The organism is Martinezella rhizogenes, assembly GCF_007002745.1.
Classification (GTDB): Bacteria; Pseudomonadota; Alphaproteobacteria; order Rhizobiales; family Rhizobiaceae; genus Agrobacterium; species Agrobacterium cucumeris.
The window spans coordinates 113,896-168,432 of record NZ_SGNY01000004.1 but is presented as its reverse complement, the minus strand read 5'-3'; the positions used below and the strand labels follow the sequence as shown (position 1 = coordinate 168,432).

Below are 54,537 nucleotides of genomic sequence, written 5' to 3'. Positions count from 1 at the left end.
AACGCCGACGACAAAGCCCGCAAGCACGACGCGGCGTGCGATGGAGGGCCCAAACTGGCGGTTTGTCAGATCGGTGACGAGGAAGGCGACCGGATAGGTAAAGGCACCCCAGGTCAACAGATCGCCGAGATTGACGCCGAACAGCGATCCGGAAAGCGGATACTGAACCAGAATATTGGAGGCGACGACCACCAGTGTCATCAGGAGAATGTAGATCAGCGTATAGCGCAGGGTCAGCATTTTTTTATCCTGGGTGATGCCACCAGTTGGAGCTGAACTGAAATAAAACAAAAGGCTTGAGCGGCAAAAGCCATTCAAGCCCTCTGAATATCGATGATGTCGAAACCGCTATTAAGCAGCTTCGGCCGTCTTCTTGGCGATCTGGCGGCGCAGGAGACGAGCGCGCATGCTCAGTTCGTTTTCGCCGGACTTCAGAAGGAAAGCATCGAGGCCGCCACGGTGTTCAACGGAGCGCAGAGCTGCTGCGGAAACACGCAGGCGGAAGCGCTGGCCGAGAGCATCGGAGATCAACGTGACCTGGCAGAGGTTCGGAAGGAACCGGCGCTTGGTCTTGTTGTTGGCGTGGCTGACGTTGTTGCCCGTCTGGACGCCCTTGCCGGTCAATTCGCATACACGGGACATGGGTACACCTATTTCGTTTCGTCTGTTTCACCACTGGCTCGCCACCGGCAAAACCGGGGTGGCAATCCAACTGGCCATGATTGGAAAGTTGCGGTTCTATAGTCAGACGAGACTTAACAGTCAAGCCGCTCGCGATCAAATGAAAGGAAATTCCGGCGTTTTCAACCGTCGTCCGCTTTTTTATTGCCACAAGTCAGCGTATATCATCGCCCGATAAGGCCGCTTCCGCGCCTCTTTTAAGGTGATATCGAAATGATTGCCAGAGGAAAAAGCATTTTCATGGCCGTGACGATGGCGTTTGCGGGCGTCTCCCCCTCGCTCGCCGCCGAAGCACGCCACACTAGCGAATACAGCATCAATCTGGGCATTTTACCGATTGCACGGGCAAGTTTTTCGACTCGCATGGATGGACCGAATTATTCGATCTCCGGTTCCTTCAGCGCCGCCGGCCTTGCCAGCATCCTCAAGGACATTTCCGGCAAGACAACGGTTTCCGGCGCCAAGCGCGGCCACCGGCTGCAGGCGAACGAATATTCGCTGGTCTACAAGGACGGCAAGCGGGTACGCACCTATGACGTCGTCTATCGCAACGGCAATGTCACCTCGACGACGGTGAAACCCGAACCCAAGGCCCGGCCGGACAACTGGGTTGACGTGAAGGACCGCGACCTGCGCTCGGTTCTCGATCCGATTTCCGGTCTGATCATTCCCTCAGGCGGCCGCATCTGCCCGACGCGCCTGCCGATCTATGACGGCGAATCGCGACTCGACCTCGTTTTGAGCTCCAGCGGCACCAAGCCGTTCAAGACCAACGGTTTTAACGGTGATGCCATCGTCTGCAAGGCGCGTTACGTACCGAAGTCGGGCTACCGGCAGGGGCGCAAGGATATCGAATATCTGAAATCCATCTCGATGGAGATCTGGTTCGCCAAGTCGAACAATATGGATGTCTATGCGCCTGTTTATGCGATCATTCCGACGCGGGTGGGTCAGGTCTATATTACGGCTACGAAATACGGCGGCTGACCAGGATTTATAGCAGGGCAGGTGATGCTCGGCGGTACCCATGTTTATTCTCCCCGCCGGGGAGAAGGTGGCCCGAAGGGTCGGATGAGGGGCAACGCCAGCGATATGCGGAGAGCCAGCCCCCTCATCCCGCTGCCGCGGACTTCTCCCCCACGGGGAGAAGCAACAAGTGGCATCCGCTCATTCCACCGGCATTGCCCTGAAAATTACGGCCCATCCCCAGGTGACCAGTCGGGTTCGGCCATGACGAAGCTCGTAAAAGCGAAACCCGGTGAGACGGTGCAGCCGACAAGGGTGAAATCGCCGAGACTTTCCGCCGATTGCCAGCAATTGGCCGGCACGATCACCTGCGGGCGCTCGCCTTCGAGAATGGCTGGGCCGAGCGTGAAGGTCTGCACCTCTCGGCCGTCCTGCGAAAGATGCAGGGTTATTGGCGCGCCGGCATAATAGTGCCAGACCTCCACCGCGTCGGTGACCCGATGCCAGTGCGAGCGCACGCCCTTTTCCAGCAGATAATAAATCGCCGTCGAATGGCCACGCTCGCCACCCGCCCTGTCGCGAAAAGTCTGGTGGTAAAAACCACCTTCCGGATGCGGTTGCAGCCCCAATTCGCGAATGATCACTTCCGCAGACAGATCGGCGGCCATCAGAAATTATCCTTGCGTGTGCGGATTTCCGCAAAGACGTCGGCATCGGCGGCCCCTTCAAGACCGAGATGTCTGCGAATGCTGGCATCCGCCACGCGCATATAGGGATTGGTCTGCTTTTCGAGCCCGATGGTGGTGGGAATGGTGAACTCATTGGCTTTCCGCGCCGTCTCGACACGTGCTGCGCGTTCGCTCAACACGGCATTGTCAGGGTCGACGGTCAGCGCAAAACGGGCATTCGAAAGCGTGTATTCGTGGCCGAAATAGACGCGCGTCTCATCCGGCAGGGCCATCAGCTTCTGGAAGGAGTGCCACATGTCCGCCGCAGGGCGTTCGAACAGTCGGCCGCAACCCATGGCAAACAGCGTATCGGCGGCAAACAGCAGGCCGTCATCCGGCAGATAATAACAGATATGACCCGCCGTGTGGCCGGGTGTGGCTATGATCTGAACGCGGCGTCCGGCAAATTCGAACTCATCACCATCGGCCTGCGAGCGATCGAGACCCGGTATCGCAATCGCCTCGTCATAGGGGCCGTATACCTCGCAGCGGAACTTGTCCTTCAGCGCCAGATTGGCTTCCACATGGTCCTGATGGTGGTGGGTGGTGAAGATATGGGTCAGTTTCCAGCCGTGGCCGTCGAGGGCGCGCAGGATCGGCCCTTCCTCCGGCGCGTCGATGGCCGCCGTCGCCCCGCTTTCGGGATCGTGCAGGAGCACTCCGAAATTATCGCTGCGGCAAAGAAAGACGTCTATTTCCAAAGGTTTCATCGTATCCTCTCCATTTGCCGGCCAAAACCGGCGCATTCGCCCGCCTGACTTTCCCAACTGACTTCCAATGTAGGGGCAGACGCCTTGAAGTCCAACCGCCTGATGCTACATTCTCGCCCATGAATACCGATATCGTCGATCTGCGCGAATTCTATCATTCTCCGCTTGGCCGCTCGGCCGAGCAGGCGATCACCATGGCGCTTTCGACGCTGTGGCCGCCCTTACCGGAGGAACGGCTGGTTGGCCTCGGTTATGCCGTGCCGTTTCTGGAGCGGTTCCGCCATGATACGGAGCGCACCTTCGCCTTCATGCCGGCGGGGCAGGGGGCGGTGAACTGGCCGGCGGGCGAGCTTTCCTCCACCGCGCTGGTGTTTGACGAGGAATTGCCGCTGCCCGATTCTTCGATAGACCGGGTCCTGATGGTGCATGCGCTGGAATTTGCGGAAAATCCGCGTGAGAGTTTAAAGGAACTGTGGCGGGTGCTGGCGCCGGGCGGCCGCTTGGTGATTGTGGTGCCGAACCGACGTGGCGTCTGGGCGCGTATGGAACATACGCCTTTTGGTTCCGGCCGGCCCTATTCGCGCGGGCAGCTGACGGCGCTTTTGCGCGAAACCAATTTCACCCCGGGCGCCACCGCCGAGGCGCTGTTCTTTCCGCCCACCACGAGCCGGCCGGTGCTGAAATTCCGTCGTTACCTCGAACATACCGGTCGCAGGCTTTGGCCGCTGTTTTCCGGTGTCATTGTGGTGGAAGCGCAAAAGCGTCTCTATCAGGGGCTGCCGGTCACCCAGCGCGCCTCGCGCCGGGTTTTCGTGCCGGTTCTCGCGCCACAGGGGGTGCCCACCACGCGCACCGCCGCAAGCCAAGGAAAGCCGCGCTGACCCTCGACAAAGCGGCCATTCCGGTCTAATGCCTCCGGCATTGCTTTTGCCGGGTTCTCCGGCGTTTTTCCAAAGGTCGATCAAATGAGTGCAGAGCTTAACCAACCTGTTCCGCGTCCGGGTATTCTGGATATCGCCGCTTATGTTCCCGGCAAGGAACATGTGGACGGTGTCGCGAAGGTTTATAAGCTCTCTTCCAATGAAACGCCGCTTGGGCCGAGCCCGAAGGCGATCGAAGCTTTCGGCACCGCCGCCAGCCATCTGGAAATCTATCCGGACGGTCAGGCGATCGCGCTGCGCCAGGCGATTGCCGATGTGCATGGTCTCAACATTGCAAACATCCTGTGCGGCAATGGTTCGGACGAGCTTCTCGGCCTGCTTTGCCACGTTTATCTCGGTGCAGGCGATGAGGCGATCATCACCGAACACGGTTTCCTCGTCTACAAGATCCAGATCATGGGCGCGGGTGCGACCCCGGTGACGGTGAAGGAAAAGGATTGTGCGGTCGATGTGGACGCGATCCTTGCCGCCGTGACACCGAAGACGAAGATGGTTTTCGTCGCAAATCCGGGCAATCCCACCGGCACCTATGTCCCGGTTGCGGAAATCCGCCGCCTGCAGGCCGGCCTGCCGAAGCATGTCGTTCTGGTGCTGGATGCGGCTTACGCCGAATATGTGCGCAAGAATGATTACGAAGCCGGGCTGGAGCTGGTCTCCGGCAACCGCAACGTCGTCATGACGCGCACCTTCTCCAAGGTTTACGGTCTGGCCGCCCTGCGCGTTGGCTGGATGTATGGTCCGGCCGCCGTCATCGATGCGCTGAACCGCGTTCGCGGCCCGTTCAACATGAGCGCGCCGGCGATTGCTGCCGGAGCAGCGGCCATACGCGATCAGGCCTTTGTTGAAAAAGCTGTGGCGCATAATGCGCTGTGGATGGAAAAGCTGGTCACGACCTTTACCGGCCTCGGCCTCACCGTCACGCCTTCAGTTACTAATTTCATCCTCATCCATTTCCCGGATCAGGACGGCAAGCGTGCAACCGATGCGGACGAATTCCTCAGCCGCCGTGGTTATATTCTGCGTGCAGTGCGTGGTTACGGCTTCCCGAATGCGCTGAGAATGACTGTCGGCTCGGAAGAGGCCAATCTCGGCGTTATCGCCACACTTACCGAGTTCATGGGGCAGGCGTGATGGGCGAGATCATGTTTGAACGCATCGCGCTGATCGGCATCGGCCTGATCGGCTCGTCGATTGCCCGTGATATCAAAGAGCTGGGGCTTGCCCGCCACGTGACGATTTCCACCCGCAGCGAAGACACGCTGAAACGGGCGGAAGAACTGACGCTCGGCACGGATTACACCGTTTCGGCGGCGGACGCGGTGAAGAATGCCGATCTCGTCATCGTTTCGGTACCGGTCGGTGCGTCGGAAAGTGTGGCGCAGCAGATTGCGCCGCATCTGAAGCTAGGCGCCATCGTAACCGATGTCGGCTCCACCAAGGCTTCTGTTATCGCGCAGATGGCACCGCATATGCCTGAAAATGTGCATTTCATTCCCGGCCATCCGCTGGCGGGCACGGAAAAATCCGGTCCGGATGCCGGTTTTGCCGGCCTCTTCCGCGAGCGCTGGTGCATTTTCACGCCGCTGCCGGGCACGAATGCCGGGGCGCTGGAAAGGCTGAAGGATTTCTGGCGGGCGCTCGGCTCGCGCGTCGATGAAATGGATGCCGAACATCACGACAAGGTTCTGGCGATCGTCTCGCATCTGCCGCATATCATCGCCTACAATATCGTCGGCACCGCGGACGATCTGGAGACAGTGACCGAATCGGAAGTCATCAAATATTCCGCTTCCGGTTTCCGCGACTTCACCCGTCTCGCCGCCTCCGATCCGACCATGTGGCGTGACGTCTGCCTGCACAACAAGGATGCCATCCTTGAAATGCTGGCGCGGTTCTCGGAAGACCTTGCGTCGCTGCAAAGGGCGATCCGCTGGGGGGAAGGCGACAAGCTGTTCGAGCTGTTTTCCCGCACACGCTCCATCCGCCGCTCCATCATCGAGGCCGGTCAGGACGTCGATACGCCTGACTTCGGGCGTCACGCGCTGGATCAGAAGAAGTAGGGCGCTGGCATGATATTGATATCGGCTGCGACGGATGACGATATCGAATGGCTGCTACGGGAAGACAAGTGGATCGATGAGGATTGGTTGCGGCGCTGCGTCGGACACTGCGAATATCTCGTCGCGAAAGAAGATACGATTCTGTTCGGTTTTCTGCGGTTCTCGATGTTCTGGGGTAAGATTCCCTACATGGACATGATCCGCGTCGTTCCCGAGTTTCGCGGGCTTGGCGTTGGCGCATCGCTTACAGCTTTTTGGGAAACCCTGATGCGTGAGCAGGGTGCCTCACTGGTGATGACGTCCAGCCAGCAGGACGAGCAGGAACCTCAGACGTGGCATCGTCGCAATGGATATAAAGAAGCCGGCATCCTGAATCTTTCAAAATTTCAGGATGCCGCTGAGGTATTTTTTACAAAATCTCTCTCTTAGATCGGCGGAATCTTCCCCAGCGGAATGAAGCCGCTGACAGTGGCGCGGCCGCGATCCACCACGAGATCGACGGATGCCCTGTCTCCGCCGCCGGCAAGCGCGCCGAGCAGCTTGCGGGCCGTATCGATGGTGGATTGCAGCTGCGGAAACGCCTGTTTGGCATTGTCCGACCAGGCGCCGAGCTTTTCGATTTCCAGCTTGAACTGACCGGAGAGATAGCCCTCATTGTCAAAGGAGAAGGGACCGCTGATGCGCATGGTGCGGCCGTCGCCAATATCGGCCGCCAGCCGCCGAAGCTCGCCGCTCGTGCCGTAGAGGCCTGACGTATCGCTGCCGTCCACCATGCCCGCCTTGCCGGTGAGCGTCACATCGACGATGGCATCGAGGCGGGGAAGAACCTGCGGCCAGTCCTTGATGACGGTGGCCGAGTCGGTGAGGGTGATCGCGCCGTCAAGATCGGCGCCGTTCTGGCGCAGGTGCACCTCCGTCTTGACGGCATCGAAGTCGATCGTCTGGCCGGTGACGGAGGAAACCGCCTGCGCCTTCAGCCCGTCGATGACGAGCGAGCTGCGGTCGATGCCCTTCAGTTTGGTGACGATGCTCGACTGCATGTTCTGCCAGGAGGCTGAAACGCTCAGGCCATGGGCGGAGCGGATTTCCGCTGGCGAATCGAGTTCCCAGACGATGTGGCCGGGATTATAGACCTGCGCCGCCGAGCGAAGTTCGCCGAAAGACGCTGAAACGCCGTTCCCGCTGTCGTCCACGGTCACCTTTGAGCAGAAGAGGCCGATGCGGAAAGGATAACCGCGGAAGGCGATATCGCCGCATTCGCCGCTGACATTCCTCGCCTGTGATGGAGCAATGACGTTCAGTACCGTCTGCTTCAGCCTGTCGGCGGCATAAAACCACCCGGCTGTATAAAGTCCGATGACCACCGCGACGGCGATGGCGAGCCAGAGGAATTTTTTGGCCGTGCCGGATTGGCTTGACGCTGCCATATTGATCTCCGATGAACAGACTTCAGGGAATTTTGATTTGGCTTGGGATATGGACGATTTTTGGGTCTTTGGCTACGGTTCGTTGATGTGGAACCCGGGCTTTGCCTTTGAGGAGAAGCAGCAGGCGCGGCTGCATGGTTATCGGCGCTCGCTCTGCATCAGTTCCAACTTTTACAGAGGCACCACGGAAAAGCCCGGTCTCGTGCTGGGTCTGGAACGCGGCGGCTCCTGCCTCGGAGTCGCATTTCGCGTGCGAGGAAGGGATCATGATCCCGTCATGGCTTATCTGCGCGAGCGAGAACTGGTGACGAATGTCTACAAGGAGCGGGTGGTTGCCATCGCATTTGCCGATGGCAGGCGCGGCAGTGCCGTGACCTATGTGGCCGACCCCGCGCATGAGCAGTACATCGGCGGTCTTGCTGTGGCCGAAGCGGCCACCATTGTCGCGACTGCCTCGGGTCGGTCCGGCCCGAACACGGATTACGTTTTTAATACCGTGCAGCATCTACAGGATATGGGCATTCGCGACTCTCTGCTGGAAAGCATCGCCGCCAATGTCGGCGCGCTTGCGGCTCAGCCGGCGGGGGTTGTTTCCGTGCCCTGAAGCTCGGCGATGCGCTTGATGGCGGTTGGCGGCAGCGGCAAATGCGGGTTGTTGCGCACGGTTTCCAGCAACAACTCGTCGCTCGCCTTTTCCGTGACGTCGATCAGTCGCTTGAAAAACACGTCGGGGTCCAACCCCGGCTCGATAGCCGGCAGGATGCGCACCTTGAAATGGCCGGGATAACGCATGGTCGAACGGCGTGGCCAGAAGAGGCCGGGATGCATGGCGACTGGAATGACCGGCACCTGCAGATCACGATAAAGCCGGGCGATACCGTAACGGTACTCGGGCTCGGCGCCCGGTGGGCGGCGCGTGCCTTCGGGGTAGATAATGAGTTCGCGGCCCGCCGCCATTTCCTCTCTCGCCCGCTCCATCACCTTCAGCATGACCTTGCCACGCGCGGCGCGGTTGACCGGGATCATGCGCTGTTTCATCACATACCAGCCGAACAGCGGAATCCACATCAATTCCCGTTTCAGAATGTAGACGGGGTCCGGCAGATTGGGCAGCAGTGCGTAGGTATCCCAGAAGGATTGATGCTTGGGCGCGAAGATGCAGCCGGTTTCGGGAATGTTCTCCAGCCCCTCGATCTCGAAGGTGGTGCCGACGATGGTTTTCATCAGCCAATGGTTGGACCGTGCCCAGTTCTTGGGAATTTCGAAGGCGATCTTGCGCGGCAGAATGAAATAGATCGGTGTCAGCACGATCATGCGGACGATCAGGTTGAGATAAAACAGCGTATTAAAAAGAAAAGAGCGCAGCTTGAGCATCAACAGCCTTCCCGGGGGCGCAGCCGTTCCGAAGCGTTGATACGCCTCGATGCCGGATGCCGATGCCAGACGCCTACACGAAAACAAGGCCTCGCAGCAAGCGCGTTTCTCGCCGCTCATGGTGAAGCAGCCGCCACCTTCGGGGTGGAATGGTCAGCGGCGGCCTTGCGCAGGCCATCGCCCTTGCCGAAGCCGGTGAGATCACGTCCTGCCGCCGCCACGAACTTTAGATACTCATAGAGCATGGTTCTGACCACATCCGGCTCCACAAACCAGTTCGTGCGGGCAAGATCAGCGCTGATGACGGGATAGGCAATGAATTGCGTCTGCGGGCTGGCGCTGCGCAATTCATGCAGGCTGCGGTGCATATGATAATTGTTGGTGACGACGACGATCGAGGAGTAGTTGTGATCGCGTATCCAGCTTGCCGCTTCATTGGCATTGCCGATCGTGTCTATGGCTTTGTAACCCATGTCCACGCAGCAGGAAAACATGTCGGACGAGCCTTGCGTCATCTTGCGGATCTGCGAGCGGGTGGTGGCCGGGTTGACGCCGGAAATCAGCAAACGTTTGCCCACGCCATCACGCAGCAGGCCGACCGCCTGTTCGATGCGTTGATAGCCGCCGGTCAGAACAATGATGGCATCACCCTTCGTGCCCTCCGGCGGGCGCATGGAGGCAACGGAATCGGCGAACCACAGGAAACCGCCTAAAAAAACGCCGAGGAGAACAACGCAAAGAAGGATAAAACCGCGAATAAAACGGCGCAACGGACCACGCCGCGACAACAGGCCCTTTTTGGCCGGTCGCGTGGTCGTCTGATCCTGGTCCATCCGACTCACAAACATTCCTCCTGAATACTCGCCGATTAAGGCAAGGAACAGGCATTTTTGTCCACCGTCCGCAGGTTACATCCGGCTGGTGACGGTTTCAGTTTGCCATGGGATTTCGGGGGCAAGGTCACGATGTGAGGCCATCACTTTTCGACGGATCGGAGCGGACGCGGTCAATATCGTCGATGGTGCGGATGACGGTCACGCGCGCCGTGATGGTGGTGAGAAGTGCTATGACGATCATCGTTGTGGCGATGCCGATATAGCCGCCGAGACCAACGGAAAACGAACCGAAAAGCGCGCTTGCCTGATCGCTCTGCGGCGTGGCGACCGTGCTCGATTGCCAGAAACCGGCAACAAGGAAAACCGCGGCCGCGAGCGCGCCGCCCGCCGCCGCCCCTTTGAGGCTGATCTTCAGGAAGTGTTTCTGGAATTCCCGTGCCACAAAGCTGCTTTCCGCCCCGACGAAATGCAGCACCTCAACGATATGCCGGTTACCGGAAAGCGCTCCGCGTGTCGCAAACACCACCGTCAATACCATGGCGGTGAAAACGAGGATCAGAACGCCGAGGCCGATCATGACCGTCGTTCTGGCCATGGAGACAAGCCTGTCCACCCATGTGCGGTGGTCGTCCAGAAATGCCTGCGGAAGCTCGGCCTTCAGCATGTCCCGCATCGCCTGAAAATCAGGCGGATTGTTTTCATCGATGGTGATGACGACGAGGCGCGGTATGGGCAGTTCGGAAAGGTCAAGACCGCTGCCGAGCCATGGCTCCAGCAGGCGTGATGTCGCCGCATCGTCAAGGATCGTGCCATCCCGCGTGCCGACGAAGGTGAGCGCCAGATTGCGCGCCTTGTTGAGCGCCGCATTCATGTCCAGCCCGTCCTCGGGCTTGATCTGGATGGTGATCTCACGGGAAATCTGGCTCTGCCATGTGGCGGCGGTGGCGCGCACCATGGAGACGGCGCCAAGCGTCAGGCAGGCGAGAAAGGCCATGATGGCGATCACCACCATCAGCGCATTGCCCTGAATGTTCGACGGCGGCAGGATGGGCGCCATCGGGCGGATGCGCATGGGCGGGCGCTTCGGCTGGGCCGCTTCCGGGGTCAGTTGTTTGCGGGTGATCTCATTCATAGATATCGAGCCGCCCTTCGGTCAGGATCATCCGGCGTGCGTCGATCTGGTCCATCAGCGCAAAATCATGGGTGGCGATGACAACAGCCGTGCCCAGCCGGTTGAGTTCCAGGAAGAGGTTGAGAAGGCGCTTGGCCATCGGCGGATCGACGTTACCGGTCGGTTCGTCGGCCAGCAATATTTCCGGCTGGTCCATCAGGGCGCGGGCAATGGCGGCGCGCTGCTTTTCGCCGCCGGACAGAATGGCCGGCAGCACATTGATGCGTTCGCCAAGCCCAACCCATTTCAGAAGCTCGATCACATCGTTGCGGTAAGCGCTTTCTTCCTTGCCGCGCACGCGCAGCGGCAGGGCGACATTCTCATAGGTCGTCAGATGATCCAGTAGCCGAAAATCCTGAAAGACGATGCCGACACGGCGGCGCAGCATCGGCAGCTCGCTGCGCGGAATGCGTGATACATCACGGTTGAACATGCGAATATTGCCGCGGGTGGGCTGCAGCGACATCAAAAGCATGCGCAGCAGCGAGGTCTTGCCCGCACCCGAGGGGCCGGTCAGAAACTGGAACGAACCCTTGGGGATATCGAAGGTCATGTCCCTCAGGATCTCGGGTCCCATGCCGTAACGCAACCCGACATTTTCGAAATGGATCAACGGACTTCCAGTCTCTTCGTTTCGTGGTGGTTCGCAAACCGCTGGCGCTTGGGGGCCGGATGTCGCGGTGTAACCCGGTTCCGGTGGCCTGCGCGAGCCGTTTTTGCGAAGCATTAACCAATTAAATTTAAAACTTGGCAGGATTCGTTGCAATGCCCAGTTTTGCGGGCCGGAAAACCTCATCCAAGGAATTCTATGGCTATGTTCCGTTCATCTCGCCGGCAAGCGGCATTCGATTTCGACCTCCTGATGCCGGAAACGCCGGTGCACCGCACGGCGCGGACGGCAAATCCGATCCACGACGTGGTAGACGCGGAATTTGTCACCATCAAGGAAAACCGTGCACGTCAGCCCGGAAACGACAATCGCGGCGCGGCACGCCGGCAGATGGCAAAACCACCCGTCACCATCGGTACGCTTGGCCTTGCCTTCATCGGCTGGCTGGATCGCAGATTGTCGCGCCTCTCGGCGGATGCCTATTCAGCGCTGGTTGCGGGGCTCGCCATTTTCGTTTTCGTCTGCTCCGGTGGCCTTTCGGTGGTCGTGCCGGAAAAGCAGGCCGTCGCCGCAGCAAATCCGCTCGCGATTTCTCACGTGACGGTTACGCCGCAGGAGGCGGGCGGCATGGATATCCTGCTCATCAGTGGCATCGTGGAGAATAATGGCGGCAATCTGGAAGAGGTGCCGGCCCTTCGCGCCGATCTTTTTGCCGCCAAGGGCCAATTGGTGGCCAGCATGGTCATTGAACCACCGGTGCAAGAGATGCAGCCCGGTTTCAGCCACGGTTTTTCGGCAAAGTTGCGCCATCCCGGTGGAAAAACGCCAGAGATCAAGCTTTCCTTCGTCGAGGCGGGTGCGTCCGAACGTTGACTGTGCTAACGCGTGATCTTCGTATTTTTACTGAAAGGTAAAATCGGCAAGGCGCAGCACAGGAGAAAGAATGCCCGTCGTCCGTGGAAAAAACATCGAGCCGCTTTACACCGCCGAGCAGATCGCCGAGCGCAATCGCGATATGGCCAAGCACATTGCCGGTGGCCCGACCAAGGATTTGCTGGTCATTGCCGTGCTCAAGGGATCGTTTATTTTCGCAGCCGATCTTATCCGCGCGCTGCATGACAGTGGTCTTGCTCCCGAAGTCGAATTCATCACGCTGTCGAGCTATGGCGCCGGCACGGTCTCGCAAGGTGTGAGGATCGTCAAGGATATCGACAGCGACGTGAAGGACCGCGATGTCCTTCTCATCGACGATATTCTCGAATCCGGCCGCACGCTGCGTTTCGCCAAGGAACTGCTTTATGAGCGCGGCGCGCGCAACGTCACCATTGCCGTGCTGCTCGACAAGAAGGTCAAGCGCAAGGAAGATCTGGAGGCCGACTATGTCGGTTTCGAATGTCCGGACTATTTCGTCGTGGGTTACGGCATGGATGTTGCCTATGCTTTCCGAGAACTGCCTTTCGTCGGCGTGGTCACAGGCGACGCCTGAGCATATTTGCCGTGCCGGAACGGCACAGGGCGGAGACGCCTCATTAACCATTCACCCAGCCAGGGCCTGGGTGTTTACCTCTTGAAAAGAGGAGCCTGCGATGTTGCTCATGGCTGGAAATGATGCCCAGGAGCAATGATTAATGGCGAAAATTCTGATTACCGAAGACGAGGATGCATTGCGGGCTTTCGTTGCCCGCGCGCTGCGTCTCGACGGTCACGAGACCCATGAGGCGGCTGACGGCGAGCAGGGGCTGGAGAAGCTTCAGGAGACCAGTTTCGATCTTCTTCTTTCGGATATCCGCATGCCGGTCATGGATGGCATCGAGCTGGCGCACCGCGCCGCCGAGCGCTTCCCGGCCATGCGCATTTTGCTGATGACGGGTTATGCCGAGCAGCGTGAACGGGCCGATGATCTGGCGACGAAGATCGTGGATGTGGTGTCCAAACCCTTTGCGCTTCCGGATATTCGCAAAGCCGTGGCGCGGGCGCTGGCGGCCTGAGCGACAGGATTGCAGGGATTGGAAGGGCGGCCTGTGGGCCGCCTTTTTTGTTGGTCAGCCCCTGGCTCAGCGTAGCTCCCTACCTCCGTCATTCCGGCCTTGAGCCGGAATCCAGCCAGCCCAAGCCCTTGGGCTGATAGAACTCTTTCCGCCGCGCAGACGCGCGCCAACTGGATGCCGGATCAAGTCCGGCATGACGGAAACTTTAGCTTCTGAAACAGGATGTAACGAGGCGCACCATTACCCGTGCGCAACCCTCACCGAATATCCAGCAACCGCTCCAGATAACGCCGCTCGATCTCACCCGGCGGGTTGTTGCCGAGTTTTTCGCGGATGGCCTCGAGGATTTCGCGGGCGCGCTGCACGTCGATTTCGTCAGGCACCTTCACCTGGTCGCCGAAATCCGGGCCGGTGGTGCTGCGCGGGCGACCGAGCGGGTCACGGCCGTTCTGGCCGCCCTGACCGGCCATGCCTTCCTGCCCTTGACCCGGTTGCTGGCCCTGCTGGCGCATGGCTTGCATGATCTGGCCCATCATGTCCTGTGCACCTTGACGCAGCGCGTTCAGCGCATTGCCCTGTCCTTCGACGGCCTGTTCGCCCTGGCCCTTGCCGAGCGCTTCACCGGCGCCCTGCATTTCCTGCTGCGCCTTGCCGAAGTTTTCGCCCGGTTCCATGCCGAGATCACGAAGGCCCTGCTGCAGCTCGCCGAGCTGCTTGCCGAGCGCATCCTGCTGCGCCCGCAGGTTTTTCAGCGCCTCGCGTAGCTGTTCAGCGGTCATCTGGTCGCTCGGCTGTTGTCCACCCTGCTGACCATTTTGACCCTGTTCGCCTTGCTGGCCTTGCTGACCCTGCTGCGGCGGCTGGCCGTTTTCGCCCATCTGCTGGTCATCTTCGCCTTCGCCGCCCTGCTGGGGGTCGCCGCGCTGCATGCGGTCTCGAAGTGCCTGATCGAGCTTGAAGGTCTCGTCCATCAGCTTCTGCTGCTGTTGGAGAATTTCGCCCAGCTTGTCGATCTGCTGGCGCATCTTGCTGCTCTGCTGCTGCCCCTGCTGGCCCTGACGTTGCGGGCGGCCAGCCTGCAGATTGTTCATCATGCGCTGCAGCTGCGAAAGCATTTCCTGCGCCGCATCGCGATTGCCGGAGCGGGCAAGGTTCTCGATCTGGTTCATCATGTTTTCCAGATCGCGCTGGCGCAATACGTTCTGCGCCTGTTGATTCATGTTGGTCTGCGGCGCGTTCTGCATGCGCTGCGCAAGCTCGCTCATGAACTGCTGCATGGCCTCGCGCAGCTCCTGCATCAGCTTGGCAACTTCCTCATCCGAGGCATTGCGCTGCAGCGCCTCGGAAAGCGCCGTCTGCGCATCGCGCAGGCGCTTTTCCGCCTGCGAAAGATCGCCATCCTCAATGCCGAGCGCGATTTCCCAGAGGTAATCCGCCGTGTTCTTCAGCATTTCGTCATTATAGGCAAGCCGCATGCGGGTCTGCGCCGATTGCAGCAGCAGATAGTGCGTGGTGTTGGGAATGGTCTCTTCCGGCCGCAGGCCCACCGCCTCGTTATAGGCGATTGCCTTCGGCATCTGGCGTGTATCGAGCGAAAAAATCTGCCGCTGTTCGGCAATGGAAGCTGCCAGCGGTTCGGAGAAATTGCGGCCCGGCAGCACCATTTCATGCGCAGGGCTGCGGCCCGTTTGGCCCGCACCGTCGGTTGCCACCAGCGTGATGCGCACGCGTTTGCCGGCCATGGGATGTTCGGTCAGGTTGCGGCTGGTCAGGCCCTTGATCTCGCGATTATTCTGCCGCGGCAGGTCCAGCTTGAATTCTGGCGGTGGGTAAAGCGCCGTCGCGCCTTCCGCTACACCGAGTGGCTCGATGATGGCATGGGCTTCCTTCAGCCCATAATCGTCCTTGGCGGTGAAGCCGATTTCCAGCGCACCGTTGACGGCGCGGCGCGGCATGTTGTCGAAGGCGATGCTGGGCGGCTGGTCAGGAATGACGTTGAACACCCATTGTTCGCCATTGGCACTGATCATGCCGCTTTCAGTGACATCCATGGCAAAAGTGCGCGGCGCAATGGGTTGATCCGTCGAGCGTGCCGGCGTCTGAACCGCAACATCGCCGCTGGCGCTGTCGGCGCGTACAGCTTCGGGTGCAAGCTTCTGCAATGCGCCGGCCATTTCCGGCTCGAAGGTCACTTCCTCACCGCCATCGCCGCCGGTCATGCGGATCGTCAGCCTGGAGGATTGCGGTACTGAAACCGCGTCGCGGCCGCTCGCATCACGTCCGGTCAGGAAAATCGGCGCGCGGCCGGTATAGGCGGGCGGTGTGACCCAGGCATCGAGACGGATATCGGGATTGAGCGGACCAACGGCCGGCCGGCTGCGGAATGCATCTGCAACCGTGCCCGCGCCGTTCGAATAGGAAAAACCGAAGGCGGTGACCAGAAGCAGTGCCGGAACGGCGCGCAGCGCCAGGCGGTCATAACGAGCGATATCGGGTTTCGGCAGGCCGGCATTCAGCGCGGCGATGCGCTCGGCCATGCGGATCTGGTGTTCTTTCCAGAGCGTGCGGGAAAAAGGCGTATCGAAGGCCGGTTCGTCTTCCTGCACGCCAACCGGCTGGTGCGCCATGCCGTTGCGGTCTTCCAGCAGACGGGAGGCGTCATTGTCGGTTGGCCATTTCAGCCGCAGGATTGGCAGGAGTGTGGCGATGAAGCCAAAAACAAGGACGAAAACAATGCCGAGGCGCAGAAAATCCGGCATGTGCCGATAGAGGCCGAACCACGCGAGCGCCAGAAACACGGCGGCGATGGACAGCGGCCACAACGTCTTCGGGGCCATTTTTTCGGAAAACAGCACAATTTTCGCGAAGAAGCGCTTGGCCGCAACCCGGCGTGCAAGGTCCGGCCGCTGCGCGAATGCACCGGTCGGGCGCTTTCTGCCTGTCCTGTCCTCTCCGGCTGTGGTCATCAATCCGTTCTCCCGGTTCTGGCCACGTCGAACGCCATTCCCGGAACGGCGAGCTGTTTATATCACTGGGGCAAGGATAACATTCTTTGTGGCGAAGACGAGGGCGCCTCAGCCCTCACCCCCATTTTTTAGGCAGCTTCGCTCAATTGTGATCAACCAGCCGCATGACAAACGGTCAGTCGAGCCAGTCAGGTACGGAATCGAGCGCGATCAGCTCCTCATAGGTGCCACGCGGACGGATGACGTGGAACTTGTCACCCTTGACAAGCACTTCCGGCACCAGCAGGCGCGAATTATAGGTGCCGGCCTGTACGGCACCATAGGCGCCGGCGGAACTGACGGCGATCAGATCGCCCGGCTGAGGTGTCGCCATCTCGCGATCCAGCGCCAGATAATCGCCGGTCTCACAGACCGGGCCGACAATATCCGCCTTGATGCGTGGCGTGTCCTCGGCCGGCTGCACCACCGGGCGGATGCCGTGATAGGCCTCGTAAAGCGTGGGGCGGATGAGATCGTTCATGGCGCCGTCGACGATGACGAAGGTCTTGTCACCGCCATCCTTCACATAGATGACTTCCGTCACCAGAATGCCGGCATTGCCGACGATCAGGCGTCCGGGCTCGGTGACGATCTTGCAGTTGAGGCTTTTCAACTCGTTTTTGACGATATGCGCATAGGCATCCGGCAGCGGTGGCGGATTGTTATCCTCGCGATAGGGAATGCCAAGGCCACCGCCAATATCGACGTGGCTGATAGCATGGCCATCCCCGCGCAGCACTTCCACGAGTTCGCGCAGCAAGCGGAAGGCATCCTCGAAGGGCTGTAATTCGGTGATCTGGCTGCCGATATGCATGTCGATGCCGGTGACTTCGATGCCGGGCAAAGTGGCGGCATGGGCATAGACCGCCCGTGCCCGCTCATAGGAAATGCCGAACTTGTTTTCCTTCTTGCCGGTGGAAATCTTGGCGTGGGTGCGCGCATCCACATCCGGGTTGATGCGGAAGGAGACATGCGCCCGCTTGCCCACTTTCACCGCGCGCAGGTTGAGGACTTCCAGTTCCGGCTCGGATTCGATGTTGAAACAGTAGATGCCCGCTTCCAGCGCGTAATCCATTTCCGCCACCGTCTTGCCGACGCCGGAGAACATGATGCGGCTTGCCGGCACGCCGGCTGCGAGCGCGCGGCGCAATTCGCCGCCGGAAACGACGTCGATACCGGCGCCGAGCTTTGCCAGCGTTTTCAGCACCGCCTGGTTGGAATTGGCCTTCATGGCATAACAGACCATGGCGTCCACATCAGCAAACGCGCCTGAGAACACCTTGTAGTGGCGCTCCAGCGTCGCGGTCGAATAGACATAGAACGGCGTACCGACCGCCTTGGCGATCTCGGGCACGGGCACGTTTTCGGCGTGCAGTACGCCGTCGATATAGCCAAAATGGTTCACGGCTTTTTACCCGTCAGAGAAGCTTGTCGAGGATGAACGGGCGTTCCGCCGTTGCCGGCTTCGTCTCCGTTCCGTCGGCATTGCGCTTGTTGCGCATTTCGACCGGCGTGCTCGGCGGATCGATGTCGCCCTTACGCCCGCAGGCGCTGAGAACAAGGCTGACAGCGAGTGTCATGCCGATGGGAACGATGAGTTTACGCGCGGTTTTTGAAAGCATGAGCCTGTCCAAAGGAAATATGTGCCTCTCTGATAACGAAAAACAGGGCGCTTGTGCACCCTCAGACTGGGGCAAAGCGCGAAAATCTCTCCTCCGTCATGCCGGACTTGATCCGGCATCCAGCCACGGCGCGTCTGCGACGTGAAAAGACTCTTCTGCGATCAAAGACTTGATCGCGCTGGACCCCGGATCAAGTCCGGGGTGACGACGTCAAATCGGCTTATCAGTTGCGTCCGCGCCACCAGGCAATCTGCTTCTTCACTTCGGAAGGCGCCGTGCCGCCGAAGCTGGTGCGGCTGGCGACCGATGCTTCCACCGAAAGAACGTCGAAAACACCCTTGGTGATATCAGGGTGGATGGCCTGCAACTCTTCCAGCGACAGATCGGCAAGATCGCAGCCCTTCTTTTCCGCCAGCGCCACGGCATTGCCGGTCACATGGTGGGCATCGCGGAAGGGCAGGCCCGCCTCGCGCACCAGCCAGTCGGCAAGATCGGTGGCGGTGGAGTAACCCGAACCGGCGGCGGCGCGCATGCGGTCCTTGCGCACTTCTAGGTCGCGGATCATGCCGGTCATGGCGGCAATCGCCAGTTCCAGGCTCTCGGCGGCATCGAAGACCTGTTCCTTGTCTTCCTGCATGTCCTTGGAATAGGCAAGCGGCAGGCCCTTCATAACCGTCAGAAGCGCTACCAGCGAACCGTTGATGCGGCCGGTCTTGGCGCGCACCAGTTCGGCGGCGTCGGGGTTCTTCTTCTGCGGCATGATCGACGAGCCGGTCGAGAAGGCATCCGACAGCCGGATGAAGCCGAATTGCGGCGTCGACCAGATAACGATTTCTTCGGCGAGACGCGACAGATGCGTGGCGCAGATGGAAGCGATCGACAGGAATTCCAGCGCGAAATCGCGGTCGGAGACGGTGTCGATGGAGTTGCGGGTCGGCTCGCGGAAACCGAGCGCCTTCGCCGTCATATGACGGTCGATGGGGTAACCGGTGCCGGCAAGCGCTGCGGCGCCGATCGGGCTTTCGTCCAGATGTTCGATGGCGTGGCGCACGCGGGCGCGGTCACGGCCAAACATTTCCACATAAGCCATGCAATGATGGCCGAAGGTCACCGGCTGCGCCGTCTGCAAATGGGTGAAGCCCGGCATGACCGTATCGGCGTTTTCTTCGGCGCGATCGAGGAAGGCGGCGATGAGCGCGGTCAACATGTCTTCCGTCTTCTGCAGTTCTTCCTTCACCCACAGGCGAAAATCGAGCGCCACCTGGTCGTTGCGCGAACGGGCGGTGTGCAAGCGGCCGGCTGCCGTGCCGATGAGGGTCGCAAGGCGGGCCTCGATGTTCATGTGAATATCTTCGAGCTTGCGCGAAAATTCGAAGGTGCCGGCTTCGATTTCTGACAGGATCGTGTTCAGACCCTCGATAATCTTGTCTTTATCATCAGGCGAAATAATGCCTTTAGATGCCAGCATGGTGGCATGCGCCATAGAGCCGCGGATGTCCTGGGCATAAAGCTTCTTGTCGAAGCCGATGGAGGCATTTATTTCTTCCATGATGGCTGATGGACCGGAGGCAAAACGCCCGCCCCACATCTGGTTGGAGGATTTCTGATCTGTGCCGTCAGCCATGTTCGCAGTGCCCTGGAGTATTCGATGACAGAAAAAAGGCCGTTCAGGCTTCCTTCCGCCAAATTGGTTGCAATTGCTGCCGTTGCCGGTGTCGTGTTTGGCGCGGGCGCGGTTTGGTTCAGGCATATTGGGTCTGAGAGCCCGGTTCAAGGGGCAGCGGTCGCTGACGCCGGTTTATGTGAGGGTGCAGCAAACCGCATCGCCTCGCTGAAACCCTTTCTGAAGGGCCAAGTGGCCGCCATGTCGGCCGCGGATAGACCGCGTGTCGTCCCGCTGTCCTTCAAGGGGCCGGAAGCGCAGGATATGACGCTCACCGATCTCAAGGGCAAGGCGGTCCTTCTCAACCTCTGGGCCACATGGTGTGTACCATGCCGGGAGGAAATGCCGGCGCTGAATGCGCTGGAGAAAGAAAAGGGCGGCAATGATTTCGAGGTGGTCACCGTCAATATCGACATCGGCGCGGACGAAAAGCCGAAAGCCTTCATGGACGAATACAAGATCGATGCGCTGAAGCTTTACCGCGACAGTTCCATGGGCGTTTTCAACACGCTGAAAAAGGAAGGCCTCGCCTTCGGCCTGCCAGCCACCATGCTGCTCGACGAAAACGGCTGTCTGCTCGCGGCGATGAATGGTCCGGCGGCGTGGGATAGCGAAGATGCCAAGGCGCTGGTATCGGCGGTGAAGGCCAGATAATTTTTCCGGTCGTGCGGGAGGGTGCTTCCTCCCGCAGCTGACCCTTACGCCTCAGCGCGTCGGAACCGGTGTCTCGCCGCGATAGTCGTAAAAACCACGGCCGGATTTGCGGCCGAGCCAGCCGGCCTCGACATATTTCACCAGCAGCGGGCAGGGGCGGTATTTGCTGTCGGCCAGACCGTCATGCAGCACCTGCATGATCGACAAACAGGTGTCGAGACCGATGAAGTCGGCAAGTTGCAGCGGTCCCATCGGGTGGTTGGCGCCAAGCCGCATGGCGGTGTCGATGGCTTCCACCGAACCGACGCCTTCGTAAAGCGTATAGATCGCCTCGTTGATCATCGGCAGCAGGATGCGGTTGACGATGAAGGCCGGGAAATCCTCGGCGACGGTGATCGCCTTTTCCAGCGTGCGCACATAATCCTTGGCCGCGTCGAAGGTCTTTTCGTTGGTGGCGATGCCGCGCACCAGTTCCACGAGCTTCATGACGGGCACCGGGTTCATGAAGTGAATGCCCATGAACTGTTCGGGCCGGTCGGTCGCAGATGCAAGACGGGTGATGGAAAGCGACGAGGTATTCGTGGCGAGCAGCGCTTCCGGCTTCAGGACCGGGCAGACCTGCGCATAAATCTTGCGCTTGATCTCCTCGTTCTCGGTCGCGGCCTCAATGACGATATCCATCGGTGCGAGATCGTTGATATCCGTCGATCCGCTGATCAGGGCCAGCGCCTGTTTGCGGGCGTCGTCGGAAAGCTTGCCGTTGGTGACCTGGCGGGCAAGGTTGCCATTGATCGTGGCAAGGCCGGCTTCGATGCCATCCTTGGACAGATCGTAAATATGAACCTTGTAGCCTGCCAAGGCGGAAACATGCGCGATGCCGCACCCCATCTGACCGGCTCCGATGACACCGATATTCTTAAAGGGGGCGGTCATATGCTGTTCTCCTGTGGCTGGTCTGCGTTATTGTCGGCGATGTTACGCATATCGCCGGAAAAGAGAAGGCGGCGCGTTCAAAAAACGCGCCGCCTTGCTTGGGTGGTTAAAATCAAAGCGCCTTTTGCAATTCTGGAAGCGCCTCGAACAGATCGGCGACGAGGCCGTAATCGGCAACCTGGAAAATCGGTGCCTCTTCGTCCTTGTTGATGGCCACGATGACTTTCGAGTCCTTCATGCCGGCCAGATGCTGGATGGCGCCCGAAATGCCGGCGGCGATGTAAAGCTGCGGCGCAACCACCTTGCCGGTCTGGCCGACCTGCCAGTCGTTGGGTGCATAACCGGCATCCACTGCGGCGCGGCTTGCGCCGACGGCGGCCCCCAGCTTGTCGGCAACGGGAAGAATGACTTCCTTGAACTTTTCCGAGGAGCCAAGTGCGCGGCCACCCGAGATGATGATCTTCGCAGATGTCAGTTCCGGACGGTCGGACGAGGCCAGTGCATCGGAAACGAAGCTGGAGAGGCCGGGATTTTCGGCAGCACCGATGGTTTCAACCGCTGCCGAACCGCCTTCCGCTGCTGCCGCAAAAGCGGTCGGGCGCACGGTGATGACTTTCTTGGCGTCGGTTGCCTGCACGGTCTGGATGGCGTTGCCGGCATAGATCGGACGCTTGAAGGTATCCGGGCTGACGACCTCGATGATTTCCGAAACCTGCGCGACGTCGAGAAGCGCTGCCACACGCGGCAACACGTTCTTGGCAGATGCGGTGGCTGGTGCGAGGATCACATCATAGGACGGTGCGAGCGAGATGATCAGCGCTGCCAGCGGCTCTGCCAGCGAGTTGGCATAGGAGGCGTCGTCGGCAAGGAGCACCTTGGAAACGCCGGATAGTTTTGCTGCCGCATCGGCAGCGCCCTTCGCGCCGGAGCCGGCGACCAGCACGTGGACATCGCCGCCGATCTGGGTTGCTGCCGTCAGCGTCTTTGCCGTCAGGTCGGAAAGGGTTGCGTTGTCGTGTTCTGCCAGAAGAAGAATGGCCATGAGAATATCTCCCTTTTCCTAAACCTTAGAGGACGCCGTCGGCTTTGAGCTTTTCGACCAGCTCGGCAACCGAACCGACCTTGATGCCGGCCTTGCGGCCTGCCGGCTCTTCAGTCTTCAGCACCTTGAGGCGCGGCGAAACATCGACGCCGAAATCGGCCGGAGCCTTTTTATCGAGCGGCTTCTTCTTGGCCTTCATGATGTTCGGCAGCGAGGCATAACGCGGCTCGTTCAGGCGAAGATCGGTGGTGACAACGGCGGGAAGCTTCAGCTCAACGGTCTGCAGGCCGCCATCGACTTCGCGGGTGACCGCAACCTTGCCGTCGGAAGGCTCGACCTTCGAGGCGAAGGTGCCCTGGCCCCAGCCGAGAAGCGCTGCCAGCATCTGGCCGGTCTGGTTCGAATCGTCATCGATCGCCTGCTTGCCGACGATGACGAGGCCGGGCTGTTCAGCCTCTGCCACGCCCTTCAGAAGCTTGGCAACGGCAAGCGGCTCTACCGTTTCGTCGGTCTCGATCAGGATGGCGCGGTCAGCACCCATGGCAAGCGCCGTGCGCAGCGTTTCTTCCGCTTTGGCCGGGCCGATGGACACAACCACAACCTCTTCGGCCTTGCCGGCTTCCTTCAGACGAAGCGCCTCTTCCACCGAGATTTCGTCGAACGGGTTCATCGACATCTTCACATTGGCAAGCTCAACGCCAGAACCATCCGATTTCACGCGGATCTTCACGTTGTAATCGACGACTCGTTTAACGGGGACAAGGATTTTCATCGGCGGCTTTCCTCAAACTCCTGTCCGCTTGGTGAATAGACCGCGCGGACCTCCAAAAACAGGTTGGCGACATGGATAAGCATTTTTCCCGCAAATACAACGGAGCAATGTTCATTATCACATGCACGTAAGGCATATCTTACGTTGACGTTAACGTAAATACTTTATCTCTTCCGAACGGGCTTATCCGCCCCCGTCATAGCCCCGTTCGATTTGCGACAACCCTGCCGTTTGCGACGGATTCTTGAACTGCGCCGCCCTCGGCGGAACAATGGTGCGGTCGAACAGCGGAACGCCCGGCCTGCGCATGAAAAGCACCATGACGGCACCTGCCACTATGCCGCCCACATGTGCGCCCCAGGAGACGTTTTCTTCCAGCCCGAGCGCCAGCATCAGGAACTGCTGGCCAATCCAAAGCGCCAGCGGAATGAAGGCGGGCAGGGGCAGCGGAATACGCATGAAGACCAGCACCCAGACGCGCACTTTGGGGTGCAGCAGGAAATAGGCCGCGACGACGCCGGAAACCGCGCCGGATGCACCGATCAGCGGTCCCTCCGACATGGGGCCGACAAAACCGTGTAGCAGCGCACCGGCGATGGCGCAGGCGAGATAGAAGATCAGGAACCGGAAATGGCCAAGCGCGTCCTCGACATTGTCGCCGAAGACCCAGAGAAACAGCATGTTGCCGGCCAGATGCCAGAAATCGAGGTGCAGGAACGCATAGGTGACGACAGTCAGGTCATCAGGCACCACCTGCAGGGCCGGCTCCAGATAGGCATAATCGAACACGACTGCCGGAATGAAGCCGAGGCCAAGTGCGGCGGCATTGGCCTCCGTGTCACTGGCAAGCACGCCGGTAAACAGCCAGACCAGCACATTGACGACGATCAGGCCGATCGTGACATATTGCAGCCGGATGTGTTTCAGGGAATTCGCGTCGTGCAGCGGTATGAACATCGAATGCCCTTTGGTTGCGCGATTGTCTCAGGTTTTCAGCGGTTCTTGCCGGGAACCCATAAAATGTCGGCCTTGCCCGTATCATTGGCGAAACGCGCTGCGACGAACAGGAAGTCGGACAGGCGGTTGGCGTATTTGATGGCCGCCGGGCTGACGATCTCGTTCTCCGTGACTGAAAGGGCCACCATCAGCCTTTCCGCACGGCGGCAGATCGTGCGCGCCATATGCAGATTGGCCGCTGCGGCACTGCCACCCGGCAGCACGAAAGATGTCAGCGGTTCGAGCGTCGCGTTGAGTTCATCGATTTCGTTTTCGAGCCGGGTAACCTGGCTTTCGACGATGCGCAGTGGTTCGTAGGACAGCGGCTCGCCGCTGTCAGGCGTGGCGAGGTCGGCGCCGAGATCGAAGAGGTCGTTCTGGATGCGAAACAGCATGGCATCAAGCTTTTCCAGCCCGCTCGTGTGCAGCCGCACCATGCCTATGGCCGAATTGGTCTCGTCCACCGTGCCATAGGCCTCGACGCGCAGATCGTGCTTCAGGCGGCGCGGGCCGGAAACCAGCGCCGTCGTGCCCTTGTCGCCAGTGCGCGTGTAGATCTTGTTCAGTTTCACCATGTCAGCGGCCGCCGCCGGTGAGCCAGAGTGTCAGCATGATCAGTACGATGGCGATGGCCTGTAACAGCAGACGAAGCTGCATCAGCTTGTTGGAACGGTTGGCGTCCTGTCCCTTCAGCATGTTGAAAAGGCCACGTATCAGCACGATGACGACAAGGCCCATGACGATAAGGGCCAGAACACTGGTGAAGCCGGACATTTAGGGGTTACTCCTCCTCAATCGAATCTGCGCAGCAGACGATAGAACAGTCCGGCAGGCAAGAGCCGTTTCAGCAACAGACCCTGTTTGGCTGGAACGGTGACGGGATAATGCGGTTTTGGTTTCGCGGCGGTCAGGGCGTGTTTCAGCACGGCATAAACGGCCTCGGGGCCAAGCTTGTGGCGGTTGACGGGGCCTGAACCATCCATGCGCGCCAGCTGACGTTTATATTCCACCGCATGGGCAGAATTTTCCAGATCGATCTTGTCCCTGACATGGGCAAGCGCCGTCGTGGTGAATTTCGAGGTGATCGGACCGGGTTCGATCAGGCTCACATGGATGCCACTGCCCTGGAGTTCCATGCGCAGGGTGACGCCCAGTCCCTCGATCGCGAATTTCGAGGCGGTGTAGGCGCCACGATACCGATAGGGTACGAGGCCGAGAATGGAGGAGCAATGCACGATACGGCCTGAACCACGCTTGCGCATGAAGGGAATGACCCGTCGTGTGAGATCGTGCCAGCCGAAGACATTGGTTTCGAACTGCGCCCGCAGCGCCTCCACCGGCAGATCTTCCACCGCACCAGGCTGGCCATAGGCGCCGTTGTTGAACAGCGCATCGATGCGGCCGCCGGTCCGGGCTGCGACGGTATCCACCAGCGCGGCAATGGTCTCGGGTTTGGTGTAGTCCATGATCAGGGTTTCGATGCCCTGGTTTTCAAGCGCGGCCATGTCGACGATGCGGCGCACGGTGGCAAAGACCCTCCAGCCGTCCCGCTGGAGTGCGCCGGCGCAATAAGCGCCGATGCCCGAGGAACATCCGGTGATGATGATGACGGGTTTTTCAGACATCTGCCGCTCCGGAAAGCCAAATGGTGTTCTGGCCCGATGGTCCGGCCCGTGAAAATTGAATTGCGCAAAATTCGTGCCCCGGCGGGAACCGAAAGACGGGTTTGCGCGCTGTACAAAGCAAAGCTGATTTCCCATATTCGGCTCGAAGTTACAAATGAAATGCCGATGAATGGAGGTGACATGGTTGCCGCAGTGCGCCTGGCAGGCAAGGTTGCCTTCGATGCCTATTCCCATTTCGCCGAGGATGACGGCTGGGCGATGGCGAGCCATATGGCGCTGTCCATTCTTCTGGCGCTTTTCCCGTTCCTGATCTTCGGCACGGCTCTGGCCGGTTTTCTGGGCGCCGACCAGTTTTCCGAAACGGCGGTGCATCTGATTTTCGATACCTGGCCGGAAGCGATTGCCGGGCCGCTTGCGGCGCAGGTGCAGCAGGTGCTCACCATTCCGCGCGGCGGACTGCTGACGATCTCGGTGCTGGCCGCCGCCTATTTTGCCTCCAATGGCGTCGAGGCGCTGAGAATTTCGCTGAACCGCGCCTATCGCGTCACCGAAACACGCTGGTGGTACATTACCCGTCTGCTCAGCCTGCTTTATGTGCTGATCGCGGTGGTTGTCTTTACCGGCATCAGCATCGTGCTGGTCGCCGTGCCGGTCGCCACCTCCTTTGCCGAAGAGCGGTTTCCATGGCTGACGGATGTGCTGAACACCATTTCCAACCTCGGTCTTTATGGCACGATCGTCGTGCTGACAGCGGGGCTGGTGGCCGCGCATCTGTGGCTTCCTGCCGGCAAGCGGCGCATCTGGGACGTCTGGCCCGGCATTTTGTTGACGATGATCTTCTGGGTCATCGGTGCAGCAATCTTTGCCTATTACCTCTCCACCTTCGCCAATTATGCCGCGACCTATGCGGGTCTCGCCTCTGTCATGGTGGTACTGGTGTTTCTTTATATGGTCGGCGTCATCTTCATGCTGGGTGCCGAGGTCAATGCCGCACTCATGAAATACAAGGTGCGGCAGATCATCCGTCGCAATATCGGCGGCAACGGCGCTCGCCGCGAGCGGGCGCTAGAGGAGGCCGACAAGCCGGCGGATATCTGAGGGCGTCGCCCCTTCGGCGCGAAGGGCGGAAAGCCCGGTGCTGCCTTCGCTTTTCGAAAGCTTGCGCCCGTCCGCGCCCGAAATAAGCCGGTGATGGTGATAGGCGGGTTGCGGCAGGTCCAGCAGATGCTGCAGCAGCCGATGAATAGCAGTTGCGTGGAACAGATCCATGCCGCGCACCACATGGGTTATGCCCTGCAGTGCATCATCCACCACAACGGAAAGATGATAGCTCGAAGGCGCGTCGGAACGCGACAGCACCACATCACCCCAGAGTGCCGGCTGGGCCTCGATTTTCCCCGTCTCGCCATCGCCGCTCTCCTGCCAGAACAGGGGGCTGCTGGTGGCGCGGATCGCCTTTTCCATATCAAGCCGCCAGGCATGTTGCTGACCGGCGGCGAGGAGTTTTGTCCGTTCCGCCTCGGGCCTTTCGCGGTCCACCGATGGATAGAGTGGCGCGCCATCCGGATCGCGCGGCCAGAGCCCGCCATCGGCCTCGAAGGCTTTGACGATCGCCTTGGTTTCTCCACGGCTCAGAAAGGCAGGATAGGCAAGGCCCGCGTCGATCAGCCTGTCCAGCGCCACGCGATACGCATCGAAATGATCCGATTGACGCCGGACAGGGTTTTCCCAGGCTAGCTCCAGCCAGCCGAGATCGTCATAGATCGCCTGCTCCAATTCCGGTGTGCAGCGCGTCTGGTCGATATCTTCGATACGCAGCAGAAAGCGGCCGCCATTGTCCCGCGCCATATCATGGTTCAGGAAGGCGGAAAGCGCATGGCCGAGATGCAACAGGCCGTTAGGGCTTGGCGCAAATCGGTAAACCGGTTTTTGACGGAGAGGCGAAGGCATGGTTTCTTCTGCCATGTTTTAAAGCACCCCGCCAGCCGGCTGCGTGTGGGACGGATACGGAATGCGAAGATGAAAATCATTACCAGAATGGATGATATCAACGAAGGGCTGGAGCATCTCGCCCGCCTCGATCCCGCGCTCAGCCTCGTCATCGAAAAAGCCGGCCCGCTGGAACTGCGCATTCATGAGCCCGGCTTTGCCGGCCTTGCCCACATCATCGTCTCGCAGATGGTGTCGCGCGCCAGCGCCAATGCCATCTGGGCGCGAATCCTTGCCGGCACCGATGGCGTGGTTACGGCGGAAAATTATCTCGCCGCACCGGAGGAGTTACGCGCCACCTTTGGCCTTTCCCGTGCCAAGGCAACGACGCTGGAAGGGCTGGCGCGTGCCGTCACGGAAGGGCAGGTCGATCTGGACGGCGTAGTGCGCAAGGAGCCGGGAACTGCCCTTTCCGAGCTGGTCGCGCTTCGTGGTATCGGCCCATGGACGGCGGAGGTCTATCTGATGTTCTGCGGCGGACATCCGGATATTTTTCCGGTCGGCGATGTGGCGCTGAGATCGGCAGTGGCGCATGCGCTTGATCTGGAAGTGAGGCCGGAGGCGAAATGGCTGGCGGAGCGGGCGACACTCTGGTCGCCGTGGCGCTCGGTGGCCGCCCGGCTTTTCTGGGGTTATTATGCCAATATCATGCGTCGCGCCATGGTGCCGCTGCCATAAGCGGGCTCCAAAGGCTAAAAATCTGCGATGCTGTAGGGCAATGCTCCACGCGAAAGGTGGTCGAATTGCAGTTTGCGTTTCAGCGGCGGTACGGCGCGCTGCACGCAATCCACCCTTTCGCAGACCCGACAGGAAATGCCGATCGGTTTGAAGGAGGCTGAATTGCCGAGATCGAGCGTATCGGCATAAACGAAATTCTGCGCATGGGAAATTTCGCAGCCAAGCGCGATGGCGTAACGCGGCCTCTCGGTATTGAAACCGGCACCGGCCTTCTCGATCTGGGTGGCGATGGAAAGATAGCGCACGCCGTCAGGCGTTTCCGCCAGCTGCCGCACGATCCTGTCGGAACTTTCGAAAGCCTGATGGATGTTCCACAGCGGACAGGCCGCGCCGAAACGGGCAAATTGCAGTCGTGTAGCGCTGTGGCGTTTGGTGATGTTGCCGGCGCGGTCGATCTTGGCAAAGAAGATCGGCACGCCCTTCAAGCCCGGCCGTTGCAGCGTGCTGAGCCTATGCGCCACCTGTTCTAGGCTCGCGCCGAAACGCACGGCCAGAAGCTCGAGATCATGCCGCAGCTCCTGCGCCGCGCGGTGAAAGCGGCCATAGGGCAGGATGAGGGCTGCGGCGAAATAATTGTGCAGCCCGATACGACAGATTTCCGCGGCTTCGGCATTGCGGAAACCGGCGCTGGCCAGCAGCCTGTCTACGGAAGCGCCGGCGTGAAGCTGGGCGATCTGCAATGCCAGCTGAAAGCTGCGGGTCGGCGCTGCCATGTAGGAGCTGAGGGCGAGCGTTTTGCCGGCAGGGTCGAAATGCCGTATCAGGCCGCCCGCCGCCTCGGTTCTTGTGATGTGGATGCCGTAGCGGCCGCGCAGATGCGCCGCCAGAATGCCGTAGGTCTCGCCGCCTTCTATCTCCAGTTCCTGCGCCAGCTCCTCGGCCAGAAGGTCGATTTCGGCGACGTAATTGTCGACGAAGTGGAAGAAGTCACGCACCTCTTCATAGGGGGTTCTTTCCACCTGCGCGGTGCCGCGGCCCAGCCGGTCGTCCAGCTGCACCAGCTGTTCGCTGTTCTGCCGGTAAGCCTGATGGGCGCGCAGCAGTGCATGGGCAAAACCGGGAGCGTTCTGGGCAATCAGCTTCAATTCCTGAAGCCCCGGTTCGTAATTCATGAACAGCGGATCTTTCAGCGCCTCGCGCACGGCGGAAACCAGCCGGTCGTTTTCGCCGGTCGCCAGTTCCGCCATGTCGAGCTGAAATTTCTCCACCAGCGTCACCAGAACGCTGGCCGAAACCGGACGCTGGTTGTTCTCGATCTGGTTCAGGTAACTTGCGGAGATGCCCAGCCGTTCGGCAAATTGCGCCTGCGTGGCGCGGGCATTTTCGCGAAGGCCGCGAACCTTGCGGCCGATGAAGAGTTTTTCCGTCGCCATGTTGCAACTTTGCAAAATTTAATATTGCAAATATTTATGGCACGCATACGCGCACGATCAAGGCTTCTGGACGACTATTTTCTGGGCTATGGATCGTAATGACAACGCATGGAGGAAACATGCCCGGCATTCTGGAGCAGTTGGAAACGCGGCGGGAAGAGGCAAGGCTCGGCGGTGGCGTCAAGCGCATCGAGGCGCAGCATGCCAAGGGCAAGCTGACCGCGCGCGAGCGTATCGACGTGCTTTTGGATGAAGGTTCCTTCGAAGAATACGACATGTATGTCACCCACCGGGCGGTGGATTTCGGCATGGCGGGGCAGAAGATCGCCGGCGATGGCGTCGTTACCGGCTGGGGCACCATCAATGGCCGGCAGGTCTATGTGTTTTCCCAGGATTTCACCGTGCTTGGCGGTTCGCTCTCGGAAACCCACGCCCAGAAAATCTGCAAGATCATGGATATGGCGGTCAGGAACGGCGCGCCGGTGATTGGGCTCAACGACAGCGGCGGCGCGCGCATTCAGGAGGGTGTCGCCTCGCTTGGCGGTTATGCCGACGTCTTCAAGCGCAATGTCGTCGCCTCCGGCGTCGTTCCGCAAATCTCCGTCATCATGGGGCCATGTGCCGGTGGTGCCGTTTATTCGCCCGCCATGACAGATTTCATCTTCATGGTGCGCGACACCTCCTACATGTTCGTCACCGGGCCGGATGTGGTGAAGACGGTAACGAACGAAATCGTCACGGCCGAAGAACTTGGCGGGGCCTCCACCCATACGAAAAAATCCTCTGTCGCCGATGGCGCTTACGAAAACGACATCGAAACGCTGGAACATGTGCGGCTGCTGTTCGATTTCCTGCCGCTCAACAATCGCGAAAAGCCGCCGGTGCGTCCGTTCCATGACGATCCGGCGCGGCTAGAGGCACGGCTGGATACGCTGATCCCCGATAGTTCCAACAAGCCCTATGACATGAAGGAACTGATCCACGCGCTGGCCGACGAGGGCGATTTCTTTGAGTTGCAGGAGGCCTTTGCTCGCAACATCATCACCGGCTTCATTCGTCTCGAAGGCCAGACGGTGGGGGTTGTGGCCAACCAGCCGATGGTGCTGGCCGGCTGCCTCGACATCGACAGTTCGCGCAAGGCCGCCCGTTTCGTACGCTTCTGCGATGCCTTCAACATTCCGCTGCTGACGCTGGTGGATGTGCCGGGCTTCCTGCCGGGTACGGCGCAGGAATATGGCGGTGTCATCAAGCACGGCGCGAAACTTCTCTTCGCCTATTCGGAGGCCACGGTGCCGATGGTGACGCTGATTACGCGCAAGGCCTATGGCGGCGCTTATGACGTGATGGCCTCAAAGCACATTGGCGCAGATGTGAACTACGCCTGGCCGACGGCGGAAATCGCGGTCATGGGCGCCAAGGGTGCGGCGGAAATCCTCTATCGCTCCGAGCTTGCCGATCCCGAGAAGATTGCCGCGCGCACGAAGGAATATGAGGAGCGTTTCGCCAATCCGTTCGTGGCGGCGGAACGTGGTTTCATCGACGAGGTGATCATGCCGCATTCCTCGCGCCGCCGCATCGCCCGTGCATTTGCCTCGCTGCGCAACAAGAGTGTCGAAACCCGCTGGAAGAAACACGATACCATTCCGCTCTGATCCGCTACGGGGCTGGAAAAATGCTTCGGCCACCTTACTATAATGATGTTCAGGCGCCCGGACCTTCGGATGCCCTCCCGAAACGCACAAGGACAGAGTTTTATGGCCGAAAATTCCTCTGCAGATAATTTCCCCGCCGGATATGAAGTGCCCAAGGTCTGGACCTGGGACAAGGGCAATGGCGGCCAGTTCGCCAATATCAATCGCCCGATTGCCGGTCCCACCCATGAAAAGGAACTGCCGGTCGGCAAACATCCGCTGCAGCTTTATTCGCTGGCGACGCCGAATGGCCAGAAGGTTTCCATCATGCTGGAAGAATTGCTGGCCGCTGGCCACAAGGGCGCCGAATATGATGCGTGGCTGATCAAGATCGGCGAAGGCGACCAGTTCGGTTCCGGTTTTGTCGGCGTCAATCCGAATTCCAAGATCCCGGCGCTGATGGATCATTCCACATCAGAGCCGACGCGGGTTTTCGAAAGCGGTTCGATCCTCGTTTATCTCGCGGAAAAATTCGGCGCTTTCCTGCCCAAAGAGGGCAATGCCCGCACGCAGGCGCTGAACTGGCTGTTCTGGCAGATGGGCTCCGCCCCCTTCCTCGGCGGCGGTTTCGGGCATTTCTACGCTTATGCGCCGGTGAAGATCAAATACGCCATCGATCGCTACGCCATGGAAGTGAAACGCCAGCTGGACGTGCTGGACCGGCATCTCGCCGAAAATCGTTATCTGGCCGGTGACGAATACACGATTGCCGACATGGCCGTCTGGCCGTGGTATGGCAAGATCGCGATCGGTCAGGCCTATGGTGATGCCGGTGCTTTCCTTGAAGGCGATAGCTACAAGAACCTCATGCGCTGGACGCTTGAAATCGGCGAACGCCCGGCGGTAAAACGCGGCGTGATCGTGAACAAGACCTCGGGCGATCCGTCCGAACAACTGCATGAACGCCACGATGCCTCCGACTTCGAGACGAAGACGCAGGACAAGATCGGCAAGTAACGAGAGACTGGAGCGCTTCTGGTTTATTGGACCGTGGAAGCGCTCCCATTATTTGAATTTGCGCATTGTCAGGACATAAAGCAAAACCGCTTTTACTGAAAATGCTTCTGGAAGGAAAAGACATGGCGAACCTGCCCGAAATGACCAAACACAAGGGGTTTCCCTCCGGCATGCCAAGCACGGGCGTCCAGTTCACCATCCGCCGCGCCAACCCCAAAGGGGTGACGCCCATCAAGATGATACCCCGCAGGGCGCGCGACGACTCCAAGGAACACCGTATCGACGCCGCCTTCCTGCACTCGCTCTGGCACCATTTCGGTCCGGAACCGTTCGAGCGGGGTAATCTCGACGCTGCCCGTCTCAACCTGCTGTTCGGCCGCGAAGTTCTTCCGGCGGAAAAAAATTTCGATCCGCTGTCCTACCAGGCGATGCTTGTCATCGACGAGCGCGTCGCCCGCCAGAACTTCCCGGAATCCTTCGAGAATTTTTTCGAAATTTGAATGTGCTGTCATCCACCAGCGGGGAATGAAATTCGATGTCGGCAGCAACCAGCAAGTTCCTGAGTTATGTTCTGCGCCATGCGCCTGAAAGTATTGGCCTCACTCTGGATCATCAGGGTTGGGCGGATGTCGCAGACCTGCTGGCAAAAGCCAATGCGAGCGGCACGCCGCTCGATGAGGCAGGCTTGCTTGCGGTTGTCGCCGAAAGCGACAAGAAGCGCTTCACGCTGTCAGAAGATGGTCACCGCATCCGGGCGGCGCAGGGACATTCCGTGAAGGTCGATCTTGGCCAGCCGCCGGCCGAGCCGCCACCGCAATTGTTTCACGGTACGGCGACGCGTTTTCTCGATTCCATCCTGCAGCAAGGCCTGCGCCCGGGGGAAAGACAACAGGTTCATCTTTCCGCTGACCGGACGACGGCGCTTGCCGTCGGACAACGGCATGGAAAGCCTGTGGTCCTGATTGTCGATGCCACCAAGAGGTTTGCGGATGGTTACCGTTTCTACCTGGCCGATAACGGCGTTTGGCTGACGGATGCCGTGCCCTTTTCCTATCTGACCGTGTCTGCGGATTCCTCAGCGGAAAGCGACAGGTGACGGGGTGAAGTTTGATAATGGAGGAGGGAGGCGAAATGGGTGTCGGTATATTTCAGATCGATATGGATTGGCTGCATCGCTGGCTGCGGCAGCGGCGTCACCCTGGCTCCGGTAAGACATCCGGCAATCGTAACCTGAAACCCAGGCTGACACCGGAGGCCGCGCAGCAAGATCATCGGCAGATGCTGCGCTTCATGGCGCTCAATGCGGCGGTTGGTGTTTTGATCGGTATCTGCGTCGGTGCGGCACTGTTCCTTCTCGATATTGGCGGTTTGGGCGCGCGGATCGGCCGGGCCGCAAATCCTGTCGTGCCGGTGCTGCTGGTCGTCGTGCCCATCGCGTCCCTGTTCGGCGCGGCGGCCGCTGCCTCGGCGATTTTGCTGATGCCCTATGAAAAGAAATTCCGCGACGATGATGACGATGCGAGGGGAGAATAACCGCATGATCAAGAAAATCCTCATCGCCAATCGTGGCGAAATCGCCTGCCGGGTGATCAAGACGGCTAAGAAAATGGGCATCGCCACCGTCGCGGTCTATTCTGATGCAGATGCCAATGCGCTGCATGTAAAGATGGCTGATGAGGCCATTCATATCGGCCCGGCCCCTTCGTCGCAGTCCTATATCGTCATCGACAAAATCCTTGAGGCAATCGCCAAGACCGGGGCGGATGCGGTGCATCCGGGTTACGGGTTCCTGTCGGAAAATGCCGCCTTTGCCGAGGCGCTGGAGAAGGCGGGCGTCATTTTTATCGGCCCGCCCGTTGGCGCCATCAAGGCGATGGGTGACAAGATCACCTCGAAAAAACTCGCGGCGGAAGCGGGTGTTTCCACCGTTCCCGGCCATATGGGGCTGATCGGCGATGCCGAAGAGGCGGTCAAGATCGCGTCACAGATCGGTTATCCCGTGATGATCAAGGCCTCTGCTGGCGGTGGTGGCAAGGGCATGCGCATCGCCTTTAACGACGCCGAGGCGCGTGAGGGCTTCCAGTCCTCGAAAAACGAGGCGAAATCCTCTTTTGGTGACGACCGCATCTTCATCGAGAAATTCGTCACCCAGCCACGCCATATCGAGATACAGGTGCTGGGCGACCGGCACGGCAATATTCTTTATCTGGGTGAGCGCGAATGCTCGATCCAGCGCCGCAACCAGAAAGTCATCGAGGAAGCACCGTCGCCGTTTCTGGATGAGGTGACACGAAAAGCCATGGGCGAAGAGGCCGTGGCGCTGGCAAGGGCCGTCGGCTACCATTCTGCCGGAACGGTGGAATTCATCGTTGATGGCAACCGCAATTTCTATTTTCTGGAAATGAACACCCGCCTGCAGGTGGAGCATCCGGTGACGGAACTCGTCACCGGCATTGATCTGGTCGAGCAGATGATCCGTGTCGCGTCCGGGGAAAAGCTGTCCTTCGGGCAGGCGGATGTGAAGCTGAACGGCTGGGCGATTGAAAGCCGGCTTTATGCCGAAGACCCCTATCGCAACTTCCTGCCCTCCATCGGCCGGCTGACGCGCTATCGCCCGCCTCAGGAAGGCGAGCAGGAAAACGGCACCGTCATCCGCAACGATACCGGCGTTTTCGAAGGCGGCGAGATATCGATGTACTACGATCCGATGATCGCCAAGCTGTGCAGCTGGGGTAAGGACCGCGAAACGGCAATCGACGCCATGGGAGAGGCGTTGGACCGTTTCGAGGTGGAGGGTATCGGCCACAACCTTCCGTTCCTGTCGGCGGTCATGCAGCATGAGCGTTTTCGCGCCGGGCGCCTGACGACGGGCTTTATCGCAGAAGAATTTCCGGAAGGCTTTTCCGGCGTCGAGCCTGATGAGGCTTCGGCGCGTCAGCTTTCTGCCATTGCGGCCATTATTCAGCAGCGGTTGCAGAACCGCGCGGTGGAAATTTCCGGCACCATCGGCAATCATCGCCGCATTGTCGGCCAGGATTGGGTCGTGTCGTTTGGCGCTTCCCGTCACCGGGTCGGCGTTGAAACCGGCGCAGATGGCACGGCGATCCGTTTTGAGGACGGCACAGCGTTGACGGTCGATACCGGCTGGCTTCCCGGCCAGAGGCTCGGGCTGTTCACGGTAGCGGGCGAGGTAGTCGCTGCCAAGATCGATCTTGCCGGGGCCGCGATCCGCCTTCGCTGGCGGGGCATGGATGTTGTCGCCCGCGTGCGCAGCCCACGCGTGGCGGAACTGGCGTTGCTGATGCCGGAAAAACTGCCGCCGGATACCTCGAAACTGCTGCTCTGCCCCATGCCGGGCGTCATCACCGGCATCACGGTGAGCGAGGGTGACGAGGTGGAGGCTGGTCAGGCGCTGGCGACGGTGGAGGCCATGAAGATGGAAAACATCCTGCGTGCCGAAAAACGCGGCCGCGTCGCAAAAGTTTCGGCAAAGCCGGGCGACAGCCTTGCTGTGGATGAGGTGATCCTCGAATTCGAGTGACGGCCGCTGCCGTTTTTCCGGAACGCATGTGGGCCGGAGCGGTTTACGGGTTCGGACCTGCGGGCGGATCGTTCGATTTTCGTCACGATCACCCGCCACAGTGCTAAGATGAAATGCAGAAGGGGAGAGATGCATGTCGGGTGAAAAAACGGTGCGGGATTGGCTGCAGCTTGCCGAAAAGGAGCTGAAGCGGTCACCGGAAACACTCGTCTGGCACACGCCTGAAGGCATTGACGTCAAGCCGCTTTATACGGCCGACGACCTGCAAAACACGTCCCATCTCGAAAGCCTGCCGGGCTTTGCGCCCTTCACCCGCGGCCCGCGCGCCACCATGTATGCCGGGCGGCCATGGACGATCCGCCAATATGCCGGTTTCTCCACGGCGGAGGCCTCAAATGCCTTTTACCGCAAGGCGCTTGCTGCCGGCCAGCAGGGCGTTTCCGTGGCATTCGATCTTGCCACCCATCGTGGTTACGATAGCGACCATCCGCGGGTGGAAGGCGATGTCGGCAAGGCCGGCGTGGCGATTGACAGCGTCGAGGATATGAAAATCCTGTTCGACGGCATTCCGCTCGAAAAAGTCTCGGTATCGATGACCATGAATGGCGCGGTTATTCCGGTGCTTGCCAATTTCATCGTCGCTGGTGAAGAACAGGGCGTTTCCCGCGAACAACTTTCCGGCACCATCCAGAACGATATCCTCAAGGAGTTCATGGTCCGCAATACCTATATATATCCGCCCGAACCTTCGATGCGCATCATCGCCGATATCATCGAATATACCGCGAAAGAGATGCCTAAATTCAACTCTATCTCGATCTCCGGCTATCACATGCAGGAGGCGGGCGCGACGCTGGTGCAGGAGCTTGCCTTCACGCTGGCGGATGGGCGGGAATATGTGCGGGCCGCGCTTGCGAAAGGGCTGAATGTCGATGATTTCGCCGGTCGCCTGTCGTTCTTTTTCGCCATCGGCATGAATTTCTTCATGGAAGCAGCCAAGCTGCGCGCCGCGCGCTTCCTGTGGTCGCGCATCATGGAAGAGTTCAAGCCGCAAAAGGCCTCGTCGCTGATGCTGCGCACCCATTGCCAGACTTCCGGCGTGTCCCTGCAGGAGCAGGATCCCTATAACAACATTGTCCGCACCGCCTTTGAGGCCATGTCCGCCGTGCTTGGTGGTACGCAGTCGCTGCACACCAATTCCTTCGATGAAGCCATTGCCCTGCCGACGGAATTTTCCGCCCGTATCGCCCGTAATACCCAGCTTATCCTCCAGCATGAAACCGGCGTCACCAAGGTCGTCGATCCGCTGGCCGGTTCTTATTATGTCGAAAGCCTGACGGACGAACTGGCGCAAAAGGCCTGGGCGCTTATCGAGGAAGTCGAGGCGCTTGGCGGCATGACCAAGGCCGTGACGGAGGGTCTGCCGAAACGGCTGATCGAGGAGGCCGCGACACGCCGACAGGCAGCCGTGGACAAAGGGGAAGAGGTCATCGTCGGGGTCAACCGCTACCGGCTGGAGACCGAAGAGGATATCGATGTCCTCGATATCGACAACGCCGCCGTGCGCGCCGCGCAAATCCGCCGGCTTGAGGACACCAAACGTCGCCGGGATGGTGGAGATGTTTCCAAGGCGCTCGCCACGCTTTCCGAAGTCGCCCGCAGCGGCAAGGGCAATATTCTCGAAGCGGCAGTCGCCGCCGCCCGTGCCCGCGCCACGGTCGGCGAGATTTCCGATGCGCTGCGCCGGGCCTTCGGCGATCACGCCGCCGTGCCGGAAGTGGTTAGCGATATTTACGGCGAGGCCTATAAGGACGAGCCGGAGCTGGCCACGCTCGCCGCCCGCCTTTCTGGCGTTGCGGAAAGGATCGGCACCAAACCGCGCATCATGGTCGCGAAGCTCGGGCAGGACGGGCATGATCGTGGCGCGAAGGTCATCGCCTCCGCCTTCGGCGATATCGGTTTTGATGTGCTGGCCGGCCCGCTATTCCAGACGCCCAATGAGGCGGCCGATCTTGCCGTTCAGAACAAGGTGCATGTGGTCGGCATGTCGTCGCTGGCAGCCGGCCACAAGACGCTGGCGCCACAGCTGGTCGAGGCACTGAAACACAAGGGTGCGGAAGACATCATCGTCGTCGTCGGCGGCGTCATTCCGCGTCAGGATTATCAGTTCCTGCTCGACCACGGGGTCTCGGCAATCTTCGGGCCCGGCACCAATGTCATGGATGCCGCCAACAAGGTTCTCGACCTGCTTGAAGGCATCCGGCGCAACGCGTGAGGGAAAACACCCATGTTTGGAAGATTGAACCACGTCGCCATCGCGGTGCCCGATCTCGATGTCGCTATTGCCCGTTACAGGGCGCTTGGCGCAGATGTATCGGAACCACAATCCCTGCCCGAACATGGTGTGACGGTGGTGTTCATTCAGGCTGACAACACCAAGATCGAACTTCTTCATCCGCTCGGAGAAAATTCGCCGATTGCCGCTTTTCTCGACAGAAACCCGGGCGGCGGCACCCATCATCTCTGCTTCGAAGTGCCTGATATTGTCGTGGCCCGCGACGATCTCGTCAAAAAAGGCGTCCGGATTCTGGGCGATGGCGAGCCGAAGATCGGCGCGCATGGCAATCCCGTGCTTTTCCTGCACCCGAAGGACATGGGCGGCGTGCTCTATGAGCTTGAGCAGGTTGGGGCAGTTCCCGTGACCAACGGTTCACGAGAACTGTCCTAACCTTTTGTTTTGATACATTGTCCAGAGGTAAAAGCGATTCCGCTTTTACTGGAAATGTTCTAGCCGACACATGGCTGAAACACAGACGCCCTAAGACGCTGGCCATGTGGTGGACGGCGGGCAGTGGCCGCCTGCCTTTGCCGTAACGTGTTTCGTTTGTTTTCTTTTGACATTCGTTTTGTTTTCGTTTTTATTGCAATTGTCTTTCAACGATGGGGATACGATCCCCTGCGCTGTCGTGGAGGCTCTATGTCCGGCGAGAATATTTTCGATCTTTTTGTCATCGGTGGCGGCATCAATGGCTGCGGCATTGCCCGCGATGCGGTGGGCAGGGGTTACTTCGTGGCGCTTGCGGAAAAGGGCGATTTTGCTTCCGGCACCTCTTCTGCCGCCACCAAGCTTATTCATGGCGGCCTGCGTTATCTCGAACATTACGAATTCCGCCTGGTGCGCGAAGCCCTGATGGAGCGTGAAATCCTTTGGGCCATGGCGCCGCATGTCATCTGGCCGATGCGCTTCGTTCTGCCCATCCAGAACGGCGGCGTACGCCCGGCCTGGATGGTCCGGCTCGGCCTGTTTCTTTATGACAATCTCGGCGGCCGCAAACTTCTGCCGGCGACCCGCACGCTCGATCTGAGGCGAGACCCGGCGGGCAAACCGCTGAAGCCGGCTTTCGCCAAGGCTTTCGAATATTCCGATGGCTGGGTGGATGATGCCCGTTTCGTGGTGCTTAATGCGCGCGATGCGGCAAATCGCGGCGCGACGATCATGAACCGCACACGGGTCGTCTCCGCGCGGCGTGAAGGCGGCCTCTGGCTCATCGAAACGCTGGACGAAAAAACCGGACGGGCGGCCACGCACAAGGCGCGCATGCTGGTGAATGCCGCCGGCCCCTGGGTGGACAAGGTGCTTTCAGGCGTCTTTGGCCGCCAGGATGTTCATAATGTCCGGCTCGTGCAGGGCAGCCACATCATCGTGCGCAGGAAGTTTTCCGATCCGCGCGCCTATTTCTTCCAGAACCCTGATAACCGCATCATCTTCGCCATTCCCTATGAGCGGGATTTCACGCTGATCGGCACAACGGACCGCGATTATCAGGGCGACCCGGCGAAGGTGCGCATCTCGGAGGAAGAGATTTCCTACCTCTGCAATGCCGCAAGCGACTATTTCAGCGACGCGGTAAAGCCGGAAGATATCGTCTGGACCTATTCCGGCGTGCGGCCGCTTTTTGATGACGGTGCTTCGAAAGCACAGGAGGCCACCCGCGATTACGTGCTGAAGTTGGAAGAGGGGAACGGCGAAGCCCCGCTCCTCAACATTTTCGGCGGCAAGCTGACCACCTATCGGCGGCTGGCCGAACATGCGCTGGAAAAGATCGGCACGGCCATCGGCGAGAAGGGCAAGCCATGGACGGCGGGCTCCCACCTGCCGGGTGGCGATTTCGGCGCGGAGAGATATGAAAATCAAGTGAGGGGACTGATTGACCTTTATCCCTTTCTTGAGCGCCGCCATGCGGAACGCCTCGTCAGGAATTACGGCACCAAAGCGGTAGATCTGCTCGGCCCGGCCACCGATATATCCGGCCTCGGCCGCCATTTCGGCGGCACGCTTTACGAATGCGAGGTTCGCTTTCTGGTGCAGCATGAATGGGCCTGCGCGGCAGAAGATATTCTCTGGCGGCGTACTAAGCAGGGCCTGTTGCTCAGCAAGGATCAGGCGGCCGGTCTGGATGAGTTCGTCCGACTTTTGACGGGCGCCGGGGAAGAAACTGCAGCCGTGGCGGAGCGGGCCTGAGCCTTTAGCAATTGTTGTCAGTTCCCCGAATTGCTCGCAGGCTTCGGGGCTCTCAACGGTTCACAATAGAGCTTTCACGTCGTTTCATCCGACTTCAGCTTCGCCAGCTCCTTGCTTTCCTTCTTAAGCGGCCGGCCAACGGGGCAGACATCCTGGACGAAGCCGTTGAGTGTGTTCACCAGCTTGTTCGGTGTCAGCGAATAACGAATGAATTGGCCCTCACGTTTGCCGGAAATCAAACCGGCGGTTTCCAACACATTTAGATGCTGTGAGATGGACGGCTTTGACATGTCAAAGCGCGCAGCGATTTCGCCGGCCGTAAGATCCGTATGGGAGAGATAGGCCAGGATTTTGCGGCGCGGGGCGGATGCGAGCGCCTCGAAAACCAGTTGCATGGGCAGAGTTGTTACTTGTTCTGCCAGCATATCGGAATCATTTTTCTGTCCAGTCACGTCGTCCTGTCTTTCATTGGCAATCCATAAGTATCGGCGCCTGAGTTAATTAGCTAATTGCCTAATTAAAAAAATCGGCTACAAAGGTAATTAGCTAATAGACTAAATAAGTACCATTTGCTGGCTGGTGAGGCAAGCGTGCGAGCGGCACGGAAAGGACATTACGATGGCGATTTCCACAGGACGCATGATCTCGCAACCGTTTTCCGATGCAAGCGAGGGGCGGGTATGCTGGATGCCAGCAAAATCGCTCTGGGTGGGGTCGATGACCGCCGCGGCTGTGGTATTCGGACCGCTGACATTTTCCTGGAGCAGTTTCACTCTGTTCGTTGTCATGACCGGGATTACCATTTGCGCGGGGCACTCGGTGGGGATGCACCGATTGCTGATCCACCGCTCCTTCCGCACCGGCAAGACTGTTGAGCGCTTGCTGGTCTATCTTGGCACGCTGGTTGGTATGGCTGGGCCATTTGGTATGATTTACGCACATGACATCCGCGATTGGGCCCAACGACAAACAACGTGCCATGATCTCCATGCGCACCGGCGTTCCTTCTTTGGAGATGCTTGGTGGCAAATGCATTGCTCAGTCGTACTGAAGAATCCGCCTACGTTTGTTATTGAGCCGGAGGTTGCGAATGACAGGTTCTATCAGTTTCTGGAGCGTAGCTGGATGGCGCAGCAACTACCCTGGATGTTGTTGTTTTATCTTCTCGGCGGCTGGAGTTGGGTGGTATGGGGGATTGCGGTACGCATTTCGGTTTCATTGACAGGGCATTGGCTTGTTGGTCATTTTGCGCATCGCGACGGACATCAGGGATGGGCAGTCGATAATGTCGCCGTGCAGGGCTACAATATTCCCACAGCAGCAGTGGTCACTTTCGGCGAGTCCTTTCATGGTAACCACCATGCTTTTCCGGACTCTGCGCGGCTTGGGCTTGAAGCGGGACAAGTCGATCTCGGTTGGAATTTCATCCAGTTTTTGGTGTGGCTTGGGGTCGCCAGTGAAGTTAAGTTGCCGGAAAATACGACGCATCGCGAAGGCCTGCGCCGGCTTTGAGGAAGCAGTGAGTGGTTGCGTGCCGTTGCAGAAGCGCGGTTGGTATCCGTCAGACGCCAGAATTTCTTGCCTGCCTCTCATGACCATCGGCGCTCAATATATAGTCGTCGGCAGCGGAAAGCGCGTGTTCCATGTGCCCTTCGAATACCAGTTCCGGTTCGTCTGGCGCGATGCTGATTTTGGGCATGCCGCCGAAACGCACCGCCTGGGATTGCGCAAGACCATCATGCAGGCCGCTTTCCAGAAGGTCGAAATAACGGGTGCCGGGTCCGGTCACGAAAACCGGCATATGGCCATGCAGGCTGAACAGGCGTGAAAGACCGTTACCCAGTGCCAGCCCGGCGGTGCGGAAGGCAAAACGTGCCATGCGGGCACCCGCGCGGGCTGAAGCGGCGATCTTGTCTACTTCGGCAATCGGCACAAATTTGGCCGGTTCGGCCTGCGGCGGGGCTTCGAAAGCCGAGCGCAGGATGGCGTAGAATCCGGAATAGGCTTCGATGCAGCCTTTGGTGCCGCAGCGGCACAGGGCGCCATCGGCCAGATGCAGCATATGGCCGAAATTGGGGGCGCTGACCTCGATTGTATCGCCTGCGGAGCGGGCGATGCCAAGACCGATGCTGTGGCCGAGCGACAGGGTGACGAGTGCTTCCGGCGCCGGGTCGTCTTTCGTCTGCTCGCGCATCCGGATGGCCTTGGCGGCAAGCAGGGTTTCGTTGTTCAGTGTGACGCGATTGCGGCCGTCAGCGGAAAGCAATTGCCGGAAATCGATCCTTTCATTGCCGAGCACCGGCGACCAGACGAGCGTTGCCGCCGCCGCATCCACCAGCCCCTTGCTGCTGATCGATACCTGAAGAATATCGTGGCGGTCGATGCGCGAGCGGTCCGCAAGCCGTGCGAGGCCGGCGAGTATCGCCGCGCCGAATGTGCCCTTTTCGGCAGCTAACCTCTGTTCGGTGAAACGATCCACCAGCTTGCCGGCATAATCGACCAGCGAATATTGCACGCTGTCGGAGGAAATGATGACGATGGCGACGTGGCAGAATGCGCCACGCGGCGCAAAGAGAATGCGCGGCCGCCCGCGACCGGTGGCGGCGAGCTGTTCCTTGCGCAGAATGAGGCCGGCGCGTTCAAGCTCCATGGTGATGGCGGAGACGGTGGCCGAGGCGAGCCCGGTGAAGGAAGACATGTCCGTGTGGGAAAGGCTGCCGTGCAGGCGCAGGGCCGCCATAACCGACAGGCTGTTTTTCTGGCGCACCAGTTCCGTACTTGCAATGGCGGACATGGGCTGGGGCCTGCTCCCTGAACGGCTTTTTCCTGTCGTGCTCATCCTGTCTGATGGCGCATGCCACAGAGAAGATCAAGGCACCCGGTTGCTGCCCGCAGCCGTTGTTGACAGCATTGGGAATCTCTGACATTAATTTTCTCGACTGTCGAGAAAATTGTGAAATCACAGAGACCGTCAGCTTTTTTCCGGGCGTTTTCCCTGCATGGAGGTGCAGGCTTCGCCCTTACCGGGAGGACATCATGAATTCGTTTGCCAAGCTTTTGGCGGGTACGGCCGTACTCGTTTCCCTGCATACTGCCGCCATCGCGGCTGATCTCGTTGTTGGCGTTTCCTGGTCGAATTTCCAGGAGGAACGCTGGAAGACGGATGAGGCGGCCATCAAGGCAGCACTTGACAAGGCCGGTGCGAAATACATTTCCGCCGATGCGCAGTCTTCCGCCGCAAAGCAGCTGACCGATGTGGAATCGCTGATTTCGCAGGGCGCCAACGCGCTGATCATCCTTGCGCAGGATAGCGACGCGATTGGCCCGGCGGTGGAGAAGGCCGTTGCCGAAGGCATTCCGGTCGTTGGTTATGACCGCCTGATCGAAAATCAGAACGCCTTCTACATCACCTTCGACAACAAGGAAGTCGGCCGCCTTCAGGCTGCTGAGGTGTTCAAGGTGAAGCCGGAAGGTAACTACGTCTTCATCAAGGGTTCGTCTTCCGATCCGAATGCGGACTTCCTTTTTGCCGGCCAGCAGGAAGTGCTGAAGGCAGCCATTGACGGCGGCAAGATCAAGAATGTCGGCGAAGCCTATACCGATGGCTGGAAGCCGGAAAATGCCCAGAAGAACATGGAACAGTTCCTGACCAAGAACAACAACAAGGTGGATGCGGTCGTCGCCTCGAATGACGGCACGGCCGGTGGCGCCATTGCCGCTCTCGCTGCGCAGGGCATGGCCGGTTCGGTTCCCGTTTCAGGTCAGGATGCCGATTTCGCTGCGCTCAACCGTGTAGCACTCGGCACGCAGACGGTATCGGTCTGGAAAGACAGCCGCGAACTCGGCAAGGAAGCAGCCGGCATCGCACTGGAACTGGCCGGCGGCAAAAAGATGACGGAAATCAAGGGCGTCACCAGTTTTGATGGTGGTCCGAAAAAGGTAGCGATGCAGTCGGTCTTCCTCAAGCCGATCGCGATTACCAAGGACAATCTGAACGTCGTCATCGATGCCGGCTGGATCAAGAAGGAAACGGCCTGCCAAGGTGTGAAGGCCGGAACCGTCAAGGCCTGCGACTAAGACCCAAGGGTCCAGCTTTGGGCGCTGCGCCACATCGGTGGCGTGGCGCCTTTCAGATGTAAGGAGGACCGGCAGTTCATGGCCGATATGACCCAATCCAATTCCACAACGTCGCAAAAGACGGAAAAGACAGGCTCGATAACGCGCTTCATCAGTGCCACGGAGCTGGATACCAGGCTGCTCGGCATGGTCGGCGCGCTTCTTCTGATCTGGATCGGATTTCATATCCTGTCCGGCGGACTATTCCTGACACCGCGAAACCTCTGGAACCTTTCAGTGCAGACCGCGTCCGTGGCTGTCATGGCAACCGGCATGGTGCTTGTCATCGTCACCCGCAATATCGATCTGTCGGTCGGGTCGATCCTCGGTTTTTCCGGCATGATCATGGGTGTCATGCAGGCGGAAATCCTGCCGCAGATACTCGGTTTCGAACATTGGGCGACATGGATCGTCACGCTTCTTACCGGCATTCTCGTCGGCGGCGCCATCGGCATGTTGCAGGGCTCGATCATTGCTTTCCTGAACGTGCCATCCTTCATCGTCACGCTCGGCGGGTTGCTTGTCTGGCGCGGTGGCACCTGGTTCATCACCAGTGGCCGTACCGTTGCGCCGATGGATTCCACCTTCCGTCTGATGGGCGGCGGCACCAATGGCTCGATCGGCGCGACATGGAGCTGGATCGCCGCTGTCGTTGCCTGCGTCGCCATCGTGGCGGCCATTCTCAATTCCCGCCATCAGCGCCGCCGTTTCGGTTTTCCGCTGCGGCCGGTCTGGGCGGAATATTTTCTGGTGGCGCTCGGCTGCCTCATCGTCGTCGGTTTCGTTGCCGTGGTGAACAGCTACCCCTGGCCGATCAACATTGCCCGCAACTATGCTGACGCCAATGGCATCGCCTGGCCGGAAGGCGGGTTGTTCATTGCGCATGGCATTGCGGTTCCGGTGCTGATGGCGCTTGCGGTCGGTGCGGTGATGACCTTCATCGCCACGCGGCTGCGCTTCGGACGTTATGTCTTCGCCATTGGCGGTAACCCGGAAGCAGCCGAACTCGCCGGCATCAAGACCCGCTGGGTCACGGTAAAAATCTTCACGCTGATGGGCGTTCTCTGCGCCATCGCGGCGGCGATTTCGACCGCCCGCCTCAACGCCGCCACCAATGCGCAGGGCGAACTGGATGAGCTTTACACCATCGCGGCGGCCGTCATCGGCGGCACCTCGCTTGCCGGCGGCGTCGGCACCATAGCGGGCGCGATGCTTGGTGCGCTCGTCATGCAATCGCTGCAATCCGGCATGGTGCTGGTGGGCATCGATACGCCCTTCCAGCGCATCGTCGTTGGTGTGGTTCTGGTCGTCGCCGTCTGGCTCGACACCATTTACCGCGCCCGCGCCAAGTAAGAACCGAGGAGAACTCCTATGACGGACCAAGTCACGCCCCTCGTGGAAATGCGCAATATTTCCATTTCCTTCGGCGGCATCCATGCGGTGGAAAACGCCTCTGTCGATCTTTTCCCCGGTGAGGTGGTCGCCCTTCTCGGCCATAATGGCGCGGGCAAATCGACGCTTATCAAAATCCTGTCGGGCGCATACCGGCGTGATGGCGGCGATATCCTCATCAATGGCGAGGATGCGGATATCCGTAATCCCCGCGACGCCAAGAAATACGGTATCGAGACCATCTACCAGACGCTTGCCGTGGCCGATAATGTCGATGCGGCGGCCAATCTTTATCTCGGCCGCGAGCTGAAGACGAAATGGGGCACGCTTGATGATGTCGCCATGGAAGCCTCGGCCCGCGAGGTGATGGGACGTCTCAATCCCAATTTCCGGCGGTTCAAGGAGCCGGTGAAGGCACTGTCAGGCGGCCAGCGCCAGTCTGTCGCCATTGCCCGCGCCATTCTGTTTGATGCCCGTATTCTCATCATGGACGAGCCGACGGCCGCCCTCGGGCCGCAGGAAACGGCGCAGGTGGGCGATCTCGTCAAGGAACTGAAACGGCAGGGCATCGGTATCTTCCTCATCAGCCACGACATTCACGATGTCTTCGATCTCGCTGATCGGGTTTTTGTGATGAAGAACGGCAAGGTTGTCGGCCATGCCCGCACCGAGGATGTCACGAAGGATGAGGTTCTGGGCATGATCATTCTGGGCAAGGTGCCGCCGGGTGCGGTGCCGGGGCCGGGCGCTGTGGCGTCGTGAGTCCATTCGCCGCGCGTGTCGGCCATGGGCGAAATGGAGGTTCTCCTGCCGCTGGCGCGACAGCGGCTTGACGATGGGCAATTCTGGATCAACCCGGATTGCGGCCTGAAACCCACAAAGGGGAAGAGATGAGGCCGCCGCTCGCCAAAATCGTCGCCGCAGCTATCGAGCTTCGGCGCGGGCTGTCCTGATAATAGGCGAGGCCCGGCGAAAACCGGGCCTCGATCATCATTTGCGATGAAATCCCTTGGGAGGGGTTATGTGAGTGCAGGCAGATGCAAGATGCGCTTAGGGCGTTCCCGGCTGGAGGAGGGTGCGGGAACGTTCCGTCTTACGCATCTATGCGGCTGCGGATCGGAAATTGCTCAATGCAGATCGGCCGATGCGAAACCGCTGGAGTTCAACTCCGCGGTTACAGGCGGCAGGCCGTGCTGATTGATATCCTGGGCCAGCGACAACAATGCCATTTCCAGGAAATAGGTCGACATGCCCAGTTCCATGGATTTCGAGCGCTGGCAAAGGTATGAAACCATCCTTCCAAGCGCCAGAATCTCGTCTGCATTATCCTGTTCAAGTATTGCTGTGGTAGACGCCGCCATGCTTCCCTCTCGACAATCGACAGTATGAAAACGCGTTGATCCCGCGTTATACATTTTCGACCATATCGAGCGTCACGCGAGCGTCACACCTGCGTTACTCGTCGTTTTTCTTCTCCGACGCCGTCGTATTTTCCGCCGTTTCGGTCGCTGCAAGCGATGTCACGAGGGCGACAATGCTTCGGCGGATGCTGGCGCTCTTGATTCGCGAAAAGGCCTGATTGAGCGAAAATCCTTCATTCGAAGCGACGAAGGACTGCATGGCATTTATCGAGCCGATGGCCGGATTATCGTTTCCGACATCGGGCGTGGCATTGGCAAAAAGCGAGCTGACATCAACGCCAAGAACGGATGCGATGGCCTGTAAACGCGATGCACCAACGCGATTTGCGCCTTTTTCGTACTTCTGGACCTGCTGAAAGGTGATGCCGAGCCGGCCGGCCAGAGCGCTCTGGCTCATGCCGAGCGACTTGCGCCGCATTCTGATCTGTGTGCCGACATGCACGTCGATCGGGCTGGGGAGTTTGGGCTGCATAATAAATTCCTCCATGTTGAGGGTCTTAAATCGGATAATTATCAATTAATATTGTTGAAGGTATACATTCAACACAATTTCCACGGGTAATATGAACTCTTCTTGACAAAATAACGCGGTTTTACGGTTACGGAACACGTCACGAAGCCCGGCTTATAACCTTTGTAGCGCAACGCAACGCCCCGTTGCGGCTTGCAAGATGGCTCCACCCGGCGACGCCGATGGGATGGAAACCGAGCCCCTCCCAGATTTGCCTGTTGTCTTCGTCAAACTCCTCAAGCGCCTCCCCATCGCCGAAATGCGGCAGCCAGACGAATGGCTGTTTTTGGCCTGATCGTGCAACATTTTCAAGAATGACATTGTTGTAAAGTCGCGGAATACATTTGTTGCTGTCGATGGTGGGTGCAACGGGAATGGGATTTCGCCTTACCGCGAAGCCCTGCCAGATGAGCGAAAGCACCGAGGCGTCGAGTTTTCGTTTCAGATCCGTGGCCGCACGGATACTGCATCCCGCATGCGCCACCGGATCGGCGACCAGAAGCAGTGGGCGGTTATCCTGCGTCAGACCGGTCACCGAAACGAACTGGTCAACGTGGAAACCGCATTGGTGCATTTTCCGGAAGGCCACCACCATGGGGGCTTGTCTTGTCGGAGAAAGATCGAGCGTGGCCTCCGTAACAGCAAGGTCTTCCGGCCGGTATCCAAAACTGTAGACTGCTCTGCCGTCCAGAGCCTCAACCTTCTTCCATTGCTGCGAGCGTTCTACGGCGTTGGTGTCGCCTCCCGGCCCACTGCCGTCCTTAAGGCTCGAATGGCCCACCAGCCGAAAATCCTGGCCAACCAGCTGGTTGCCACCATCCAAGAGGACGTCCGAAACGGCGATGACGAGCCCGAAACGCTTGGCGAGCGCGCTGGCGCTGGGGTTTCCCGGTGCCGGAACCAGTTCGGTCGCAGTGCCTTTGCCATCGGTCCGAACATGGACCATATCCTGTATCCACGGATGCGAAATGCGGCTGTTCTCATCAAGCGGCAGCAACTCGGCGGCGCAGGGGGGAGCCAGCCTTTCGAGCCAGTCCTGCGCCGATGGAAGGCAGTCCCGATCGATGACGATGGCCGCCCTCATTTCGCGGGGCAGGGCCGAAAGCAGGTTTCCGATGGGGAGGAGTGGCGAGATCCGATGCCTGTTGTGATCATCGGTAAAAAACGATGCCGGAAGCGCGAATGCGATCGTGTCAATCAGGCCACCACAATCGGCTATGAAAGATGGCGACGCGGAAATTGTCACGACGTCTTTTCTCCCGTCATCCGCCGCGCCGCCAATTGCTGAAAAAACACCGTGTTCTGGAATTTCCATGATGGTGCTGGCGGGGACGGCAGGTCCCCGGCATTGAGTACCTCCAGAAGCTCGATCGCGTCGTTTCTTTTTACGGAAACGGCCTCCTTGGCCAGAAGATTTGCCACTTCCGAACCAAGCCCGGCTTCGGCGGCAATGGTACGCCATGTTCTGCGGGTAAAATGCAGCTGTCTGGCAACGCCCAGCAGCGTATCGTGGTCTTCCGGTGTGATTTTATCGCGGCACGCTTCCAGTGTTGCCTCGGCGTCGACCAGCGCGATTGTCAGCGGGCGATAGCCAAGTTCACCCGGCGCGTGGCTGACCGCGACATCGGCGTCCGAAACCCGTCGTCCGTCACGATACGCTGCGAAGATTTCGCCGATGCCGGTCATGCCGAAGGCGGCGCATTCCGCTGCCCGGAGCGCTCCCATGCTGGCGGCCCCGAGAAGGGTGACGCGGGATGACAGGGCATGCAGGATTTCCTTGTGCCAGACGGCGGCGCAGTCCCCATAAAGGCCATCGATGAGACCGATTGTCCGGACGCCCTGCCGCACGGCATCGAAAATATCACCGCAGGCGGCCGGTCCGCGAAGATCGAGACCTGACATTTTTTCGCCAGTGACGCCATGAATGGAAGGGCCGGCAAAAACCACCGTTTTCATCGAAGACCTCCGGCGCTCAGGAAATGATCGAGCGTTCGCTGCGATATGTTTTGCAGGCCTCCGCTGGTCGGGGTAAGGCCGCTTGCCAGAACCCGCACGACATTAAGGCCGGGGACACCCGTTTCCAGTGCGAAGACATAAATGTCCTCAATCCCTGCGGTGAAAAGGCGCTCGGCAAGCTGGCGCCAGGGCGGCGAAGATTTGTCATCCGTTGCAAGATCAAGCTGCACCGGCGTCCGTTCCACCGGTTGCCGCGCTGATGCAGGGGCACTCAACATGTCCCGCTGGTAACGCAGCGGGGAGAGATCATCCCGCGCGCCGCTGATGTCCGTCAGTCGCGACTGGATCGCTTCGAGCAGCGCCGCAACGGCGGCGTCGTAGGTTGCTGGACGGCAGGCGGCGCCCGCCGCATTGCGGGTTGCGGGGCCGTCCAGCGCGTTAACGGAGCGGGGAAGGCTTGCCATCACCACCGGCACGCCGAGTGTATTCGTCATGTCGAAGAAGGACGGTGTCAGGTCAATCTCTGAAAGGCGGCCAACGAGGCTGTCGAACGACGTATCGACGCCGGCCGGAAATGTGACCGGCTCCGGCGCGATCGTGCGGGTTTCGAAAGTATCGACGAGAAAGCAGGCATCGTTTTCGACGAGTTCGAGCAAGGCGTGGAGAACCGCATGGTCATGGTTAAACCCCGCCGCGAGACCCTGCGAACTCATGAGGAAAGCCTGCCGATCCCAGGGGAAATCCGCGCGAAAATCCATGCCGATGAGTTCGTAGGGCGCAAATACCTCCTGCTGCTGGCGAACGGATATTCCCTTCACCCAGCCGCGTTCGCGCCGCGGATCCAGCCTGTCCGGATCGACGCGGCCGACGGTTTCGAAAGGAATGAGAGGAACGCCCTTCACCCGCATCTGCTCGAGAGAGTCGAAGGCGGAGACATGTTTGCGGGTATCTTCAGCCACGGCACCTTCGACCGCTTCCATGATCGCCGAGAGCCGCGCCTGTTCCGCAACAAGTCCCTTGCCTTGCGAAACCGAGAGCCCGCGCGAATTGGGGCGCACCGCAAACCAGACGGGTATGCCGATAATATCGAGGCCGGTCACGTCGCCGACGCGGGTAATCCCGAACTGCCGGAGCAGTTCGGGATCGAAGAACGATGCGTCCGCATGCCTTGAAGCCGCTGTCGCTGATATGGGAGCACCGGCACCGGTCAAGGCTGCGGAACCGCGATCAGGGTGCAGAGTTGGCGTCGTCGGCAAGGATGGCGTCGAACAGCTCGCCGGTGACCGAACCTGCCGGACCGACAGCCTTCAGCGCCGCGCCGATCGGCGCCTGCACCATGCGGTTGAAATCCCAGCCGGCGTCGGTGACTTCACCGATAAAGGCGAAATCGGCTTCGGAAACCACGGCGCCACCGGCGACGAGGGCTTCGATGCCCTGGATCTGGACCTGGTCCAGCTCGGCCTCGGGCTGGCCGTCCTGGCGGACGAGCATGGCCTTTGCCGCGGCTGCGACGCGTGCATAGCCGTCCACGCCGGGGTGGCTGGCTTCATAGGCCGCAATCGTCTCATGAGATACGGACGCAACCCTGAGCGGCGTCGTGCGAATGAAAAGAACGCCGAAGCCCTTTTTTCCAACAATGAAGAAATGCGAGGACATAAAATCTCCTATTTGATCCCAGCTAATCGAAGTGCGTGATAGAATTTTTCATTCGCTATCGGGTCACGGTCTGGAGAAAGGCTGCTGATCTCCCTCGCCGACATACCCGGATAGTTTTCCTGAAGCCTGCCGCCGGTTTCCCGGGCAGCGGCCAAATCGCCATGCAACGCGTGGCTTGCGGTCAGCACCCGCAGGGCCGGCTCGTCATTTTCCATTCGCGCGCATAATTCCACCGCCGCGCCGTAATCCTCGCGCTTGAAGGCGATGCTGGCGCCTGCCCACCAGTAGATATCGGGTGCGAGCGGGTTGAGATCGATCGCCTGCTGGAACTTCTCCCAGGCGGTCTCGGCATCGCCAAAGTGGGCAAGTGCATCCGCATGCTGGAGCAGGAGATCGGCGGAGTTGGGCGCAAGCGCCTCCGCCTCGAAGAATTTTTCGGCGGACATGTCGAAATCCCGCTGATAGAGCGCCACCACGGCGCACATCCAGTGGCCGACGCCGAGGGCAGGGTCGATCTCAACGGAAGCGTCGGCCTCAGCCTTGGCGCGGTGTAGCAGGTGAGGGTCGTTGCCGCCCAGCATCAGCCATTCCAGCTGCAGGCTCTGCGCCACCCGGGCGCGGGCGACGGCCATGCTGTGATCGAGATCGACGGCTCTGCGGAACATCGAACGGGCTCGGCGCAGAAGCGGCAGGTCGCATTTGCCGCGCAGGAGCTGCTGGCCCTCCAGCAATTGCCGGTAGGCCTCGCCGCTGTGGTTCCGGTCGGGTTCCACCTGCAGTCGCTCGATCTCCCGGGCAAGTGCCGCAGCCACCTGTTTGGAGAGCAGACGAAAGGCGGTGTGGATGTGCCGCTCGGAGAGGACCACTTCCAGCGACCAGACGATTTCGCCGGTCGCTTCCTCGATCAGCGCCACTGACATGCCGGTATCGTCGAAAACCGACGACATGATCCGGTAGTCGGCCCGCAGCATGGCATAACCATCATCGGCCCGGTCCCGCGAGAGCGCAAAGGTGCTGTGCGGCGAAAGGACGGTGAAGGTCCGGTAGCGCACCAGGCTGTTGGCCACATCCTCGATAAAGGCGTGCATGACCGGCGATGCCGGCAGCCCGTCCACCCGCGCGGGCAGGCCGAAGGCGACGCGTGGTTTCGCGGTGGCTTTTCGTCGGCTGGCTTCGTCCGGCTCGGCGGGGGTGGTTATCGTTGAGGCGAGGCTCTGTATCCTGCGTCTCAGCGCCACGGTCTCGGCTTCCGGCGAGCGTGCCTCCTGACGCAGCTGCTCCAGCAACAGCCCGAACATGCCCTCGCAGGCGCTGATATTTCCGATCCGCGCATAGGCGGCCATGGCGGCGCGGTAAGTTTCCTCGCGTTCCGGTTCGATCTTGCGCGCGCATTCGGCAAGTCTCGCGATATCGTTGGAGCTGGCGCGGCCAAAGCGGGTCAGCTCCTCCAGAAGCTGCGTGTAGCTCGAAAAGAACAGGTCCTTGAGACGGCGGCGTTCCGACAACAGCCAGAGGTAGAGATGATCCTGCCCGGCATCCAGCCCATCCAGCAGATCGCCGCCGAATTCGAGCAGGGCCTGCAACCGCCGCATCGGGTCTTCGGTTCTCGCGCCGGCAAGGAAGATAGCAAGGTCGGTCCGCTGTGCCAGCTTTCCGGCCTTCAGGTCGTTCCCTTCGGTCAGAAGGATGGCCTCGTCTTCATTGGGCAGCTTCTGAAGGCGCAGAATGAGCTGTCGTAAATTGCCGAGTGCGCGTTTCTGCTCGACATTTTCCCACAGGAGCGATGCGGCGGACTGGCGGGAAAGTGACTGGTTGGGCGCAAGAATGAGGGCGGCTATCAGGGCAAAACCCTTGGACGGGAAAAACGCTTCCCTCACCGCGTCACAGCGCGGGGTGCCAAAAAGCCTGATCGGTATCAGTTCAGCGTTCCCAGCCACTTTCGTCCCCTCATGAATCATCATCTAACAACGTGTCCGGGAAATTGAAAGTCATCATAGCGTTCCATTTGACGCTGGTGTGACGCGGCCTGCCTATTGTCGCAAACAGAAGCATGAAAGACGGGCGGAAAACAGCGGACATGCAGCGGGCAGGCATCGGGAAATTTCGAAATTGATAGCGTTCAACGGAAGCTACATGGCGTTCGAGCCGCGTATTGAACCTTACCAGCGTGCCGACGATGTCGGTTATGCGGTCAGCGAATTCATGTGGTTCAAGGGCCGTCCGTTCTATCCGGTCTCCGCGCTCGTTCATGCGAAAGTTGCCCATGCCAGGCTGTCGGCGGAAAAATGCGAGGACGAGGACGAAGACAATCTCGATATCCTCTTCCGCATGCCGGTGGTGGCGGGCGGGCATTTTTTCGAGATCGTGCTGCGTTCGAACGAGGGCACCTCTTACGGTGGCTGGCTGTGGGGAGAAGAGCTGGAAATCCTCAACGAATTCGTCAACGGCTATCGCGTGCTGGCGGGAAAGTTCGAAGGCAGGCTGATCCGGTTCGAATATTCAAGGCGGTTTCAGCGGTATCGGACGGCCGAGCCGCTGCCGGTCGAAAAATCCGTCTTCCTGATCCAGCGGGAAGCCAAGCCTTACGCGGTCAGGCGCGATTTGCCGGCAGGCCCGGCACGGTGATTACCGGGGCGCTTTTGCGTTCAGGGGGAGGCAAAGGCATGGGGGAATACCTGGTCGGTCGATGCGCGTGAACTGCGCATATCGCTGACATATCAGGCAGAGCCACGGCTTTGTCCGGTGTTACAGGTGAATATTTTTATTTTTATTATGTGGAAAATTATGATGCCCAATCGAAGTAACATGCGTAACAGGCGGGTGTCATCGCAACTTCTGGCGGTGAATTACGCTTCCGGCGACGGCGCGCC

The 54,537-nt window shown here is 59.7% G+C and carries 59 protein-coding genes (2 of these 59 cut by a window edge); 28 read left to right on the top strand and 31 right to left on the bottom strand.

Annotated features, from left to right (window positions below):
- Both EXN68_RS14005 and rpmB read right to left on the bottom strand, forming a co-directional pair.
- Positions 1-240, bottom strand: partial view of a queuosine precursor transporter gene (locus tag EXN68_RS14005; RefSeq protein ID WP_142841498.1) — the 5' end (the start) only. 399 nt of this gene lie to the left of the window's left edge; 240 of the gene's 639 nt are visible here — the first part of the coding sequence; it begins with the start codon at positions 238-240; its stop codon lies beyond the left edge, outside the window.
- 111 nt (positions 241-351) lie between these two features.
- Positions 352-642 carry a 50S ribosomal protein L28 gene (rpmB, locus tag EXN68_RS14000; RefSeq protein ID WP_003509888.1) on the bottom strand — a complete coding sequence of 97 codons (291 nt, stop codon included), beginning with the start codon at positions 640-642 and terminating at the stop codon, positions 352-354.
- Between the two features lie 252 nt (positions 643-894).
- On the opposite strand from rpmB, the gene EXN68_RS13995 reads away from it, so the two are divergent.
- Entirely contained in the window at positions 895-1,668 is a 774-nt protein-coding gene (locus EXN68_RS13995) for a DUF3108 domain-containing protein (RefSeq protein ID WP_046799841.1), read from the top strand.
- Between the two features lie 206 nt (positions 1,669-1,874).
- Here EXN68_RS13995 and EXN68_RS13990 read toward each other — a convergent pair whose 3' ends face one another.
- Positions 1,875-2,315 carry a cupin domain-containing protein gene (locus tag EXN68_RS13990; protein ID WP_161991341.1) on the bottom strand — a complete coding sequence of 147 codons (441 nt, stop codon included), beginning with the start codon at positions 2,313-2,315 and terminating at the stop codon, positions 1,875-1,877.
- Positions 2,315-3,085 carry a hydroxyacylglutathione hydrolase gene (gene gloB / locus EXN68_RS13985; RefSeq protein WP_142841497.1) on the bottom strand — a complete coding sequence of 257 codons (771 nt, stop codon included), beginning with the start codon at positions 3,083-3,085 and terminating at the stop codon, positions 2,315-2,317. Before gloB ends, EXN68_RS13990 begins: the two co-directional genes overlap by 1 nt.
- Before the next feature lie 119 nt (positions 3,086-3,204).
- On the opposite strand from gloB, the gene EXN68_RS13980 reads away from it, so the two are divergent.
- The 4 genes from EXN68_RS13980 to EXN68_RS13965 all read left to right on the top strand — a co-directional run bounded on the left by EXN68_RS13980 (position 3,205) and on the right by EXN68_RS13965 (position 6,515).
- Positions 3,205-3,966: a class I SAM-dependent methyltransferase gene (locus EXN68_RS13980; protein ID WP_142841496.1), complete on the top strand. Its 762-nt coding sequence runs from the start codon at positions 3,205-3,207 to the stop codon at positions 3,964-3,966.
- Positions 3,967-4,050: 84 nt separating this feature from the next.
- Positions 4,051-5,157, top strand: a complete 1,107-nt coding sequence (gene hisC, locus EXN68_RS13975; RefSeq protein WP_135855556.1) for a histidinol-phosphate transaminase — start codon at positions 4,051-4,053, stop codon at positions 5,155-5,157.
- Positions 5,157-6,086, top strand: coding sequence for a prephenate/arogenate dehydrogenase family protein (locus EXN68_RS13970; protein WP_142841495.1), 930 nt, complete (start codon positions 5,157-5,159; stop codon positions 6,084-6,086). The genes hisC and EXN68_RS13970 overlap by 1 nt, the downstream gene beginning before the upstream one ends.
- A gap of 9 nt (positions 6,087-6,095) precedes the next feature.
- Positions 6,096-6,515: a GNAT family N-acetyltransferase gene (locus EXN68_RS13965; RefSeq protein WP_142841494.1), complete on the top strand. Its 420-nt coding sequence runs from the start codon at positions 6,096-6,098 to the stop codon at positions 6,513-6,515.
- Here the strand turns inward: EXN68_RS13965 and EXN68_RS13960 are convergent.
- Entirely contained in the window at positions 6,512-7,513 is a 1,002-nt protein-coding gene (locus EXN68_RS13960; RefSeq protein WP_142841493.1) for a DUF2125 domain-containing protein, read from the bottom strand. The two genes, EXN68_RS13965 and EXN68_RS13960, sit on opposite strands and share 4 nt — an antisense overlap.
- 49 nt (positions 7,514-7,562) lie before the next feature.
- Here EXN68_RS13960 and EXN68_RS13955 point away from each other — a divergent pair, with 49 nt between their 5' ends.
- Positions 7,563-8,117, top strand: coding sequence for a gamma-glutamylcyclotransferase (locus tag EXN68_RS13955; protein WP_142841492.1), 555 nt, complete (start codon positions 7,563-7,565; stop codon positions 8,115-8,117).
- Here EXN68_RS13955 and EXN68_RS13950 read toward each other — a convergent pair.
- The 4 genes from EXN68_RS13950 to ftsE form a co-directional block, all read right to left on the bottom strand.
- The gene (locus EXN68_RS13950) at positions 8,087-8,887 is read right to left on the bottom strand and encodes a lysophospholipid acyltransferase family protein (protein ID WP_142841491.1); all 801 of its coding nucleotides are present in this window, start codon (positions 8,885-8,887) and stop codon (positions 8,087-8,089) included. The genes EXN68_RS13955 and EXN68_RS13950 overlap by 31 nt on opposite strands.
- Positions 8,888-9,003: 116 nt before the next feature.
- Positions 9,004-9,720: a YdcF family protein gene (locus tag EXN68_RS13945; protein WP_161991357.1), complete on the bottom strand. Its 717-nt coding sequence runs from the start codon at positions 9,718-9,720 to the stop codon at positions 9,004-9,006.
- Positions 9,721-9,847: 127 nt separating this feature from the next.
- Entirely contained in the window at positions 9,848-10,855 is a 1,008-nt protein-coding gene (locus tag EXN68_RS13940; protein ID WP_142841489.1) for a cell division protein FtsX, read from the bottom strand.
- Positions 10,848-11,507 carry a cell division ATP-binding protein FtsE gene (ftsE, locus tag EXN68_RS13935; RefSeq protein WP_046799830.1) on the bottom strand — a complete coding sequence of 220 codons (660 nt, stop codon included), beginning with the start codon at positions 11,505-11,507 and terminating at the stop codon, positions 10,848-10,850. The genes EXN68_RS13940 and ftsE overlap by 8 nt, the downstream gene beginning before the upstream one ends.
- 201 nt (positions 11,508-11,708) lie before the next feature.
- Here ftsE and EXN68_RS13930 point away from each other — a divergent pair, with 201 nt between their 5' ends.
- The 3 genes from EXN68_RS13930 to EXN68_RS13920 all read left to right on the top strand — a co-directional run bounded on the left by EXN68_RS13930 (position 11,709) and on the right by EXN68_RS13920 (position 13,492).
- Complete coding sequence (locus tag EXN68_RS13930) at positions 11,709-12,377, top strand: DUF3426 domain-containing protein (protein ID WP_142841488.1); 669 nt, start codon at positions 11,709-11,711, stop codon at positions 12,375-12,377.
- A gap of 70 nt (positions 12,378-12,447) precedes the next feature.
- Positions 12,448-12,990 carry a hypoxanthine phosphoribosyltransferase gene (gene hpt / locus EXN68_RS13925; protein ID WP_003497442.1) on the top strand — a complete coding sequence of 181 codons (543 nt, stop codon included), beginning with the start codon at positions 12,448-12,450 and terminating at the stop codon, positions 12,988-12,990.
- Between the two features lie 142 nt (positions 12,991-13,132).
- Positions 13,133-13,492, top strand: coding sequence for a response regulator (locus EXN68_RS13920; RefSeq protein ID WP_046799828.1), 360 nt, complete (start codon positions 13,133-13,135; stop codon positions 13,490-13,492).
- Positions 13,493-13,749: 257 nt separating this feature from the next.
- Here the strand turns inward: EXN68_RS13920 and EXN68_RS13915 are convergent, their stop codons facing one another.
- From EXN68_RS13915 to argH, 4 genes are all read right to left on the bottom strand, one after another.
- Positions 13,750-16,458, bottom strand: coding sequence for a TIGR02302 family protein (locus EXN68_RS13915; protein ID WP_142841487.1), 2,709 nt, complete (start codon positions 16,456-16,458; stop codon positions 13,750-13,752).
- 175 nt (positions 16,459-16,633) lie between these two features.
- Entirely contained in the window at positions 16,634-17,902 is a 1,269-nt protein-coding gene (gene lysA / locus EXN68_RS13910) for a diaminopimelate decarboxylase (protein WP_142841486.1), read from the bottom strand.
- Between the two features lie 13 nt (positions 17,903-17,915).
- Entirely contained in the window at positions 17,916-18,119 is a 204-nt protein-coding gene (lptM, locus tag EXN68_RS13905) for an LPS translocon maturation chaperone LptM (protein WP_003497438.1), read from the bottom strand.
- A gap of 223 nt (positions 18,120-18,342) precedes the next feature.
- The gene (gene argH / locus EXN68_RS13900) at positions 18,343-19,743 is read right to left on the bottom strand and encodes an argininosuccinate lyase (protein WP_142841485.1); all 1,401 of its coding nucleotides are present in this window, start codon (positions 19,741-19,743) and stop codon (positions 18,343-18,345) included.
- A gap of 24 nt (positions 19,744-19,767) precedes the next feature.
- Here argH and tlpA point away from each other — a divergent pair, with 24 nt between their 5' ends.
- On the top strand, positions 19,768-20,436 hold the full coding sequence (gene tlpA / locus EXN68_RS13895; protein WP_142841484.1) for a thiol:disulfide interchange protein TlpA: 669 nt from the start codon (positions 19,768-19,770) through the stop codon (positions 20,434-20,436).
- Positions 20,437-20,487: 51 nt separating this feature from the next.
- Here the strand turns inward: tlpA and EXN68_RS13890 are convergent, their stop codons facing one another.
- From EXN68_RS13890 to EXN68_RS13860, 7 genes are all read right to left on the bottom strand, one after another.
- On the bottom strand, positions 20,488-21,369 hold the full coding sequence (locus EXN68_RS13890) for a 3-hydroxybutyryl-CoA dehydrogenase (RefSeq protein ID WP_142841483.1): 882 nt from the start codon (positions 21,367-21,369) through the stop codon (positions 20,488-20,490).
- Positions 21,370-21,481: 112 nt separating this feature from the next.
- Positions 21,482-22,411: an electron transfer flavoprotein subunit alpha/FixB family protein gene (locus EXN68_RS13885; RefSeq protein WP_142841482.1), complete on the bottom strand. Its 930-nt coding sequence runs from the start codon at positions 22,409-22,411 to the stop codon at positions 21,482-21,484.
- Between the two features lie 25 nt (positions 22,412-22,436).
- A complete protein-coding gene (locus EXN68_RS13880; RefSeq protein WP_035222604.1) occupies positions 22,437-23,183 on the bottom strand; it encodes an electron transfer flavoprotein subunit beta/FixA family protein in 747 nt (248 codons plus the stop codon).
- Positions 23,184-23,366: 183 nt separating this feature from the next.
- On the bottom strand, positions 23,367-24,140 hold the full coding sequence (locus tag EXN68_RS13875; protein ID WP_142841481.1) for a rhomboid family intramembrane serine protease: 774 nt from the start codon (positions 24,138-24,140) through the stop codon (positions 23,367-23,369).
- A 35-nt stretch (positions 24,141-24,175) separates the two neighbouring features.
- Complete coding sequence (locus EXN68_RS13870) at positions 24,176-24,754, bottom strand: cob(I)yrinic acid a,c-diamide adenosyltransferase (RefSeq protein ID WP_142841480.1); 579 nt, start codon at positions 24,752-24,754, stop codon at positions 24,176-24,178.
- Position 24,755: 1 nt separating this feature from the next.
- Positions 24,756-24,953 carry a twin transmembrane helix small protein gene (locus EXN68_RS13865; protein WP_046799819.1) on the bottom strand — a complete coding sequence of 66 codons (198 nt, stop codon included), beginning with the start codon at positions 24,951-24,953 and terminating at the stop codon, positions 24,756-24,758.
- 17 nt (positions 24,954-24,970) lie between these two features.
- Positions 24,971-25,804, bottom strand: a complete 834-nt coding sequence (locus tag EXN68_RS13860) for an SDR family oxidoreductase (protein WP_142841479.1) — start codon at positions 25,802-25,804, stop codon at positions 24,971-24,973.
- Between the two features lie 180 nt (positions 25,805-25,984).
- Between EXN68_RS13860 and EXN68_RS13855 the strand changes: the two genes are divergently transcribed.
- Positions 25,985-26,902 (top strand): YihY/virulence factor BrkB family protein, encoded by a 918-nt coding sequence (locus tag EXN68_RS13855; RefSeq protein ID WP_142841478.1) that lies wholly within the window; start codon positions 25,985-25,987, stop codon positions 26,900-26,902.
- On the opposite strand, the gene gluQRS is transcribed toward EXN68_RS13855, so the two are convergent.
- A complete protein-coding gene (gene gluQRS, locus EXN68_RS13850) occupies positions 26,870-27,769 on the bottom strand; it encodes a tRNA glutamyl-Q(34) synthetase GluQRS (protein WP_142841477.1) in 900 nt (299 codons plus the stop codon). The two genes, EXN68_RS13855 and gluQRS, sit on opposite strands and share 33 nt — an antisense overlap.
- 54 nt (positions 27,770-27,823) lie before the next feature.
- Between gluQRS and EXN68_RS13845 the strand changes: the two genes are divergently transcribed.
- Positions 27,824-28,471, top strand: a complete 648-nt coding sequence (locus EXN68_RS13845) for a DNA-3-methyladenine glycosylase family protein (RefSeq protein ID WP_142841476.1) — start codon at positions 27,824-27,826, stop codon at positions 28,469-28,471.
- Between the two features lie 14 nt (positions 28,472-28,485).
- On the opposite strand, the gene EXN68_RS13840 is transcribed toward EXN68_RS13845, so the two are convergent.
- Complete coding sequence (locus EXN68_RS13840; RefSeq protein ID WP_142841475.1) at positions 28,486-29,904, bottom strand: helix-turn-helix domain-containing protein; 1,419 nt, start codon at positions 29,902-29,904, stop codon at positions 28,486-28,488.
- A 119-nt stretch (positions 29,905-30,023) separates the two neighbouring features.
- On the opposite strand from EXN68_RS13840, the gene EXN68_RS13835 reads away from it, so the two are divergent.
- The 9 genes from EXN68_RS13835 (at position 30,024) to EXN68_RS13795 (ending at position 40,615) form a co-directional block, all read left to right on the top strand.
- Positions 30,024-31,556 (top strand): acyl-CoA carboxylase subunit beta, encoded by a 1,533-nt coding sequence (locus tag EXN68_RS13835; protein WP_142841474.1) that lies wholly within the window; start codon positions 30,024-30,026, stop codon positions 31,554-31,556.
- Between the two features lie 102 nt (positions 31,557-31,658).
- Positions 31,659-32,552, top strand: a complete 894-nt coding sequence (gene yghU / locus EXN68_RS13830) for a glutathione-dependent disulfide-bond oxidoreductase (protein WP_142841473.1) — start codon at positions 31,659-31,661, stop codon at positions 32,550-32,552.
- 122 nt (positions 32,553-32,674) lie between these two features.
- Entirely contained in the window at positions 32,675-33,052 is a 378-nt protein-coding gene (locus EXN68_RS13825; protein ID WP_046799812.1) for a hypothetical protein, read from the top strand.
- Between the two features lie 35 nt (positions 33,053-33,087).
- Positions 33,088-33,648 (top strand): RNA 2'-phosphotransferase, encoded by a 561-nt coding sequence (locus EXN68_RS13820; RefSeq protein ID WP_142841472.1) that lies wholly within the window; start codon positions 33,088-33,090, stop codon positions 33,646-33,648.
- 35 nt (positions 33,649-33,683) lie between these two features.
- A complete protein-coding gene (locus EXN68_RS13815; RefSeq protein ID WP_193559523.1) occupies positions 33,684-34,085 on the top strand; it encodes a hypothetical protein in 402 nt (133 codons plus the stop codon).
- Between the two features lie 4 nt (positions 34,086-34,089).
- A complete protein-coding gene (locus EXN68_RS13810) occupies positions 34,090-36,093 on the top strand; it encodes an acetyl-CoA carboxylase biotin carboxylase subunit (protein WP_142841470.1) in 2,004 nt (667 codons plus the stop codon).
- 133 nt (positions 36,094-36,226) lie between these two features.
- Positions 36,227-38,368 (top strand): methylmalonyl-CoA mutase, encoded by a 2,142-nt coding sequence (gene scpA / locus EXN68_RS13805; protein WP_142841469.1) that lies wholly within the window; start codon positions 36,227-36,229, stop codon positions 38,366-38,368.
- Positions 38,369-38,380: 12 nt separating this feature from the next.
- A complete protein-coding gene (mce, locus tag EXN68_RS13800) occupies positions 38,381-38,821 on the top strand; it encodes a methylmalonyl-CoA epimerase (RefSeq protein WP_142841468.1) in 441 nt (146 codons plus the stop codon).
- A 249-nt stretch (positions 38,822-39,070) separates the two neighbouring features.
- A complete protein-coding gene (locus EXN68_RS13795; RefSeq protein WP_142841467.1) occupies positions 39,071-40,615 on the top strand; it encodes a glycerol-3-phosphate dehydrogenase in 1,545 nt (514 codons plus the stop codon).
- A 74-nt stretch (positions 40,616-40,689) separates the two neighbouring features.
- Here EXN68_RS13795 and EXN68_RS13790 read toward each other — a convergent pair whose 3' ends face one another.
- Positions 40,690-41,040 (bottom strand): metalloregulator ArsR/SmtB family transcription factor, encoded by a 351-nt coding sequence (locus EXN68_RS13790; protein WP_237681408.1) that lies wholly within the window; start codon positions 41,038-41,040, stop codon positions 40,690-40,692.
- A gap of 193 nt (positions 41,041-41,233) precedes the next feature.
- On the opposite strand from EXN68_RS13790, the gene EXN68_RS13785 reads away from it, so the two are divergent.
- Positions 41,234-42,127, top strand: a complete 894-nt coding sequence (locus EXN68_RS13785) for an acyl-CoA desaturase (protein WP_142841466.1) — start codon at positions 41,234-41,236, stop codon at positions 42,125-42,127.
- Positions 42,128-42,176: 49 nt separating this feature from the next.
- Here the strand turns inward: EXN68_RS13785 and EXN68_RS13780 are convergent, their stop codons facing one another.
- On the bottom strand, positions 42,177-43,409 hold the full coding sequence (locus EXN68_RS13780) for an ROK family transcriptional regulator (RefSeq protein WP_142841465.1): 1,233 nt from the start codon (positions 43,407-43,409) through the stop codon (positions 42,177-42,179).
- A gap of 242 nt (positions 43,410-43,651) precedes the next feature.
- Here EXN68_RS13780 and xylF point away from each other — a divergent pair, with 242 nt between their 5' ends.
- The 4 genes from xylF to EXN68_RS28175 all read left to right on the top strand — a co-directional run bounded on the left by xylF (position 43,652) and on the right by EXN68_RS28175 (position 47,017).
- On the top strand, positions 43,652-44,692 hold the full coding sequence (gene xylF / locus EXN68_RS13775) for a D-xylose ABC transporter substrate-binding protein (protein ID WP_046799806.1): 1,041 nt from the start codon (positions 43,652-43,654) through the stop codon (positions 44,690-44,692).
- A gap of 78 nt (positions 44,693-44,770) precedes the next feature.
- The gene (locus EXN68_RS13770) at positions 44,771-46,084 is read left to right on the top strand and encodes a sugar ABC transporter permease (protein ID WP_142841464.1); all 1,314 of its coding nucleotides are present in this window, start codon (positions 44,771-44,773) and stop codon (positions 46,082-46,084) included.
- Positions 46,085-46,102: 18 nt separating this feature from the next.
- On the top strand, positions 46,103-46,885 hold the full coding sequence (locus EXN68_RS13765) for an ATP-binding cassette domain-containing protein (RefSeq protein WP_142841463.1): 783 nt from the start codon (positions 46,103-46,105) through the stop codon (positions 46,883-46,885).
- Between the two features lie 24 nt (positions 46,886-46,909).
- Positions 46,910-47,017, top strand: a complete 108-nt coding sequence (locus EXN68_RS28175; protein WP_404944524.1) for a hypothetical protein — start codon at positions 46,910-46,912, stop codon at positions 47,015-47,017.
- 233 nt (positions 47,018-47,250) lie between these two features.
- Here the strand turns inward: EXN68_RS28175 and EXN68_RS13755 are convergent, their stop codons facing one another.
- The 7 genes from EXN68_RS13755 to EXN68_RS13725 form a co-directional block, all read right to left on the bottom strand.
- Positions 47,251-47,484 carry a hypothetical protein gene (locus tag EXN68_RS13755; protein ID WP_161991340.1) on the bottom strand — a complete coding sequence of 78 codons (234 nt, stop codon included), beginning with the start codon at positions 47,482-47,484 and terminating at the stop codon, positions 47,251-47,253.
- 94 nt (positions 47,485-47,578) lie between these two features.
- The gene (locus EXN68_RS13750) at positions 47,579-48,016 is read right to left on the bottom strand and encodes a helix-turn-helix domain-containing protein (RefSeq protein ID WP_142841461.1); all 438 of its coding nucleotides are present in this window, start codon (positions 48,014-48,016) and stop codon (positions 47,579-47,581) included.
- A 139-nt stretch (positions 48,017-48,155) separates the two neighbouring features.
- A complete protein-coding gene (locus EXN68_RS13745) occupies positions 48,156-49,301 on the bottom strand; it encodes a hypothetical protein (RefSeq protein WP_142841460.1) in 1,146 nt (381 codons plus the stop codon).
- Complete coding sequence (locus EXN68_RS13740) at positions 49,298-50,011, bottom strand: TfuA-like protein (protein ID WP_142841459.1); 714 nt, start codon at positions 50,009-50,011, stop codon at positions 49,298-49,300. The genes EXN68_RS13745 and EXN68_RS13740 overlap by 4 nt, the downstream gene beginning before the upstream one ends.
- Positions 50,008-51,201 carry a YcaO-like family protein gene (locus EXN68_RS13735; RefSeq protein ID WP_142841759.1) on the bottom strand — a complete coding sequence of 398 codons (1,194 nt, stop codon included), beginning with the start codon at positions 51,199-51,201 and terminating at the stop codon, positions 50,008-50,010. Before EXN68_RS13735 ends, EXN68_RS13740 begins: the two co-directional genes overlap by 4 nt.
- 37 nt (positions 51,202-51,238) lie before the next feature.
- Positions 51,239-51,667: a hypothetical protein gene (locus EXN68_RS13730; RefSeq protein WP_046799798.1), complete on the bottom strand. Its 429-nt coding sequence runs from the start codon at positions 51,665-51,667 to the stop codon at positions 51,239-51,241.
- Between the two features lie 8 nt (positions 51,668-51,675).
- A complete protein-coding gene (locus EXN68_RS13725) occupies positions 51,676-53,628 on the bottom strand; it encodes a BTAD domain-containing putative transcriptional regulator (protein ID WP_161991339.1) in 1,953 nt (650 codons plus the stop codon).
- 172 nt (positions 53,629-53,800) lie between these two features.
- Here EXN68_RS13725 and EXN68_RS13720 point away from each other — a divergent pair, with 172 nt between their 5' ends.
- Positions 53,801-54,292, top strand: coding sequence for a hypothetical protein (locus EXN68_RS13720; RefSeq protein WP_142841457.1), 492 nt, complete (start codon positions 53,801-53,803; stop codon positions 54,290-54,292).
- A gap of 126 nt (positions 54,293-54,418) precedes the next feature.
- A protein-coding gene (locus EXN68_RS13715; RefSeq protein WP_237681407.1) for a hypothetical protein crosses the window boundary here: on the top strand, positions 54,419-54,537 show its 5' portion. Its footprint extends 250 nt past the window's final position; the window shows 119 of its 369 coding nt (coding positions 1-119); the start codon lies at positions 54,419-54,421; its stop codon lies beyond the right edge, outside the window.

What these genes read in the sequence shown, in the direction of transcription:
- rpmB (WP_003509888.1), bottom strand. Translation starts at nt 642, where the DNA reads ATGTCCCGTGTATGCGAATTGACCGGCAAGGGCGTCCAGACGGGCAAC.
- EXN68_RS13995 (WP_046799841.1), top strand. Translation starts at nt 895, where the DNA reads ATGATTGCCAGAGGAAAAAGCATTTTCATGGCCGTGACGATGGCGTTT.
- EXN68_RS13990 (WP_161991341.1), bottom strand. Translation starts at nt 2,315, where the DNA reads ATGGCCGCCGATCTGTCTGCGGAAGTGATCATTCGCGAATTGGGGCTG.
- gloB (WP_142841497.1), bottom strand. Translation starts at nt 3,085, where the DNA reads ATGAAACCTTTGGAAATAGACGTCTTTCTTTGCCGCAGCGATAATTTC.
- EXN68_RS13980 (WP_142841496.1), top strand. Translation starts at nt 3,205, where the DNA reads ATGAATACCGATATCGTCGATCTGCGCGAATTCTATCATTCTCCGCTT.
- hisC (WP_135855556.1), top strand. Translation starts at nt 4,051, where the DNA reads ATGAGTGCAGAGCTTAACCAACCTGTTCCGCGTCCGGGTATTCTGGAT.
- EXN68_RS13970 (WP_142841495.1), top strand. Translation starts at nt 5,157, where the DNA reads ATGGGCGAGATCATGTTTGAACGCATCGCGCTGATCGGCATCGGCCTG.
- EXN68_RS13965 (WP_142841494.1), top strand. Translation starts at nt 6,096, where the DNA reads ATGATATTGATATCGGCTGCGACGGATGACGATATCGAATGGCTGCTA.
- EXN68_RS13960 (WP_142841493.1), bottom strand. Translation starts at nt 7,513, where the DNA reads ATGGCAGCGTCAAGCCAATCCGGCACGGCCAAAAAATTCCTCTGGCTC.
- EXN68_RS13955 (WP_142841492.1), top strand. Translation starts at nt 7,563, where the DNA reads ATGGACGATTTTTGGGTCTTTGGCTACGGTTCGTTGATGTGGAACCCG.
- EXN68_RS13950 (WP_142841491.1), bottom strand. Translation starts at nt 8,887, where the DNA reads ATGCTCAAGCTGCGCTCTTTTCTTTTTAATACGCTGTTTTATCTCAAC.
- EXN68_RS13945 (WP_161991357.1), bottom strand. Translation starts at nt 9,720, where the DNA reads ATGGACCAGGATCAGACGACCACGCGACCGGCCAAAAAGGGCCTGTTG.
- EXN68_RS13940 (WP_142841489.1), bottom strand. Translation starts at nt 10,855, where the DNA reads ATGAATGAGATCACCCGCAAACAACTGACCCCGGAAGCGGCCCAGCCG.
- EXN68_RS13930 (WP_142841488.1), top strand. Translation starts at nt 11,709, where the DNA reads ATGTTCCGTTCATCTCGCCGGCAAGCGGCATTCGATTTCGACCTCCTG.
- hpt (WP_003497442.1), top strand. Translation starts at nt 12,448, where the DNA reads ATGCCCGTCGTCCGTGGAAAAAACATCGAGCCGCTTTACACCGCCGAG.
- EXN68_RS13920 (WP_046799828.1), top strand. Translation starts at nt 13,133, where the DNA reads ATGGCGAAAATTCTGATTACCGAAGACGAGGATGCATTGCGGGCTTTC.
- EXN68_RS13915 (WP_142841487.1), bottom strand. Translation starts at nt 16,458, where the DNA reads ATGACCACAGCCGGAGAGGACAGGACAGGCAGAAAGCGCCCGACCGGT.
- lptM (WP_003497438.1), bottom strand. Translation starts at nt 18,119, where the DNA reads ATGCTTTCAAAAACCGCGCGTAAACTCATCGTTCCCATCGGCATGACA.
- argH (WP_142841485.1), bottom strand. Translation starts at nt 19,743, where the DNA reads ATGGCTGACGGCACAGATCAGAAATCCTCCAACCAGATGTGGGGCGGG.
- tlpA (WP_142841484.1), top strand. Translation starts at nt 19,768, where the DNA reads ATGACAGAAAAAAGGCCGTTCAGGCTTCCTTCCGCCAAATTGGTTGCA.
- EXN68_RS13890 (WP_142841483.1), bottom strand. Translation starts at nt 21,369, where the DNA reads ATGACCGCCCCCTTTAAGAATATCGGTGTCATCGGAGCCGGTCAGATG.
- EXN68_RS13885 (WP_142841482.1), bottom strand. Translation starts at nt 22,411, where the DNA reads ATGGCCATTCTTCTTCTGGCAGAACACGACAACGCAACCCTTTCCGAC.
- EXN68_RS13880 (WP_035222604.1), bottom strand. Translation starts at nt 23,183, where the DNA reads ATGAAAATCCTTGTCCCCGTTAAACGAGTCGTCGATTACAACGTGAAG.
- EXN68_RS13875 (WP_142841481.1), bottom strand. Translation starts at nt 24,140, where the DNA reads ATGTTCATACCGCTGCACGACGCGAATTCCCTGAAACACATCCGGCTG.
- EXN68_RS13870 (WP_142841480.1), bottom strand. Translation starts at nt 24,754, where the DNA reads ATGGTGAAACTGAACAAGATCTACACGCGCACTGGCGACAAGGGCACG.
- EXN68_RS13865 (WP_046799819.1), bottom strand. Translation starts at nt 24,953, where the DNA reads ATGTCCGGCTTCACCAGTGTTCTGGCCCTTATCGTCATGGGCCTTGTC.
- EXN68_RS13860 (WP_142841479.1), bottom strand. Translation starts at nt 25,804, where the DNA reads ATGTCTGAAAAACCCGTCATCATCATCACCGGATGTTCCTCGGGCATC.
- EXN68_RS13855 (WP_142841478.1), top strand. Translation starts at nt 25,985, where the DNA reads ATGGTTGCCGCAGTGCGCCTGGCAGGCAAGGTTGCCTTCGATGCCTAT.
- gluQRS (WP_142841477.1), bottom strand. Translation starts at nt 27,769, where the DNA reads ATGGCAGAAGAAACCATGCCTTCGCCTCTCCGTCAAAAACCGGTTTAC.
- EXN68_RS13845 (WP_142841476.1), top strand. Translation starts at nt 27,824, where the DNA reads ATGAAAATCATTACCAGAATGGATGATATCAACGAAGGGCTGGAGCAT.
- EXN68_RS13840 (WP_142841475.1), bottom strand. Translation starts at nt 29,904, where the DNA reads ATGGCGACGGAAAAACTCTTCATCGGCCGCAAGGTTCGCGGCCTTCGC.
- EXN68_RS13835 (WP_142841474.1), top strand. Translation starts at nt 30,024, where the DNA reads ATGCCCGGCATTCTGGAGCAGTTGGAAACGCGGCGGGAAGAGGCAAGG.
- yghU (WP_142841473.1), top strand. Translation starts at nt 31,659, where the DNA reads ATGGCCGAAAATTCCTCTGCAGATAATTTCCCCGCCGGATATGAAGTG.
- EXN68_RS13825 (WP_046799812.1), top strand. Translation starts at nt 32,675, where the DNA reads ATGGCGAACCTGCCCGAAATGACCAAACACAAGGGGTTTCCCTCCGGC.
- EXN68_RS13820 (WP_142841472.1), top strand. Translation starts at nt 33,088, where the DNA reads ATGTCGGCAGCAACCAGCAAGTTCCTGAGTTATGTTCTGCGCCATGCG.
- EXN68_RS13815 (WP_193559523.1), top strand. Translation starts at nt 33,684, where the DNA reads ATGGGTGTCGGTATATTTCAGATCGATATGGATTGGCTGCATCGCTGG.
- EXN68_RS13810 (WP_142841470.1), top strand. Translation starts at nt 34,090, where the DNA reads ATGATCAAGAAAATCCTCATCGCCAATCGTGGCGAAATCGCCTGCCGG.
- scpA (WP_142841469.1), top strand. Translation starts at nt 36,227, where the DNA reads ATGTCGGGTGAAAAAACGGTGCGGGATTGGCTGCAGCTTGCCGAAAAG.
- mce (WP_142841468.1), top strand. Translation starts at nt 38,381, where the DNA reads ATGTTTGGAAGATTGAACCACGTCGCCATCGCGGTGCCCGATCTCGAT.
- EXN68_RS13795 (WP_142841467.1), top strand. Translation starts at nt 39,071, where the DNA reads ATGTCCGGCGAGAATATTTTCGATCTTTTTGTCATCGGTGGCGGCATC.
- EXN68_RS13790 (WP_237681408.1), bottom strand. Translation starts at nt 41,040, where the DNA reads ATGCTGGCAGAACAAGTAACAACTCTGCCCATGCAACTGGTTTTCGAG.
- EXN68_RS13785 (WP_142841466.1), top strand. Translation starts at nt 41,234, where the DNA reads ATGGCGATTTCCACAGGACGCATGATCTCGCAACCGTTTTCCGATGCA.
- EXN68_RS13780 (WP_142841465.1), bottom strand. Translation starts at nt 43,409, where the DNA reads ATGTCCGCCATTGCAAGTACGGAACTGGTGCGCCAGAAAAACAGCCTG.
- xylF (WP_046799806.1), top strand. Translation starts at nt 43,652, where the DNA reads ATGAATTCGTTTGCCAAGCTTTTGGCGGGTACGGCCGTACTCGTTTCC.
- EXN68_RS13770 (WP_142841464.1), top strand. Translation starts at nt 44,771, where the DNA reads ATGGCCGATATGACCCAATCCAATTCCACAACGTCGCAAAAGACGGAA.
- EXN68_RS13765 (WP_142841463.1), top strand. Translation starts at nt 46,103, where the DNA reads ATGACGGACCAAGTCACGCCCCTCGTGGAAATGCGCAATATTTCCATT.
- EXN68_RS28175 (WP_404944524.1), top strand. Translation starts at nt 46,910, where the DNA reads ATGGGCGAAATGGAGGTTCTCCTGCCGCTGGCGCGACAGCGGCTTGAC.
- EXN68_RS13755 (WP_161991340.1), bottom strand. Translation starts at nt 47,484, where the DNA reads ATGGCGGCGTCTACCACAGCAATACTTGAACAGGATAATGCAGACGAG.
- EXN68_RS13750 (WP_142841461.1), bottom strand. Translation starts at nt 48,016, where the DNA reads ATGCAGCCCAAACTCCCCAGCCCGATCGACGTGCATGTCGGCACACAG.
- EXN68_RS13740 (WP_142841459.1), bottom strand. Translation starts at nt 50,011, where the DNA reads ATGAAAACGGTGGTTTTTGCCGGCCCTTCCATTCATGGCGTCACTGGC.
- EXN68_RS13730 (WP_046799798.1), bottom strand. Translation starts at nt 51,667, where the DNA reads ATGTCCTCGCATTTCTTCATTGTTGGAAAAAAGGGCTTCGGCGTTCTT.
- EXN68_RS13725 (WP_161991339.1), bottom strand. Translation starts at nt 53,628, where the DNA reads ATGATGATTCATGAGGGGACGAAAGTGGCTGGGAACGCTGAACTGATA.
- EXN68_RS13720 (WP_142841457.1), top strand. Translation starts at nt 53,801, where the DNA reads ATGGCGTTCGAGCCGCGTATTGAACCTTACCAGCGTGCCGACGATGTC.